Source organism: Rhodococcus sp. IEGM 1305, from assembly GCF_030058635.1.
GTDB lineage: Bacteria > Actinomycetota > Actinomycetes > Mycobacteriales > Mycobacteriaceae > Rhodococcus_F > Rhodococcus_F opacus_D.
Map to the genome: position 1 here is coordinate 633,123 of NZ_JASHKX010000002.1, position 57,671 is coordinate 690,793.

Sequence of the window (57,671 nt, forward strand, 5' to 3'; positions counted from 1 at the left end):
CAGGTCTCCTCCGGATACCTGCACCGTCCCGCGCTGACCGCGGAACGGTTCGTCGCGAACCCATTCGTCGACGGCACCGTGATGTACCGATCCGGTGATCTGGTTCGGTACCGCAGCGGCGGCCGCCTGGACTATGTGGGACGCGCCGACGCCCAGGTCGAGTTGCGCGGATACCGGATCGAACCCGGCGAGATCGAGGCCGCACTCCTTCGGCATCCCGACGTCGAACGAGCGGTGGTGCTCCTCCGCGACACGGCTGTCGGAAAGCAGCTCGTCGCATACGTGGTGGCCGACGCCGATCAGCCCAGCCTGACCCAGCACCTGCGGACGGTCCTGCCCGACCACATGGTGCCCGGCGCACTGGTGCATGTTCCGGCAATTCCGTTGACCGTCAACGGAAAGGTCGACCGCAACGCCCTCCCCGATCCCGGCATCCTGCTCGAGGACGCGCAGGGCACCCACACTCCCATCGAAGACGTGGTGGCCGACGTGTTCGCCGAAGTGCTCGGCGGCGCCGAGGTGGGGACGCGGCACAACTTCTTCGACCTCGGCGGCAACTCGCTGCTCGCCACCCGAGTCTCCGCGCGGGTGAGCGCCGTCTTCGACATCGACGTGACGGTGAAGGACGTGTTCGAAGCGCCCACCGTCGCCGAATTGGCGTCCCGGATCGAGGAGCGTTCCGGCGGCGAGCGTCGACGTCCGCCGCTGCGGCCCGCGTCGAGCGACGGTCGCGTCCCGCTCTCGCCGGCGCAGCAACGGATGTGGTTCGTCAACCAATTCGACACCGGGGCATCGGGATACAACCTTCCGCTCGTCGTGCGTCTCGACGGGGATCTGGATGTGCACGCCCTGGCGTCCGCAGCCCACGACCTGATCGAACGGCACCACACCCTGCGCACCGTGTACCCCTCCGATGCCGACGGCGTGCACCAGGTCGTGCTCGACGCGGGCGACGTCCCGCTGGACCTGACCCCGATCGCGCTGCCCGAGGACGCAGTCGACGCGCACCTTCGGGCGTTCGTCGACAGCGGATTCGACGTGTCTGTCGACGCACCCGTCCGGTCGCGGCTGTACCGCGTCGGGCCCGAATCGCACGTGCTCGCGCTCGTGGTGCATCACATCGCCGCCGACGCGTGGTCGCTGACCCCGCTGATCCGCGACACGATGACGGCGTACCAGGCGCGGCTCGACGGCGGCAGCCCCGAGTGGCTTCCACTGCCGGTGCAGTACAGCGACTACAGCGTGTGGCAACGGGCCGTCCTCGACGACGTGTCCGCCGACACCCTGCAGCAGTACTGGCTCGGCACCCTCGCAGACCTACCCGAGCAGGTCACGCTGCCTGCCGACCATCCGCGCGCATCCGCGGCGTCCGGTCACGCCGGCACGGTCGGCGTCGAACTCGACGAACAGCTGCACGACGCGCTGAACACACTGGCCCGCAACGGTCGAGCCACCACGTTCATGGTGCTGCACGCCGCGCTGGCCGCTGTCCTCTCGCGATACAGCGGCAGCCGTGACGTACCGATCGGCACCGCTGTCGCCGGCCGCACCGATCCGCAACTCGACGACATGGTGGGGATGTTCGCCGGCACCCTCGTACTGCGCACCGCGGTGGACCCGACGGCGACCTTCGCGGAGTTGCTTGCCCACGTCCACGAACGGGACATCGCCGCCTACACGCACGCCGACATGCCGTTCGAGACTCTGGTCGAGCTGCTGAACCCGGCGCGCTCGACGTCCCATCACCCGCTGTTCCAGGTCGCGCTGTCGATGCAGCGGAGCCGAATCGGTCAGGTCACGCTGCCCGGGCTGACGGTGACACCCGTCGGTGACGTGGCGGACCGGGCAAATTTCGACCTGCAACTGACGGTCACCGAGTCCGGCCCCGGCGGGCGTATGCACCTCGACTTCGGTTACGACGCAGACCTGTACGACCATTCGTCGGTCGAGCAATTCGCGTCGCGGCTGGTGCGGTTCCTCGAGGCCGTCAGCGCGGACCCTCAACTTCCGGTGGGGGATATCGACCTGTTCGATGCCGCGGAGCGCGCCGTACTGGTGCCCGCCGTCGGCCCAGGTGCCCCGGAGCCGTCGACCCTGCGGTCCATCCTGACCCGCGGCGTCACCCTCGCGCCGGACGCCGTCGCGGTATCCGGTGGGGGCGTCGAACTCACCTACCGCGAGCTGGACGCTCGCTCCGACGTCGTCGCAGGTGAACTCACCGAGAATGGTGCAGGACCCGGAAGTCTGGTTCCGTGGGCCGAGTCGAGGTCGGTGGACTCGGTGGTGCGACTCTGGGCCATCGCGAAGACCGGCGCGGCACCAGTGCTTTTCGACCCCGTGCGCACCCCGTACACCGCACGTGAGTGGCACAGTGTGTCGGACCACGCCGTGCCGCTCACGTCCGAGGCAGCGTACGTCGTGTACACCTCGGGAACGACGGGCACACCCAAGGGCGTTGTGGTGACGCACGGCGGTCTGGCCGCACTCGACGCCGACCTGCGCGAGCGGTACGCGGCCGGTCCCGGCTCCCGGATGCTGCACCGCGGAGCGGCAGGATTCGACATGACGCTGCTCGAGGTCCTGGTGGCCGGGGCGTCGGGAGCCACGCTGGTGATCGCGTCGGACGCCGAATACGCCGGTCCGCCCCTCGCCGACCTGATGGAACGCGACCGCATCACGCACGCGTGCATGACGCCGACGATCCTCGCCACCCTCGGCGAACGGGAACTTCCGGATCTGCAGATGCTGATGGTGGGCGGTGAACGGCTCGGCAGCGAACTGGTGAACCGCTGGGCGGCCGGGCGTCGCCTGTACAACGCGTACGGCCCCGCCGAGACCACCATGTACGCGCTCAGCACCGGGCCGCTCGTGGTGGGGGAGCCGGTCACGATCGGCGCACCCGTGCACGGTGTGTCCGCAGTGGTACTCGACGACCGGTTGCGTCCGGTGCCTCCCGGCGTGTCCGGGGAGCTGTATCTGGCGGGCAGCGGGCTGGCCCGCGGATACGCGGACCAGCCGGGGCTGACGGCGGAGCGGTTCATCGCGGCCGAAGACGGCACACGCCTATACCGCACCGGTGACCTGGTGTGCTGGCGGAAGACCGCCGCCGGATACGAGCTCGAGTACCTGGGCCGCAACGACTCCCAGATCAAGATGCGGGGAGTGCGCATCGAGCCGGCGGAGATCGACAGCGTGATAGCCCGGCTCGCCGACGTCGTGTTCGCCGGCACCGTCGTGCGCACCACCGACGCCGGCACCGAGATGCTGGTGTCCTACGTGCTGCCGAACGGCCACATCGACACCCACGATCTGCGGCGACGCCTGGCCGAATCCTTGCCGGCATACCTGGTGCCGACCGCCGTGGTGGTGCTCGACGCCGCGCCGCCCACCGTGAACGGCAAACTCGACCTGCGGTCGCTGCCGATGCCGGAACTCGCGGTCGCCGAGAACGAACCGCCGAACACCGACACCGAACGCGCGGTGGCACGAGTGTTTGCGGACGTCCTCGGCAGCGAGAACATCGGCCGCGGGACGCACTTCTTCGACGCGGGAGGCAACTCCCTCCTGGCCACGCAGCTCACGGCGCGGCTCACCGACTCCGTGGGTCACGTGGTGCCGCTGCGAACACTGTTCACGCACCCCACCGTTGCCGAACTGGCCGAAGCGCTCGACGACGCGGTCCCCGAAACGGACCTGCGCCCCGCCCTTGTCGCACGCCCCCGCCCGGACCGCATTCCGTTGTCCCGCAGCCAGTACCGCATGTGGGTGCTGAACCGCGCCGATTCCGAGTCGCCGACATACAATCTGCCCGCCACCGTGCGGATGGACGGCGCGCTCGACGTCGACGCACTGACCGCGGCATTCGAGGACGTGATCCGGCGGCACGAGACGCTGCGGACGCGGTACCCCGTGGACGGGCATCCCTACCAGGAGATCCTCGACCCCGTCGCGCTCGACCTGAATCCGGTCGACGTGGACGATCCCGCCGAGTTCATGCAGCAGTTCGCATCCCGCGGATTCGACCTGACCCGGGACCGGCCCATCCGCGTTGCACTGTTGCGCCTGCACCCGCGGTGTCACGTGCTGGCCGTGAACATCCATCACATCGCCGCCGACGGATGGTCGCTGACCCCGCTCGTCTCCGATGTGCTGAGCGCCTACGCCGCGCACTCCTCCGGGATTGCCCCGCAGGGTGATCCGCTGCCGCTGCAGTACGCCGACTACGCCGTGTGGGAGCGGGAGCTGCTGGACGGCGATTACGGGCAGCGCAGGGTCGAGCACTGGCGTCGAGCGCTGGACGGTGTCGACAGCACGGCGCCACTCCCGTCGGATCGACCGACGAGCACGTCGCAGCGCGCCGGTGTCGTCGACTTCGAGGTGTCAGAGGGCGTGCAGCAGGCCGTGCACCACCTGGCCGCACAGCACCACGCGACACCGTTCATGGTGCTGCACGCGGCGCTGTCCGTGGTGCTGTCGAGGCACGGCGCCCAGCCCGACGTCGTCGTCGCCACGGCCGTTGCCGGGCGCGGGGAACGAGTGCTCGATTCCCTGGTGGGCATGTTCGTGAACACTCTCGCGCTGCGGGCTCAGGTCCAACCCGACATGCCGTTCACCGGGCTCCTCGCCCAGGTTCGGGACTTCGACGTCGACGCATTCGAGCACGCCGATGTGCCGTTCGAGGTGGTGGCGGGGCTGCTCGGCGGCCGGACCCCGCAGGTGGCGCTGGCATTGCAGAACCTGCAGATCCCGACTATCGAGGCCGCGGGCATGACGGTGACGGCCGAGGAATACGACACCGGAACAGCGAAATTCGACCTCCACCTAACGCTCACCGAGACATCCGATGACGGTGCCCCCGCGGGGATTCGCGGTGCCGCGGTGTACTCGGCCGACCAATTCGACCGTGCGACCGTGCAGGCCGTGGTGACCCACCTCGGACGGGTACTCGGGGCGATCTGCGCCGATCCCGGCGTGGCGGTCGGCGACCTCGCGATGCCCGGAGCCGAGCCCCTCGTCGGTACGCAACCTGCAGGTGAGCGCACCCTGGCCGAGATCCTGACGGCCACCGCCGCCACGTACCCCGGCAATGCTGCACTCACCGACGGCGACGTCACGTTGACCTACCGCGAGCTGGACGAGCGTTCCGATGCACGGGCGCGCGAGCTCGCAGCACTCGGCGTCGCACCGGGCGTTGTCGTTCCGATCGACCTGCCGCGGTCGTCGGACTTCGTGGTCGAACTCTGGGCCGTCGCCAAGACCGGTGCGGCGTTCAGCCCCGTGAGCGGTTTCGGTGGCCAGGGCTACCAGAAGTGCGCACAGGCCGTGGCGTACGTGATCCACACCTCGGGCTCCACGGGCACGCCCAAGGCCGTTGCCGTCACGCACCGCGGATTGGGGCCGCTCACGGCCGAGGTGGTGCGGCGGTACCGGGTGGGCCCCGACGACCGTGTACTGCACGGCTACAACCCGGCCTTCGACGCCGCGTTGCTGGAGATGCTGCTCGCCTTCGGGTCGGGGGCCTGCCTGGTGGTGGCGCCCGCCGATGTCTTCGCGGGTGCCGAGTTGCATCGGCTCCTCGTCGATCAGCGTGTCACGCACTACCTCTCCACGCCGTCCGTCCTCGCCACGCTCGACCCGCGCGGGCTCGAGTCGGTGCGCGTCGTGGGTGTCGGAGGCGAGACTCTGAGCTCGGAACTGGCCGCGACGTGGAGTGCCGGGCGACTTCTGCTCAACGCCTACGGTCCGACCGAGTCGACGGTGGTCGCGACGTTGACCGAGATCGACCCGGCGTCCGCGGGCGGTGCGGTGACGATCGGCGCGCCGATCCCCGGAACCACGGCGTTCGTGCTCGACACCCGGTTGCGGGCCGTCCCCGTCGGCGGTGTCGGTGAGCTCTACCTCGCCGGACCCGGACTCGCCCAGGGCTACCTCGGTGCACCCGACCGGACGGCGGAGCGGTTCGTCGCGGCGGCGGACGGCACCCGCATGTACCGGACCGGTGACGTGGTGCACCGACGGGCCCACGGCACCCTCGCCTTCATCGGCCGGGTCGACCGCCAGGTCAAGCTGCGCGGCATGCGCATCGAACCGGCGCAGGTGGAGGCGGCGTTGCTGGAACTGCACGGCGTCGAGCAGGCCGCCGTGTCCGTGCAGCGACACGACCTCGTCGCCTTCGTCGCCGGAACGCACATCGACTCCCGCGCTCTGCGACAGCAGCTCACCGGCCGCCTGCCCTCGTACCTGGTGCCGCCCCGGATCGTCACGATGGACAGGTTGCCTCTCACCGCCAACGGCAAACTCGACGTCGCGGCGTTGGCGGCCTGGGACGACGACGTGATCGTCACACCGCCTCGCACCGCGGTCGAGGAGATGGTGGCCGGCGTGTTCGCCGACGTTCTCGGCTCCACTCGGATAGGTGCGGGTCACAACTTCTTCGAAGCCGGCGGCGATTCGCTGTCGGCGACCGCGGTGACAGCTCGTCTGTCTGCGACGTTCGGAATCGATGTCCCGGTGCGTGTGTTGTTCGAGAACCCGAGCCCTTCGTCGCTCGCTCGGTGGTTGGGAGCCCCCTCGTCGGGAGCGCCGCGGCCGGTGCTCGTCCCACGCCCGAGCGGGGCGCGGGTGCCGCTGGCTCCCGCGCAGCAACGCATGTGGCTGCTCAGTCGGGTGACCCCCGATACCGCCCTGCACAACATGGTTTTCGTCACGCGGGTCGGGAGTGACGTCGACGTCGACGCGCTCCGACTGGCAATGCGGGACGTGCTGCAGCGGCATTCGGTGTTGCGCACCGTCTTCCCCGATGACGCCGAAGGTCCGTACCAACAGGTGATGCCTGTCGAGTCCGTGTCCGAGGACCTCACTGCCGAAGCGGACTTCTCCGTCGACACGTGGAGCGCTCGGCCGTTCGACCTCACCGCCGAGACCCCTGTGCGGGTGAAGCTGTGGCGCAACGACACCGGCGACTACGCCCTCGGTGTCGTGGTTCACCACATCGCGTTGGACGGCGGTTCGATGGGACCGCTGCTCGCCGATCTCGATACGGCCTACCGGTGCCGCGCGGATGGCACGGCCCCGCAGTGGGTGCCACTGGCCGTGGACTACGCCGACTACGCCCTCTGGATGCGCGAACTGCTCGGGGCGGCCTCCGAACCCGACAGCCTGGCTCGTGCCCAGCTCGAGCACTGGGCGCACGTGCTCTCCGGAGTGGGGGCACCGCTCGCGCTGCCGACCGATCGTCCCCGGCCGGAACTCCCCAGCCGCATCGGGGCGAGCGTGGAGTGGACGTTCGAGGACGACCTGCGGGAGCGGGTCGTCGCAGCGGCACGCAGCCGCGGAACGACCGTGTTCATGGTGCTCCACGCAGCTCTCGCGGTTCTTCTGGCACGCATGAGCGGACAGTCCGACGTGGTGGTGGGCACGGCGGTCGGCGGCCGTCCGGACCCGGCGCTCGACGCCGTGGTGGGCATGTTCGTCGGCACCGTAGCGCTGCGCACCGCGGTCGCACCGGCGCAATCGTTCGAGGACTTTCTCGCGGACGTCCGCACCGTCGACCTCGACGCACTCGCGCACGCCGACGTCCCGTTCGACGACGTCGTGGCGCACCTCGCCCCGCAACGGTCCGCGGCGTACAACCCGCTGTTCCAGGTGATGCTGACGTATCAGCGCGCCGTGGACTTCCCGCAGCTGTTCCTCGGCACGGACGAGCACCATCCCGACGTGCAGGCGACGGAGTTCGACCTCGTGTGGGATGTGACCGACGCCGCCGAGGCCATGACGGTGCGACTCGACTACGCCACCGACCTGTTCGAGAGGCAGACGGCGCTGACGCTCCTGCGACGGTTCGGTGCGGTCCTCGAGGCCGCCCTGACCGACCCCGCGGCAGCTGTCGGGGACCTCGAGATCCTCGACGACGCCGAACGCGCCCAACTCGAGCAGGGGCCCCGGCCCGTGGCCACGCCGCGGACGCTCGGCGACATCCTCGAAACCCGGGTTCGCGCAACCCCGTCCGCCGTCGCACTGACTGACGGTGACACGCAGTGGACCTACCGCGAACTCGACGAGGTGTCGGACCGCTGGGCTCGCGCGCTGGCGGCACGCAATGTCGGGCCGGAGGACGTCGTCGCGGTGGCGACCACCCGCGGCTGGCACTGGATGGTGGCGGTGTGGTCGGTGACCAAGGCCGGTGCGGCGTGGATGTCGCTGGATTCGACTCATCCTGCGGAGCGGCTCGACTGGATGCTGAAAGACTCGGGCGCCGTGCTCGGGTTGACGGTCGACGGCATCGGAGATCTGCCTCGATCCGTCGACTGGCTGCGGCTCGACGAGCAGCCCTCGGGTGACGCGGATCCAATGACACCCGACGTGGACAACCCCGCGTACGTGATCTACACGTCGGGGTCGACGGGCCGGCCCAAGGGCGTCGTCGTTCCACACCGCGGACTCACGACCCTGCTCGCCACCCCTGCATACGATTCGGCCGCGCAGGACGGCGAGGCTGTGCGGGTTCTGCAGTTGACCTCCCCGACTTTCGATGTTTCGGTGTTCGAGATGCTGTGGGCGGCGTCGTCAGGCGGTGCGCTCGTGGTAGCACCCGCATTCACCTATGCGGGCGACGAGTTGGCTGATTTCCTGGTGTCGCAGAAGATCACTCACGTCACCGCCACACCGACCGTGCTGGCCTCACTCGACCCGGAGAGCCTCCCGCCGTCCACCGTCGTCGTCGGGGGAGAAGCACTGCCGGCCGAACTTGCCGATTGCTGGGCGCGGCGGCACCGACTGTTCAACGCCTACGGCCCCACCGAGTTCACCATCGACGCGTCCGTTTCGGGCCCCCTCGAACCCGGACGTCCCATCACGATCGGGAGCCCCCTGGACGGTAACGCCGTGTTCGTTCTCGATTCGCGCCTTCATCCCGTGCCTGACGGGGTGACGGGCGAACTGTATCTGGCCGGTAGCGGCATCGCGCGTGGATATGTGGGTCGAAGTGACCTCACAGCAGGACAATTCGTCGCGCATCCCTACGGGAAACCAGGGGAGCGGCTGTATCGCACCGGCGATATCGTGCGGCGTAACCCGAACGGTGAGCTGGAGTACCTGGGTCGCAGCGACTCCCAGGTGAAGATTCGCGGAATCCGGGTCGAGCCTGCCGAGGTCGACGCCGTGCTGCGCGGGCACCCCGGAGTTGAATTCGCGACAACGATCGCGGTGCCGAACTCGACGGACACCGTTCTGGCGTCCTACGTCGGGGGCGCCGAGGATCTGACGCCCAGGTCGGTCATCGACTTCGCGCGCGGCCGGCTACCCCGGCACCTGGTGCCGTCCTCGGTGACGGTCGTGGACGCGATGCCGCTGCTGCCGTCCGGCAAACTCGACCGCGCCGCACTTCCGGCGCCGACGGCCGTCCCGGCCGAATCCGCGTTGCCCGCAGGCGAACTCGAAGAGGCGGTTGCGGCGGTCTTCGCGGAGGTGCTGGGCGTCGCCGACGTCCCCGCCGACGAAGCCTTCTTCACCCTGGGAGGCACGTCGATGGGCGCCGCCTCGGTGGCGACCGAACTGCGCCGCCGGCTGGAACGCGACGTGCCCATCGAGTGGATCTTCACCGACCCCACAGTGCAGCGACTGGCCGCGCGGATAGAAGACGGAGCACGGCTCGAGAGCTTCTTCGACACCCTCGTGGAACTCCGTTCCACCGGTGCGGGAGCGCCCCTGTTCTGTGTGCACCCGCTCAGCGGATTGGCCTGGTGCTTCAGCGGTCTCGCGGATCACGTCGGCGACCGTCCGCTGTTCGGACTGCAGGCGACCGGAGTGCCGAATCTCCCCGAGACGCTGCCGGAGCTGGCCGCGCGGTATGTCGACGCGATCCGCGTCGTCCAACCGGAGGGCCCTTACCATCTGCTGGGCTGGTCGCTCGGCGGCACCATCGCCCACGAAATGGCCGTCCAGCTCCGCGAAGCCGGCCACGACGTGGCATCGCCGGCACTTCTCGACACGCTTCTGCCGCAGCATCAGCCACCCGAACCGGAAACCCTGAGCGAGGACGAGCTGATCGCGCAGTTCGGCGAGTACGTGAGCGTCGAGCGACTGCGCGAGATCCGCGCCGTGATCGAGCGACTCGAGATGATCGCGTCGACCCACAGCCCCCGCGTGTTCGACGGCGACATCGACCTGTTCGTGGCGGCCCGGGACCTGAACCGGCACCCGGACGTCGTGGACGCCTGGCGTGAGTACACCGACGGCGTCGTCACCGTGCACCACATCGAGACCACCCACTCCGAGATGGCAGACCCAGGACCGCTCGCCGAGATCGGCCGACTGCTTCGGAGATCGGGGGACCACGGCGGACCGTGACGCACGTGACGCCGACAGTGGACCTCATCACTACGATGTAGCGATTCAGTCGGGTCAAGACGATGTGAATGACAGCTCGATCGCGCCGCTGAGCGTGACGCAATTGGAAGAGACTCGATAATGGAAATTCAGGACTACCTGCGAATTCTGCAGTCACGGTGGAAAATCATTGCGATCACCACCGTCGTGGCGATCCTCGGTGCGCTAGGGGCGTCGTTGCTGACGACTCCCATCTACGAAGCGTCGACACGGTTGTTCGTCTCGACGTCCGCAGGATCGTCGGTGAACGAGGTGTACCAGGGAAACCTGTTCTCGCAGCAGCGAGTGACGTCCTACACCAAACTGCTCACCGGTGAGACGCTCGCGCAGCGGACCATCGACAAGCTCGATCTCGGCGGCACGGCCTCGGCGCTCGCCGCACAGGTGAAGGCCAGCTCCGCACCCGACACCGTGCTGATCGACGTCAAGGTGCAGGATCCGTCGCCGGAACGCGCCCGCGACATCGCCAACGCCCTGTCCGACGAGTTCGTCGTCATGGCCAGGGAGCTCGAGACCCCGGAGAAGGGCGGCGCCCCCGCCGCCCGGGTCGTCGTCGAACAGCAGGCGCAGACCCCGTCGACTCCCGTCTCACCCAAGACACTCCGCAACCTCGCGCTGGGTGCGGCTGTCGGACTCCTGCTCGGTATCGCCTTCGCCGTCCTGCGTGATCGCCTCGACAACACGGTCAAGGATCGGCGCACCGTCGAGGAGCTGGCCGGATCCGCACTGATCGGCACCATCCCGTTCGACAAGGAGCGGCAGACGCAGCAGGCCATCAACTTCGCCGAAGGCAACTCCTCGAGCGCCGAGTCCTACCGGGAACTGCGCACCAACCTGCAGTTCCTCGAAGTCGACAACCCGCCGCGCGTCATCGTCGTCACCAGTTCGCTGCCCACCGAGGGTAAGACGACCACCGCCATCAACATCGCACTCGTGCTGGCGGAGGGCGGCCAGAACGTGTGCCTGGTCGAGGGCGACCTCCGTAAGCCGCGGGTGTCGAAGTACCTCGGTGTCGTCGGTTCCGTCGGCCTCAGCAGCGTCCTGGCAGGCAAGGCCGACCTCGACGCCGTGCTCCAGCCGACGCAGTACTCGGGTCTCACGGTCCTGGCGTCCGGACCGATCCCGCCGAACCCGAGTGAGCTCCTCGGAACGGAGACCGCCCGCCAGGTGCTGGCCGACCTGCGGGGGCGTTTCGACTACGTGATCGTCGACGCGTCACCGCTGCTGCCCGTCACTGACGCGACCGTGCTGACCGCGATGTCGGACGGCGCGCTGGTCATCGCGCGGCACGCCGAAACCAAACGGGATCAGCTGTCGCGGGCCGTAGGCAACCTGCACAGTGTGGGGGCAACCATCCTCGGAACGATCATCACGATGACGCCGAGCCGCGGACGGGGCGTCTACGAGTACAAGTACTACTACGAGACCGACAAGTCTCTGCCGCAGATGCAGCAGGCCGCCGTCGTGCAGCCTGCCGTGCAGCAGCAGCCCCCTCAGCATCAGGCACCTCAGCAGCCGCAGCCGGCCTCGTACGTTCGCGACGAGTACCCGTCGCAGCAGTACGGTCCGAACGGGGGAGATCCGCAGGAAGTGCCCGCCTATCAGGGCGCCCCGGCCTACCAGGGCGACCAGGGTCAGCAGTGGTACGGCGGTCCCGACCACTACGGCAACGAGCAGCAGGCGGGCGCACCGGTGCCTCCCACACCGCGACGCACCCGCCGCTACCGCGACGACCAGGAATCCTGGTCAGAGACGGACGCTCCGCGCGACCACACCCAGTAGATCGGCGATCTCGGACCCGATGGTGAGGAAGGTGTCCTCGTCCTGCCCCATCGGGTCCGGAACGTCCTCCGGGGTCTCGTCGGCCTTGTGTTTGGGACGTGCCGCAGCCAGGTCAGCCACCGACTTCGCATCCGCCGCCTCCGCGAGCCGAGCCGCCTCCCGGAGCGTGAACGTCTTCTTCAGCTGCTCCGGGGCCAGCGCCAGCACCTTCTCGCGCTGACGCTCGGTCATCGTCAACACCAGATCCGCGTCCGCCGCCAGATCGGCGGTGAGCATCCGCGCGGTGAAATCGCTCGGATTACCGCCGAGACCCTCGAGGACTTGCGCGGCCGTCGGTTCCATCGGGCGTCCGACCGCGGCGCGGGTACCTGCGCTTTCGGCAGTCAGATCGGTGATCCCGAGCTCCTCGGCGTATGCCACTGCGAGGCGCTCAGCCGTTGGGGAGCGACAGACGTTTCCGGTGCAGACGAAGAGAACATGCATGGGCGAAGCATAGGGTCTCGCCTCGCACCGTTCGTACACGCACTGTTGGCTTCGAACATCAGTCGGGTAAATATCGCGCTCACCTGCGCTGGTTATCAAGGGTGCATGCGCTGCACCGTGTTTGGAACCGGATACCTGGGAGCCACCCACGCCGCCTGCATGGCGGAACTGGGCCATGAGGTCCTGGGCGTCGACATCGATCCCGGAAAAGTGGCGAAACTCTCGTCCGGGGAGGTCCCGTTCTACGAGCCCGGGCTGGGGGAGGTTCTGCGCCGGAACATCGACGCCGGCCGACTGCACTTCACCACGTCGTACAGCGAGGCCGCCGAGTTCGCCGACCTCCACTTTCTCGGTGTCGGTACCCCGCAGAAGAAGGGGGAGTACGCCGCGGACCTGCGGCACGTGCACTCGGTGATCGACACCCTCGCCCCGCTGCTCGATCGTCCCGCCGTCATCGTCGGCAAGTCGACCGTTCCCGTCGGGACGGCGGCGGAGCTGGGTGCGCGGGCCCGGGCGCTTGCACCGGCGGGTGACGCCGTGGAGGTGGCGTGGAATCCGGAATTCCTGCGGGAGGGCTTCGCCGTCGAGGACACCCTGCACCCCGACCGGATGGTGCTGGGTGTGGACCGGCAGCGCCCCGGACGCGCCGAGGCCGAGTTGCGCGAACTGTATGCCCGCCTGCTCGGTGAGGACATTCCGTTCCTGGTCACCGACCTCGCCACCGCGGAACTGGTGAAAGTCTCGGCCAACGCATTCCTCGCCACCAAGATCTCGTTCATCAACGCCATCTCCGAGGTGTGCGAGGCCACCGGGGCCGATGTCACCCAGCTTGCCGACGCCCTGGGATACGACGCGCGGATCGGCCGGCGATTCCTCAACGCCGGTCTCGGCTTCGGCGGCGGCTGCCTGCCCAAGGACATCCGCGCGTTCATGGCGCGGGCGGGTGAGCTGGGCGCGAACCAGGCCCTGCACTTCCTCCGGGAGGTCGACAGCATCAACATGCGGCGCCGCACCCGGATGGTGGAGTTGGCGGCGCAGGTGTGCGGAGGTTCGCTGCTCGGCGCCAACGTCGCCGTGCTCGGCGCGGCCTTCAAACCCGAATCCGACGACGTTCGCGACTCGCCGGCACTCAACGTGGCGGGAATGATGCAGTTGCACGGGGCGGTGGTCAGCGTCTACGACCCGAAAGCCCTGGACAACTCGCGCAGACTGTTCCCGACGCTGAACTATGCGACGTCGGCGGTCGAGGCATGTGACAACGCCGACGCGGTGCTGCTGCTCACCGAGTGGGCGGAGTTCGCGGCCCTGAAACCGGAGGATCTGAACGATGTGGTCCGGGCCCGGGTGATGGTCGACGGCCGCAACTGTCTCGACGCCGCGGACTGGCGCACCGCAGGGTGGGTCTATCGAGGTCTCGGGAGGGGATAGCGCGCTCGGATAACGGTTTGTGACCTTGCGGCGACCTGCGATAACGGGTTGACGATCTCCGCGCCCGGGAACATCGTGGGCGGTAGCGTCAGCCTCAATCGCAACGGAGGGCTGGCGATGTCGAAGGCACGTCACGGATCCCGACTCACATTCCTCGCTGCCGTTGTCAGTATCTGTGCGCTCGGGGTCGCCCCGGCTCAGGCGGCGGAAGTACCGACCCTGCCGGGGCCGGCGCAATCCGACGCCGGCGCGGCCATCTCGTACGCGAAGCACCATCCGCATTCGGCGCCGCCGGGAACCAACGATTTCTCGTGCCGCCCCGGTCCCGCGCACCCGCACCCGGTGATCCTCGTACACGGGAGCGACGGCAGTGCCTATTCCAACTGGGCCGGGTTGAGTCCGAAATTGAAGTCCGCCGGCTACTGCGTGTTCGCCCTGAACTACGGACGGAAACCGGGCACCGAACACTTCGGGATGCAGACGATGACCGAGGGGGCGGCCGAACTCGAGGTGTTCGTCGACGATGTCCTGGCCGTAACCGGTGCGGAAAAGGTCGACCTGGTCGGGCACTCGCAGGGCGCGACGGTGGCCCGGTACTACATCAACAGGCTCGGCGGGTCCTCGAAGGTGAACCGCTGGGTCGGTCTCGCGTCGCCGTCCTACGGTGGAACGTTCTTCGGGATCGCGACGGCTCTGCAGACGCTGCCCGGTGGCAACGAGTTGATAGTGGGGATCGGTTCGGAGGCCCTCGCCGAGCAGGTGCAGGGATCGCCGTTCCTCACCGCCCTCAACGCCGGCGGCGACACCGTCCCCGGCGTCGAATACACCACGATCGGGACGCGGTACGACGAGGTGATCCAGCCGTACACCAACGTCGCGCTGCACGATCCCGGTGCAACCAACATCCTCGTCCAGGACCTGTGCCCGCTCGATCAGACCGGACATTTCAACCTGCCCTACGACCCGTTCTCGCAGCAATTGGTTCTCAACACGCTCGATCCTGCACACGCGATCGTGCCGCCGTGCACGTTCGTGCCGCTGGGCACGGGCATCGCGGGAGTGATCATCGCGAGCAACTTCTGAGTTGCCTCCCGCCGAACGGTTGCTCGGTTGCTCCGTCGGACCGCTTCGCTAGACTGCGGGCCATGGAGTGGGGGGATTCCGGATCGAACCCGTGCACAGTCGAGTTAGGCGGCCCATGAGTTCGGTTCTAGGTGTGTCGGTCGGTGCGAGCGCGGTGCGCTTGGCACGACCCGACTCCGTGAACCGTGACGACGCCGGGAGCCGGCTCGTCCCCGATTTCCGGGCCCAGGTCGTCGCCGCGGGGCGGGACCTGCCGGAGGAACTCGCCGCCGAATCGATCGGCGTCGTCCTCGCCGGGGCACCCGATGCCGGGCAGGTCCGCGCCACCGGGGTCGCCTACCGCGACGAAGCGCAGGCAGGCGCCGTCCAGGCGGCGATGGCCCGGCAGCAACTCGTCAACTACCAACTCGTCACCGAAGCGTCGGCGGCACTGAAGTTCCTCGACGTCTCGGGCGCCCTCGGCGACCATGCGACGCTCGTATTCTACGACCTGGGTAGCTCCGGGCTCACCGTGAGTGTCGTCGACCGGGCGACGGGGGAGGTGGTGGAGACGGTCCGCACCGACACGGTGAGCGGAGACGTCTTCGACCGGCTGATCCGCGACAACCAGTTGGAGAACAAGCGGATCGAGGAGCCCGGCGACGCGGCCGCCGGCCTCGCGCTCGACCTCCGCTGTCGTGAGGCGAAGGAGCGGCTGTCCACCGGCGGCGCCGTCGCGGTGCCCGGTGACGGCGGGCTGCTGTTGCTGTCCCGCGACGTCTTCGACGCGCTGATCGGTGTCACCGTCGAATCCTCGGCACGCCTCGCCCGCGACGTCGTCACGAGGTCGGGACGAACCGCCGACGCCGTGGTGCTCATCGGCGGCGGTGCCCGCATTCCGCTCGTCCGGTCGGTGCTGCAGTCGTGGCTCGGGTTGCCGGTCGTGGTTCCCGATCACCCCGAACTCGTTGCGGCACAGGGTGCTGCGCTGCTCGCCCAGCAGGTGGTGCAGCCACCCGCCGAGGTCGCCAGGGTCCTCCCGCCGCCATACACGCCGCAGTCCGCACCGGACGCAGTCCTATCCACCTACCAGGCGCCGAGCGCGACCGTCGCACGAACCGGTGCGCCGTCGAGTACTCCGTCCTGGCTGAGCGCCGCGGCGCCGCCGCCGAGTCAGCAGGTGGCCAAGCCCCAGATCCGGGGGGCCGCGCTGGCGGGCAGCGCTCTCGCCGTGGTCGCGGTGATCGGTCTCGGGCTCGGGTACGGCAAGAACCTGCTGGCCCGCACCGAGGGCTCGTCTCAGCCGGTGACCACGCAACTCACCACCGAGTCGCCGGTCATGACCCAGGTGGCCACGCCGTCGCCCCCGACGCCTCCGACGTCCGAGGCCGTCGAAGCGCCGATCCAGACGGCGTCGCAGATCCGGATTCCCGAGCCGGCGCCCGCACCGCCGCCCCCACCGCCTGTGCCGTTGTTCCCCGGTCTGCCGCAAATCCAGTTGCCGCCGCTCCAACTGCCCGAACTTCCCAGGTTCCCCGGAACGTAGTCGCCGCCGTTCTCCGGGCCTACGATGGGAATGGTTCCGGCGTAGAGAGGATGTGTGCAGTGACTGCAAATCCGGCGGAGTTCCACAGCACTCCCAACGTTCCCAGGCCCTCGGCGGCCTCGCCGGCAGACACGCGCCGGCTCGTCGCCTACTCCAAGCCGATCCTGAAGATGTTCCCGCCCACCAGCGAGCATGCGGCCAAAGTGACGATGCTGACCGTCTACGCGCTGATGATCATCGCCATCATCTTCATCGTCCTCCGGGAGTTCGGCGTCTTCAGCTAGCGGGCGCCGCGCTACTTGGAGTGGCGGCCACCGCGTGACGGCTTGATCGCGGGCACCCTGTCGGAGGGACCCGCGCCGATCGGACGTGCCAACATCACCGCGATCGCGGTGGTCAGCGGAACCGACAGTGCCAGGGCGATGCCACCGACCGCCGAACGCACGATCTCGATGGCCACGGCATCACTGAGCAGCACGTCCTGGATCGACCGCCCCGCCACACTGAACAGCAACAGCAACGGCAACGCCCCGCCGGCATACGCGAGGACGAGGGTGTAGACGGTGCTGGCGATGTGATCGCGACCCACGCGCATCGCCGAACCGAAGATCTGCCGCCGGGACGCGTCGCGGTCCAGCGACGCCAGTTCGAACGCCGACGCCGCCTGCGTGATGGTGACGTCGTTGAGCACACCCAGCGAGCCGATGATGAAGCCGGCCAGCAGGAGTCCGGTGATGCTGACGTGCTGTATGTACGTCTGGACGTTGGTGTTCTGCTCCTCGGAAAGCCCAGTGAGACGAGTCATCTCGATGGTGGCGTAGGAGAGGATCGCCGCCACCAGCATCGACGCGAGAGTGCCCAGCAACGCCGAACTCGTTCGCAGGGAGACACCGTGCGCGAGATACAGCACGGCATACAGGATCACCGCGCCGGAGACGAGGGCCACCGGGATCGCGGGTTGTCCGTCCAGCAGGGCCGGGAGCGTGAACAGGACGAGCACGCCGAACGAGACGACGATGCCGACGAGTGCCCGGAATCCGCGCCACCGCGCGACCGCGATCACGACGACGGCGAACGCGAGGGCAATGAGGGTGACGGGCAGGCCGCGGGCATAGTCCTCGAACGAATACTCCGTGGTGCCGTTCACATCCGTCTGACGGGACAGCCGGATCTTCTCGCCCACCCGGAGGTCGGGCTGCCCGGGGCCGGGAATGATTTCGAGGAGCGTCTGGGTGCCGGTATTGGGACCGGACTCGATGTCGACGATGCTGCGCTGGCACTCGTACGCGCCCGCGGGCGGCGGCAACGGGGTGCCGGTGAAGACGCGCCCGGCCGACGGACTTCCGCAGTCGCCGATGTTCTGCATCGTGACCGTGCCCGACTCCGTGACGACCGCACCGCCCTGGGCGCTCTGGAAGGGCTGTTCGACGTCGACGCCCGGCTTACCGGGCCACAACGCGATAACGCCGACGAGCACCGCGACGCCGATGGCGACGAGGAGTCCGACGACCACCTTGGCGGCCACGGGCCCCATCGGGGCCGGTCCGTCGCTGTGGCCGTGGCCATGTCCGTGTCCGTGGAATTCGCTCATCGGCCGCATCGCGTCGGCTGCTGGGGGGATTGTCTCGGCACGCACGACAGGGTAGTCGGACGGTGACCGGAGACGCTGTGACGGAAGTGGCGTGCGATGCCAGTGTTGCCACGCTGTCCGGCTCGTATTGCTCTCGTGTCGCTTATATGTCGCCGGTGTGATCCGTGAGTCTTTCGGCGCAAACCCGGTCCTTCAGGTCCGGAGAGCCGATCTGGTTATGTCGGACTGTGTGGCTAGTGTCTGGGTCATGGCGGGGAGGGTGGTGAAGCGGGCGTTCAAGTACCGTTTCTATCCGTCTGCGGTGCAGGCGGAACAGCTTGCTCGGACGTTCGGATGCACCCGGTATGTCTATAACCGGGCGTTGGCCGAGCGGACGCGTGCCTGGTCGCAGGAGCGGCGGCGGGTCACCTACAGCGACACCTCGAAGATGCTCACCGGATGGAAGCGGGACACCGAGACCGAGTGGTTGGCGGAGCCGTCGAAGGGGCCGTTGCAGGAGTCGCTGCGGCAGTTGCAGGGCGCGTTCGACAGGTTTTGGCGCAAGCAAGCCCGCTACCCGCAATTCAAGAAGAAGGCCCAGTCGAAGGATTCGGCGACCTACTACTCGAACTGCTTCACCCACCGCGGCGGGCAGATCCGGTTGGCCAAGCAGTCCGAACCCCTGGACATTCGATGGTCGAGGCCGCTACCCGAGGGGGCCGTACCGTCGCAGGTGACAGTGTCGCGGAATGCACGAGGTCAATACCACATCTCGATCCTCGTCGAGGACACGATCACCGAGCCCCCGTCGACCGATCGGGGGATCGGGCTCGACGCTGGGATCACCAGCCTCTACACGCTCTCGACGGGGGAGAAGATCACCAACCCGCGCCACGAGCGCACAGACCGTGAGCGGCTGGCGAAGGCGCAGCGGGTGCTCGCCAAGAAGCAGAAGGGATCCCGTAACCGGGCCAAGGCCCGACTGAAAGTCGCGAAGATCCATGGTCGGATCGCCGATCGGCGTCGCGATTATCTGCACAAACTCTCCACTCGACTGGTGCGCGAAAACCAAGTGATCGCCATCGAGGATCTGAGTGTGCGGAACATGGTCAAGAATCGGTCGTTGTCTCGGGCGATCTCCGATGCGAGTTGGTCCGAGTTCCGGTCCATGCTCGAATACAAGGCCGGCTGGTACGGGCGGCAGGTGGTGGCGATCGACCGGTTCTATCCCTCGTCGAAGACCTGCTCGGTGTGCGGGGCGATCGCCTCGACGATGCCGCTGAACGTGCGGGAGTGGGCATGCCGATGCGGCGCCGTCCATGATCGGGATGTGAACGCGGCAAGGAATATTTTGGCCGTCGGACTGACGGTGGCAGCCTGCGGAGACGGTGTGAGACCGCCCCGCACCTAAAGTGTGGGGAGGCAACTGTCGGTGAAACAGGAACCTCGAGACGCGAGTCTCGAGGGGAATCTCGGTCGTTCACGGCCGAGAGGACGTCAATAGATATCGAAGCATGGCACGCGCGCAGCAGCTAATCTGCAGCGAACGCCGAACTCCACGCAGGGTGGTCCGGAACTCCGAACGAGGGGTGTGTTCCGCGGACAGAGCCGCTGCGTGGAGAGATTTGCCGAGCTGGGTGGCGGGGTACAGGGGGGGTTGACCCCGCCACCAACCTGGCGCCCACAGGGGGGGGGAGGGGCGACAGGTGCTCGAGGCACACGAGGTGCCGGTTGCCAATCTACCGACACGGTAGGGGTATTCGTCAACCGGGCAGGTGAAATCGCCCACATGTCGTGACCTCGTACCCCGACGGCCTAGGATATGGCCGTTCGGAGGTGTTCCAGTGCGAATCTCGCGGCAGTCGCGATCCAGCAACCATCTTCGCCGGATCGTGGCGGAGATGGGTATTCCCGTGCCCTGGAACAGGGATCAGCTCGTCGCCGGCGTCGCGGCCCGTCGTGGGCGCCCGATTCACCTGGTCCCCGTCTCGCACGCCCTGGTCCATGGCGGTCATTCCGGCCTCTGGCTCGCACGGGCCGAGGACGACGTGATCCTGTACGCAGCAGGGACGTCGGACGTGCACGCCACCCACATCATCTGCCACGAACTGGCACACATGGAGCTCGGCCACGACCGCGACACGATCGGGGACACCACCGTCGATTCGACGGCCTTGTCGGTCGCCGCGCCAACGGTCGACACGGCGCGCGTGGTCAAAATGCTCGGCCGGTCCAATTACTCGAACGACCAGGAATACGCGACGGAACTTCTCGCCACCCTGATCATGGCGGGTCGTCGAGCGGGGACGAGCGACGACACCGTCGGTGACGCACGGGTGTCGCGGATGCTCGGAACGTTCTGACGCCGTGTACGAACCGCCCACCTATGTGAGCTGGCCGCTCCTCGCCGTCGTCTGGGGAACGACTCTCCTGCGCCTGGCCCTCGTCCGGTCGACTGTCGCCGAACGCCGGATGAACGCCGCCCTCGTCTTCGCATCCCTCTCCCTGGTCCTGCAGCGATCACTGGCACAGATCTGGCTCGACCGCTGGTTCGGGTACGGGTTCGCGAACACCCTCAGTAACGTCTGCATCATCCTCACCGCGGCGTCGCTGATCAGCCTCTTCTCCGCGTGGGCACTCGGCCCGGCGCGCCTTCCCCGGATCCACGTCGTCTCGCTGTCGATGGGTGCCGTCGCGGGGGCAATCCTGATCGGCCTGAGCACGCCGGCGCGATCGCGGGGCGTCGCCATCGCCGACGAGGGCGGCTGGCCCTTCGCGGCGTACTGCATCACGTACGCGGTTCCGATCCTGTCCGTCGCCCTGCTCAACCTGTGGATCTCGCTGAAGGCCGTGCGCAGCGCGACACCGGGACGCGAGCGCCGGGTGTTTCTCGCGGTCATCGCCCTGTCGTTGTTCGAGGTGTTCGACATGGGAGTCGTCGTGACGACCGGCGTGGTCAACGCGGTCAGCGAAGACAACGCCCTGACCGAATCGCACAGCGACTCGGGGGCGTTCATCCGCGTGCTCGTCGTGTCGGCGGGCGCGCTCATCTCGGTCGGACCGGTGGTACGGGCGCTCGGTCACCGGTGGCGGTCACGGCAAGTCACCCGGCGTCTGCAACCGATGTGGCGGACCCTGACCGGTGCGGTGCCCGAAGTGGTCCTGGAACTGCGACCGGCGGATCGCCGGGCACTGTCGGCCCGGAGCCGCCTCGACCGCATGAGCGTCGAGATCCGCGACGCGATCATGATCCTCGACCGGCACGTGGTGTTCGAACTCGGCGGGCATACCGGCGCCGCACCGCCCGTGGTCACGGCGACGCGGCTGCACCTTGCGTGCCTGGCCCGCAGGGCCGGTCACCGGGCGCACGGCACGGGCGGGACGGCCCACCTGTTCACGACCGACGTCGGCGGCGAACCGTGGGAGCTGGCCCGGCTGGCCGATCACTGGCGGGACGCCGAGGACGTGGCGACCGAACTGTGGGCGCGTCGCCTCCCTCAGTTCGGCGGCCCCGCCGACCCGTCGGCGCGTCCCCGCTCAGGTCTGACGGGGGTCCGGCGCCGCGACCGGCAGCGGTCCGTGACTCCGCCGCAGATTCTCCAGAAGGGGAATCAGCGATTCCATCTCCGCGGTGGTCGGCTCCGCGGACGCATCGAGCGATCGCATCGACAGGTGCCGGACGCCGGCCTCGCGGACCGCGATCTTGAAACGGACCAGCGTGTCGTAGTCGTGGTAGCCGTCGGCGGCGAGGTACTGCTCGGGGGCGTGGAAGTGCTGCGCGACCGCCCGCAACACGTCGGGCTCGGGCGCGTGATGATCGTTGCTGCGCAGGGATTCGATCTCGGACGGCTCGACGGGACGGCCGAGTATCCGCGACACACCCGCGGCGACGGTGTCGTCACCCGGTTCGGGACCGTCGAGATCGTGAGCCAGCGAGAAGAGGCGGTTGACCCGCACCGACAGTGGCACGCCGTTCATGCGTTCACCTCCGCGTCTCCGCTGCGTTCGGGATCCGCGGTGGCCACGAGTTTCACCGCGTCCTCCCACCGACGCCAGAAACGCTCCCGGGTGGCCGCGTCGAGATCCTCTCCTCGGCCGTAGAGGAAGCGGCGATACCGCGCTTCCTCGAGTTCACGCGGGTCGGTGACCGTGGACGGTTCCTCCAGCAGGTGTCCGAACGCGAATTCCACCAGCGGTTGGCGCGGCCCGGCGGGTCCTCCGTTGACTTCCAGCAACCGCGTCACGTACGCGCCGGTGATCTTCGAGACAACCCGGCTCAGTTCCCCCGCTGCGTCGGCCAGCCCCGGAACGTCGGGATGCGCCGCGCTCAGCTTGGTGATGTGGGTGTGCGGCCCCAGGATCTCGATGATCGTGTCCAGATCCAGCGGAATCTCCGACGGCCCGAGCGTCAGCGGGCGCGCGGTCGGCGACCGGTCCTCCCCGTCGAGCGCCTCGAGCGGGGTCGGATCGCCGCCGTCGAGGGTGCGAGCCGCGCTGCCCGGCGCCCAGCGGAGTGCGACGTCGAGTTTGCGGAGGGTCTCGATGCTCGGATCCGGGCCGGTCCCGTTCTCGGCGCGCGTCTGAGCTGCGTCGGACGGGCCACCCGCGGCCGTGACCTCGTCCTGTGTGAGGTTCAGCAAACGCCGTCGCCGGTGGACGAATTGTCCGAAACGCGCGCGGGTGCTGGTGACCATTCTTTTCCCCCAGGAGACACGCAGGCGACGCGCGTGTCGCTTGCTGTGTCTCGATCCTACTGCTTGTAGCTGGTGAGGAAATTTCCGAACCGCTCGATGGCGACAGCGAGATCACGCGCCCACGGCAACGTCACGATGCGGAGGTGGTCGTGGTCCGGCCAGTTGAATCCGGTGCCCTGCACCATCAGGATCTTCTCCTGCAGTAGAAGGTCCTGGACCAGTTTCTCGTCGTCGTAGATCTCGTACACGTTCGGGTCGAGGCGGGGGAATGCGTACAACGCGCCCTTCGGCTTCACGCAGGAGACACCGGGAATCATGTTGAGGCGTTCCCAGGCCACATCACGCTGCTCGAGCAGTCGACCACCCGGCAGGATCAGGTCTTCGATGCTCTGGTGCCCACCGAGCGCCACCTGGATGGCGTGCTGACCGGGCACGTTCGGGCACAGACGCGTCGACGCGAGCAGGTCGAGTCCCTCGAGGAAACCCGCGGCGTGCTCCTTCGGTCCCGTGATGGCGACCCAGCCGGACCGGTAGCCGGCGACGCGGTACGCCTTCGACAGGCCGTTGAACGTCAGGCACAGCAGGTCCGGGGCCAGCGTGGCGAGTGAGATGTGCTTGGCGTCGTCGTAGAGGATCTTGTCGTAGATCTCGTCCGCGAGAAGCAGCAGCTGATGCTTACGCGCCAGGTCGACGAGCTGCTGCAGCACCTCCATCGAGTACACCGCACCCGTCGGATTGTTCGGGTTGATGACCAGCAGCGCCTTGGTCTTGTCGGTGATCTTCGACTCGATGTCCGCGATGTCGGGGTTCCAGTCGTTGCCCTCGTCGCACAGGTAGTGCACCGGGGTGCCGCCGGCCAGGCTCGTCATGGCCGTCCACAGCGGGTAGTCCGGTGCCGGGATCAGCACCTCGTCGCCGTTGTCGAGGAGCGCCTGCATCGTCATCGTGATGAGCTCGGACACACCGTTGCCCAGGTAGATGTCGTCGACGTCGAGTTCGGGGAATCCGGCGACCAGTTCGTAGCGGGTGACGATCGCGCGCCGTGCCGACAGGATGCCCTTGGACTCGGAGTAACCCTGCGCGTACGGGAGCGCGGCGATCATGTCGCGCATGATCACGTCCGGCGCGTCGAAACCGAAGGGCGCAGGGTTGCCGATGTTGAGTTTGAGGATCCGGTGGCCTTCCGCCTCCAGCCGGGCGGCGTGGGCATGTACCGGTCCACGAATCTCGTAGAGCACGTTCTGAAGCTTGGTGGACTGCTCCAGCTTGCGGTGCGGCATGCGGTGATGGCCGTGGTCTGGGTTGCTCACGAGCGTCATTCTCCCACTCCCGGGCAACCCGATTTCTACTGGTGGGTATCAGACCGCCGTCGCGTCGTGGAAACACCCCGCCCGCGCAGGTGCCCGTCGTACCCTCGAGAGGGGGTCGGATCCGTCTCGCATTCACCGCGCCCGGAGGGAATGACGCACATGTCAGCACCGGTATCCCGTCGCCCCGGACCCGTCGACATCGCGCACCACAGCCATCTCGTCGGGGTGTTCGCGCCGCAGCGGGAGGAGGTGGACGTCCGGGGTCTCGAGGTGATCGGCGAGCTGCCCGCCGATCTGCACGGCGCCTATCTGCGCAACGGTCCGAACCCGCGGTTCGATCCGATCGGCACGTACGTCTACCCGCTCGACGGCGACGGCATGGTCCACCGAATCGAAGTCGCCGACGGTGCCGCCCGGTACACCAACCGCTTCGTCCGAACCCCGATGGTGCAGGCGGAGGAGAAGGCCGGGCACGTCATCTGGCCCGGGGTCACCGACCTCTACACGCCGACGGAGGACGAAGTAGGGCCCGAACTGGCGGGCACGTCGCGCGAGCTGCCCGACATCAACATCGTCCGGCACGGTGGGCGACTGCTGGCGATGGCCGAGACCACGCTGCCGTTCCGCCTCGACCCCGCCGACCTGAGCACGCTGGGGCGGGAGAACTGTGACGGCGCCATGGGTGTGGGGAGCACCGCGCACCCCAAGATCGACCCGGTCACCGGACAGATGGTGCTGTTCAATTACATGCTGGACGCCCCGTACCTGACGTGGTCGGTGGTCAACCCCGACGGTTCGGTCGCGCGGACCCCGACGACGGTCGAGGGCGCGGACACCCCGCTGATGATCCATGACATGGCACTCACCGAGCGCTACATCGTTCTGATGCTGTGCCCGCTGGTCTTCGACATCGCCGCCGTGCTGACCGGCGGGTCCGTGCTCGACTGGCGGCCCGAGGACGGCACGAGGATCGCGCTGGTGCCCCGCGACGGCGGGCCGGTCCGGTGGACGACGCACGACGCCTACTGGGTGTGGCATTTCGCGAACGCCTTCGATCTGCCGGACGGCAGGGTGAGCGTCGACTACGTGGAGTGGACGTATCCCGGTGGGTTCGCGAAGGCTCCGGAACCGTCGCTCGGCTCGTTGGTCCGCGCCGTCGTCGACCCCGACAGCGGACGGGTGACGCGAGAGGTGGTGTGCGACCGCGACGTCGAGTTCCCGCGAGTCGACGACCGTGAGCTGACCCGAGGGCACCGCAGGGTGGCGACCGTCGGCAAACTCGACCGCAGCCAGGGACGGCAGGATTCGCTGTGGTTCTTCGACACGGCCCGCGGCACCGAGGCGCACTGGGATCCGGGGAGCGTGTCGGTGGGTGAGCCGATCTTCATGCCCGGCGCCGAGCACGAGTACTGGGGAATGATCGGGACCGACCGACGCGACATGTCGTCCTGGTTCTTCGTGCTGCCCGCCGACGACCCCGGGGCGGGGCCGATCGGGAAGGTGCGGCTGCCGATCCGGGTTCCGGCGGGCCTTCACGGCGCGTGGCTGCCTGCGGAGTAGGGGACGGCGGAATATCCTCGGCGGATGACCTCTGCGCCTTACGGTTCCTGGCCCTCTCCGATCGCGGCGGCGGATCTCGCCTCCAGCGGCCACCCCGTCGAGGGCGGCCGGTACGTGGGCGATGACGTGTGGTGGTCGGAACTGCGGCCCAGCGAAGGTGGGCGGGTCGCGGTGCGGCGCCTCGGTCTGGACGACGAACCGGAAGACGTTCTGCCCGCACCGTGGAACGCCCGCACCAGGGTTCACGAGTACGGCGGCGGCGCCTGGACCGTCACCGATGCCGGCCGCCTGGTGTTCGCCGAGTTCAGCGATCAGCGTCTGTACCTGCTCGAAGGCGGGACCCCGGTGCCGCTGACACCGGAACCGCCGCAGCCCTGCTCGCTGCGGTACGGCGACCTGTCGGTGGTCGACGGCGAGGTGTGGGCCGTCCGCGAGAGGCACGACGCGGACGGCCGCGTCTCCCGCGACATCTGCGTGATTCCGCTGGACGGGTCGGCGGCGAACGATCCGCACCGGGTGCGGTCCGTCGTCGCCGGCTCGGACTTCCTGGCCAATCCGCGGCTGTCCCCGGATCGCAGGCACCTCGCCTGGATCGCGTGGGATCACCCGCAGATGCCGTGGGACGGCACCGAGCTCAGGGTCGTGGCGGTCGAGGGCGGCCGCGTGACCGGGAAGGCGCGGACACTGCTCGGCGGTCCCGAGGAATCGGTGCTGCAACCGGAATGGGTCGGGCCCACCGACCTGTACACGATCAGCGACCGCAGCGGCTGGTGGAATCTCTACCGGGTCGGCATCGACGATCCCGACCCGGTCGCGTTGTGCCCGATGGACGCCGACTTCGGCGGCGCGCTGTGGATGCTCGGCGGCCGCTGGCACACCCGCCGCGACGACGGCACGCTCCTGACCGTGCGGACATTCGGAACCGACACCCTCGCCGTCCTCGATCCCGCGACGGGTTCGCTCGTGGACATCCCGCTGGACGGCCTCACCAGCGTCGGCCTCGGGGACCGCAACGGCAACCGGATCCTGCTGCTGACCGGCGGAGCCCAGACCCCGTCGGGCCTGCGCGAACTCGACCTCGACACCGGTGCACTCCGCACCGTCCGGCTGTCGGTCACCGAACTTCCCGAGGCGGCATATCTGCCCGAGGCCCGGCAGCTGACGTTCCAGGGCGCCGAACGCGAAGTCCACGTGATCGCCTACCCGCCGCGTCACCCGCGGTACCGGGGCGAGGACGGGGAGTTGCCGCCGTATGTGGCGTTCGTGCACGGCGGACCGACGTCGCGGGTCGCGCCTTCGCTGAATCCCGTGTTCGCGTTCTTCACCAGCCGCGGCATCGGCGTCGTCGACGTGAACTACGGCGGCTCCACGGGATACGGGCGCGAGTACCGCAACCGGTTGCGGGGACAGTGGGGGGTCGTCGACGTCGAGGACGTGGTCACGGCGGTGACCGGCCTCGCCGAGGCGGGCATGGCGGACCCCGGCCGGCTGGCGATCGAGGGCGGATCCGCCGGCGGGTGGACCGTGCTCGCGGCGCTGACCACGTCGGACGTGTTCGCGTGCGGTGCGTCCTACTTCGGGGTGGCCGAACTCGACGGGTTCGTGAAGGAGACACACGATTTCGAGTCCCGGTACATCGACGGCCTGATCGGCCCGCTGCCCGAGGCGGCCGACCTCTACGCCGAACGTGCACCACTGAACAACGTTGCCGGACTGAACTGCCCGGTTCTGCTCCTGCAGGGACTCGACGATCCGATCGTGCCGCCGTCGCAGGCGGAACGGTTCCGGGACGCGCTCGTGGAGAAGGGCATCCCGCACGCCTACCTCGAGTACGAGGGGGAGTCGCACGGATTCCGGAAGCTGGCCACCCTGATCAGTTCCCGCAACGCCGAACTGTCCTTCTACGGACAGGTATTGGGATTCGAGCCACCGGACATTCCGCGACTCGAACTCTGGCGGCCGCCCAACGGCTGACCGTCCACCCGGAATCCAAACGGTGTGATGCACAAAACAAACCATTTGTTGTGCTCTTCTCTGATCGCCGAGATTTTAGAGACCGCGCGGTATCAACGGAGCGAGGTCTCGCGTCGGCGGCTGGGCCGCGAGTAGCGTCGGAAAGAGGAGTCGATAACCGCAGCTGAGTGAAATGGGTGTTCCCCTTCGCGCGCTTCAGTGTCGATATATGGATTGCCGAGGGCCGAGGGTGTCATCGCTGGACGATTTCGATACGACTTCGGTCCTTTCGGACACGGTGATGGCGAATGTTGTATGGCCGTCCGAGCTGTTCCCACTCTCCGCCGCTCAGCGTGGAATGTGGTTCGCCCAGCACCTGCTGGGCGACGTTCCGATCGTCATTGCTCAGTACGTAGAGGTCGGTATCGCTGATCTCGACATCGGCCTGCTCGCACGGATCGGACCCGCCGCACTCCGGGAACTCGGTACGGGGCTGCTCCGAATCGTCGAGTGGGACGGTGAGCCGCTCCAGACGGTCGACGAGTCGCTCGGCTTCGAGATGACACATCTCGACTTCCGTTCCGACCCTGATCCGCGGGCTGCGGCTCTCGCGTGGATGCGCGCCGAATACAGCAACCCGATTGATCTCCTCCATGATCGGCTGATCCGTTCGGCAATGTTGCGCGTCGCCGACGACTGCTACTTCTGGTACTCGAGAATTCACCACATCGCCCTCGACGGCTTCGGCGCCATGACGTTCATGAACCGTGCCGCGGAGCTGTACACCGCGGCGGTCGAGGGTCGCGCGCCCGCCGAGTTCACCGCCAGTGGATTGCGGGAGGTCGTCGAAGAAGAGGCCCGCTACCGCACGTCGAGCCGGTTCGAGACGGACCGCAAGTACTGGGCCGAACGCAGCCACAATCTTCCACCGACGATCAGCCTCGCCGGGCGAGCGGCCGAGATCGGCGCGCAGTCGCTGGTGAGCAGCGCACCGCTGTCCGCCGCTACGACAGCCGCACTGCAGAGTCTGACCGACCGGGAACCCGGGGCGACGTTCGCGACAGCCGCGGTCGCTGCCGTCTCTGCATTCTTTTCCCACCTGACCGGCCAGGACGACGTGGTGTTGAGCTTGCCGGTCTCGGCACGCACCACCTCCCGGTTGCGCCGCTCGGGCGGCATGATCTCCAATGTCCTTCCGATCCGACTCTCGGTCGGGGACGAAACGACCTCCGTCGACTTGATGAGACGTACACAACTGGCGCTGACCGGAGCGCTACGTCACCAGAGATACCGGCACGAGGACATACGACGGGACGCGGGCGTCCTGGGTGGTCGTCGCGGCTTTTTCGGTCCGTCGATCAACATCATGATGTTCCACGCCGAGATTCGGCTCGGTCCGTCGATCGGCAGGCTCCACGTGCTGACCACCGGTCCGGTGGAGGACCTCGCAGTGAACATCTATCCCGGTGTCGCAGGCGACGTTGCGCAGGTCGACTTCGAGGCCAACCCGAATCTGTACACCGAACAGGAGCTGCGCGGTCACCATGCCCGGTTCCTCGAATTCTTTGCCGCCTTCGCCGCGTCAGCCGCAACCGACCGCATCGCCGCTCTCGATGTGCTGCACGCCGACGAACGCGCGGATCTCGTGCCATGTCGCGGTCCGCAGGCAGAGCCGGAGCGGCTCCTCCCCGACTTGCTGGCCGACGGCGTTGCCGCCGCACCGGACGCAGTCGCGATTCGGGCATCGGGACGGGAGGTCACCTACCACGAGCTCGACGAGCGATCCAATCAACTGGCGCGACTACTGATCGAATCGGGGGCCGGACCGGAAACCTTCGTCGTGCTGAGTCTTCCCAGGTCGGCGGAGTCACTCGTCGCGTTCTGGGCGGTCGCGAAGACCGGGGCAGCCTTCGTGCCTGTCGATCCGAAGCTCCCACCCGAGCGAGTCGCACACATGCTGTCCGATTCGGGGGCACTGGTGGGGCTCACGCTTCACGAACTGCGTGCAACACTGCCCGACGGGATTCACTGGCTGGTCCTCGACGACGACGAGGTGCGCGCACGCTGTGAACGACAGCGGAGCGCCGCGATCGGCGACGTGGATCGCCGCGCCCCGCTGTCAATCCGTCACCCCGCATACATGATCTACACATCGGGATCGACCGGGCTTCCGAAAGGGGTCGTCGTCACCCACAGCGGTCTGTCGAACTTCGCGGCCGCCGCCCGCCCGGAACTCGGCATTCACCACGAATCGCGGATGCTGCGGTTCTCGTCGGCCAGCTTCGATGCCTCGGTGTTCGAGATGATCCAGGCCTTCAGCGCCGGTGCCACGATGGTCGTCGCCCCGCCCGAGGTGCACGGTGGAAGCGACCTCGTCGACCTGCTGAGCGAACAGCAGGTGACCCACATCATCACGGCTCCCACGGTGATGAACACAGTCGACCCGCGTGGACTCGAACATCTCGAGGCGGTGGTGGTCGGCGGTGACGTGTGCACCCCCGACCTCGTGGAGCGGTTCGGGCAGGTGTGCCGCTTCACCAACAGTTACGGGCCGACCGAGACGACCATCATCATCACCGCAGGTGAGCCGCTGACGCCGGGCGAACCGATTGCCATCGGCCGCCCGATCCAGGGTACGAGCGTCGTGGTGCTCGACCGCAAGCTCCGCGCCGTGCCCGCCGGTGTGGTGGGTGAGCTCTACCTCGCAGGCCCCGGAATCGCACGCGGCTATCACCATCGGCACGGGCTGACGGCGAACCGATTCGTGGCCAACCCCTTCGGTGAGCCGGGGTCGCGGCTCTACCGCACCGGTGACGAGGTGCGCTGGGTGCGGTCGTCTCAGGGAACCGAGGCGGGGCACTACACGCTCGAGTTCATCGGCCGGTCCGACACCCAGGTCAAGATCCGTGGCTTCCGCATCGAACTCGGCGAGATCGACTCGGCACTGCTCGCCCAGGCCGGCGTCAACTTCGCGGCGACGGTGGTTCATCGGACGGCGGGCGGCACGACGGCGCTGGTCTCGTACGTGCGCCTCGACACCGGTCGTGAATTCGATCCGGTCGCGATTGTCGAGGGCGTCGCCGAAATCGTGCCGTCCCACATGATCCCGTCGGCGGTAATGCGGCTCGAACACGTGCCGGTGACGGCGGCCGGCAAACTCGACCGCAGTGCACTGCCGCAACCACACTTCGGATCAACTGAACACGAGTTCCGCGCCGCGTCGACACCGGCGGAGGAGCAGCTCTCGGGTCTCGTCGCCGAGGCACTCGGCCTCGACCGGGTCAGTGTGGACGACAGTCTCTTCGCGCTCGGCGGCGACAGCATCGTCGCGATGCAGATCGCCGCCCGAGCCAGGGAGTTCGGTCTCAGCTTCAGTGCGCGGGCCGTGTTCGAGCACAAGACGATCGCCGGAATCGCCGCGGTGGCGGTGCCGGTGGAGGCAGAATCGGCGGTCGTCCTCGAGGAGCTCGAGGGCGGCGGCGTCGGGCGTATCCCACCGACGCCGATCATGTACTCGATGCTCGAGCGGGGCCCCTTCGCCGACTTCTTCCAGGCGCTGCTGCTGACCCTGCCGCCTGATGTCGATACGGATCGGTTGAGTGCGACGCTCGCGGCGGTGCTCGATCATCATGATGCCCTGCGTTCGAAGTTCGTCCCTGACGGTGACGGTACCTGGGCGTTCGAAACGATGGCTGCCGGTAGCGTGCCGGCCGGCGATCGGATTTCGAGGATCGTCACGGCGGCGGCACCCGGCAGCCGCGCGTTCACCGACGTGGTGAGCGCCGAGTGTGCGGCGGCTGCGGCCCGCCTGGACCCGGAAAACGGGATCATGCTCCAGCTGGTGTGGTGTGTCTCCGAATCTGCGGGCGCACCAGGCCGACTGCTGGTTATCGCGCATCACCTGGTGGTGGACGGTGTGTCGTGGCGCGTGCTGTTGCCGGACCTCGCGACGGCGTGGCTGCAGCTGGGCGCGGGGCAGACGCCGACGCTGGCCCCGGTGGGCACGTCGTTCCGCCGCTGGGCGTATGGACTGCAGGATGCCGCAGGTCGAGGAGCGCACACAGACGAATTACCCTATTGGCGAGAGGTTCTCAGCGGTCCTGACCCACAGATCGGCACACGACCGATCGCGCCCGCGATCGACACGATGCGCACGACCGAGCGGGTACATATCGACGTGAGTCCCGCCGTGACCGATGCGGTGCTCGCTCGACTTCCCGATGTGTTCGGCTGCGGCGTCAACGACGGACTCCTGTCGGCGCTGGCGATGGCGGTCGTGCAGTGGCGACACTCGCACGGGATCGACGAGCGTTCGGTTTTACTGACGTTGGAAGGTCATGGGCGCGAGGAGGAGGCGGTGGCCGGCGCGGATCTTGCACGTACCGTCGGTTGGTTCACCAGCGCCTTCCCGGTCCGGCTCGGGCTGCCGGCCGTTGATCTCGGCGGGGCCTTCGAGGGTGGACATGCTGCCGGTGTCGTGATCAAGACCGTCAAGGAACAGCTCGTCGCGGTGCCTGCCCGTGGCGTCGGATTCGGATTGCTTCGGCATCTCGACGAGAGCGCGAGGTCGATTCTCGGGTGCCTTCCTGAGCCGCAGATCAGTTTCAACTACCTGGGCCGTATGGGCGTGCAACACCTCGGCGACTTGCAGGATCTCGGCTGGCTGCCGGACCTCGAGGCACCGGACCTGATCACAGCGAGCGGATCCGGCATGGCCGTGGCTGCGGTGATCGACATCAACGCGATGGTGGTCGACGGCCCCGAGGGACCCCGGTTGACGGCATCGTTCGCGTATCCGACCGGGGTGATCCGCGACTCCGACGTCGCGGCCCTCGCGGATCTGTGGCGAAGCGCCCTCGACGGTCTTGCCGCGCACACAGTTCAGCCTGTCGCGGGTGGTCTGACACCGTCCGATTGCCAGCTGGTCACGGTGAGCCAGAGTCGGATCGAGCGTTGGGAACACTCGTACCCGGGGCTACTAGAGATCTGGTCGCTGTCCCCGTTGCAGTCCGGTCTGCTGTTCCACTCGACGCTGGCCGCCGATTCGCTGGACATCTACACCGCGCAACTGCGCATCGACCTCGAGGGCGCGGTCGACTCCGCGAGGTTGCGCCGTGCCGCAGCAGGCGTGCTCGCACACCACGCGACTCTGCGTGCCGCATTCGAGTACGACGACGCCGGTATCCCGGCGCAGTTGGTTCTCGACAGGGTAGACGTGCCGTGGCGTGAGGTGGATCTGACCGGGTGCGGGTCGGCGGCGGGAGTGGAACTCGAGCGTCTCCTCGACGACGACCGTGTCGCCCGATTCGACCTCGCCCGTCCTCCGCTGTTGCGCCTGCTGTTGATCCGCACCGCACCCGAGCGTCACGTGCTGGCACTGACCAACCATCACATCATCCTCGACGGGTGGTCGATGCCACTGCTGGTGCGCGAGTTGCTGGTTCGCTATGTCGCGGACGACGCTCCCGCCCTGCCGGAGCCGCGGCCGTACAGCACGTACCTGGAATGGGTGGCGACACTCGACCGGGACGCGTCCTTACGCGCCTGGGAACGTGCGCTGGCGGGGCTCGACGAGCCGACACTGCTGGCGCCGCACGCGTCCTCGGAACAGCATGGCGTGCCGGGTGAGGTCGACATCGCGCTGCCCGCGGCCCTGATCGGTGCGCTCGACACGGTGGTGACGCGCCATGGAGTCACCATGAACACCGTCGTCCAGGCGGCGTGGGGAATACTGCTGTCCCGGTTGCTCTCCCGTCGTGATGTGGTGTTCGGTGCCACCGTGTCGGGTCGGCCGCCGCAGCTGTCCGGTGTCGAGAGCATGCTGGGGCTTTTCATCAACACCGTGCCCGTGCGGGTGCGGATGGACCCGGACGAGACGTGCGCGCAGCTGCTCACCCGCCTCCAGGGTGAGCAAGTTTCCCTGCTCGATCACCATTACCTCGGACTGGGTGACATCCAGGCACGCATAGGTCTGGGCAACCTGTTCGACACGTTGTCGGTGTTCGAGTCGTACCCCGTCGACAAGTCCGGATTCGACGAGCACACCGACATCGCGGGAATGCGAGTGACCGCTCTCGATGCGCGTGACGCCACGCACTACCCGATCACCCTGCTGTCCATCCTCGAACCTCGACTGCGGCTGAGCCTGCGTTATCAGCACGGAATTTTCGATCGCGATACCGTTACGACACTCGCGGCGCGCGTGATCGGGATTCTCGAGACCATTGCGCGCGACGCGGACACACCGGTCGGCGACGTCGACCTTTTCGTTCCGAAGGAACGGGAGCAGGTGGTCGACACCTGGAATGCAACGGAACACCAGGTACCGCGCCTCACCCTCGCCGAGCTGTTCGACGCGCAGGTGGCCCACACGCCCGACGCCCCCGCCGTCGTGTTCGAGGGGACGGTGCTGACGTACACAGAGTTCGACGCCCGCGCGAATAAGCTGGCACGGTTCCTGATCAGCGGCGGTGTGGGCCCCGAATCGCACGTGGGTGTAGCGGTGCGACGCTCGGTGGATATGCTGGTGGGAATCTACGCCGTGATCAAGGCCGGCGGCGCCTATGTCCCGATAGACCCGGACCAGCCGGCCGAGCGGATCGCGTACGTCGTGGCTACCGCCGGTCCAGTCGTCGTTCTCACCACCACCGCGGATCGCGTCGCGCTGCCCGCCGAGGTGCCGGCCCTCGACCTCGACACCCTCGATGTATCGGCGCTGTCCGATGACCCCATCCGGGATCGGGACCGGTTGGGGCCGTTGCATACCCGAAACCCTGCGTATGTCATCTTCACCTCCGGCTCCACGGGCACACCCAAGGGGGTGTCGGTGCCGCACGAGGGCATCGTCAACCGGCTGCTGTGGATGCAGCATCGGTACCCACTGAGCGACGACGACGCGGTTCTCCAGAAGACCCCCGTGACGTTCGACGTGTCGGTGTGGGAGTTGTTCTGGCCGTTGCAGACCGGCGCGCGACTGGTGATCGCCGAGCCCGACGGGCACCGGGACCCCGCCTATCTCGAGCGGGTCATCCGCGCAGACTCTGTGACCACGGTGCATTTCGTGCCGTCGATGCTCGCCGTATTCCTGGCCGGAGCGCATGTCGATGGGTGCAAGTCGCTGCGCCGGGTGTTCACCAGTGGTGAGGCATTGCCGCCTGTGACGGCGGCGAATCTGCACCGGGTGAGCGGGGCGGAGCTGCACAACCTGTACGGTCCCACCGAGGCAGCGGTGGACGTGACCTATTACGAGACCGGGCCGGACGAGACCACCGTGCCGATCGGAGCACCGGTCTGGAACACCCATACGTATGTGCTCGACGGACGCCTGCGTCCCGTCCCCGTCGGAGTAGCGGGGGAGTTGTATCTCGGCGGTGTCCAGCTCGCGCGCGGATACCAGGCCCGGTCCGATCTGACGGCGGAGAGGTTTGTAGCGAACCCCTTCGCGGCCGCGGGAGCCGTGCGAGACGGCAGCCGGCTGTACCGCACCGGTGACCTTGTTCGGTGGCTGCCGGCCGGGCAGCTCGAATACCTGGGCCGCACGGACTTCCAGGTCAAGCTTCGCGGCCAGCGCATCGAACTCGGTGAGATCGAGGCGGCGCTGCATCGGCACGCAGATGTTGCACAGGCGGTGGCACTGGCCCGCAACGACGGGTCCACCGGCGACTACCTCGCCGGATACGTGGTGCCTGCGCCCGGGAGGTCCCCGGACGTGCGGGCGCTTCTCGACGCTGCCGCAACGGTGCTTCCCCGGTACATGGTGCCGTCGGCGCTGGTCGTGCTCGCGGAACTGCCGTTGACTGCGAACGGCAAACTCGACCGCAAGGCACTGCCGGTTCCCGAGTTCGCGAGTTCGCAGCAGTTCGTCCCGCCCGGCACCCCGACCGAGTACGCCCTCGCGGAGATTCTCGTGGACGTACTCGGCGCCTCGCGGATCGGGATGTCGGACAATTTCTTCGACCTCGGGGGTAACTCCCTCATCGCGACCCGTGTGGTCGCCCGGATCAACAATGAGCTCGGCACCGGGTTGACCGTGCGGTCGCTGTTCGAGTCGCCCACCGTCGGGGTTCTGGCCACCGTCGTCGACCGGATACACGCCGGTGCAGGACCGCGCCCCGCGCTCGTGTCCGGCCCGAGGCCCGACAGGCTCCCCCTGTCCCTGGCTCAGACCCGAGTGTGGTTCCTCAATCGGTTCGACCCCACGTCGAGTGCCTACAACGTGGCGGCGGCACTGCGGCTGTCCGGTCCCCTCGACGTCGACGCACTCCGCCGGGCCGCCGCGGACATCCTGGAACGGCACGAATCGCTGCGGACGATGTTTCCCGAATCCCCTGACGGCCCGTCTCAGCTCGTGCTGCCGGTCGATCACGCCGCGACCGGCGATCTGATCGACGTTGCGCCCGACGTCGTCCCGGCCGCTGCTCTGGATACACGGATCCGGGAGGCAATGGCACGCGGATTCGACGTGACCACGCAAATCCCGATCGCTCTGACATTGGTGCGGTGCGAGGCTCCTGACGAACACGTGTTGGTGATGGTCGTGCACCACATCAGCATCGACGGCTGGTCGATCCAGGTACTCGCCCGCGATCTGGTGCACGCCTACTCCACGCGCACAGCCGGCGACGCGCCGTCGTGGACCCCGCTGCCGGTGCAGTATGCGGATTACACCCTGTGGCAACGAGGCTTTCTCGGCTCGGAGGACGATCCCACGTCGCTGATTTCGCAGGAACTCGAGTACTGGGCGGATGCGCTCGCGGGTCTGCCGGACGTGCTGGCTCTGCCGCTCGACCGGCCACGTCCCGCCGTACGGTCGGGGGTGGGTGCGAGTGTCGATTTCGCGGTGCCGGTGGCGACGGTGGTGCGTCTCGCGGCGCTGGCCCGTGAGCAGGGTGCGACCCCGTTCATGGTTGTGCATGCGGCGTTGGCGGTGCTGTTGGCGAAGTTGAGTGGGACATCGGACATCGCGATCGGGTCGCCGGTGGCGGGTCGTGGTGATGCGGCGTTGGACGATCTGGTGGGCATGTTCGTCAACACATTGGTATTGCGGGCCGATTGTGAGCCGAGTCAGTCGTTCACGGGTCTGGTGGGGCGGGTGCGCGATTCGGACCTCGAGGCGTTCGGCAGGGCTGATGTGCCGTTCGAGCGGTTGGTGGACAAGATGAATCCAGTGCGGTCGCAGTCCTTCTCGCCGCTGTTTCAGGTGCTGTTGGCGTTCCAGAATTTCGCGCCGTCGAGGGTGGAGCTTCCGGGTTTGACGGTGTCACCGGTGGAAGTGGAGTGGGAGGCTGCGCAATTCGACCTCTCGATGGCTCTGAGTGAGGCGGCCGGGGGCGGGTATGCAGGGAGGCTGTCGTATGCGGCGGACATCTTCGATGGTCCGACGGTGTGCGGGATCGCCGAGGGATTCGTGCGGGTGCTCGACGCGGTCATCGAGAATCCGTCCGTCGCGGTGGGCGACGTCGACTTGCTGGGTCCGGCCGAGCGGCAACGGGTGCTCGCGGCTGCGGCCCCTGAGCCACTGCCTGTGCAGGCACGGACGTTGCCGGAGATTCTGGCGGCCGGCGTCGCGTCGAACCCCGTGGGTGTTGCGTTGACCTGCGGTGGCGTGGAGATGTCGTATTCGGACCTCGACTCCCGATCGAACCGACTGGCCCGAGTGCTGATCTCTCGTGGTGTCGGTCCTGAAACATTTGTCGCGTTGGCCTTCGCTCGGTCCATCGAATCAGTGGTTGCGGTGTGGGCGGTCGCGAAGGCGGGCGGCGGGTTCGTGCCGATCGATCCGAAACTGCCGGTCGAGCGGATCGAATACATGGTGGCCGATTCAGGGGCCGTGATCGGTCTTACCAGCGCCGAGACCACGTCGCTGCCGGGAAAGGTTGCCTGGCTGGTACCCACCGCGGGTGACGTGCAGGATCGGTGCGACGAGGTTTCGGCGGCACAGATCACAGACGGCGAGCGCGGTGCGCCGGTCGCGTTGTCCAATGCGGCCTACATGATCTACACGTCGGGTTCGACCGGGGTCCCGAAGGGTGTCGTTGTAACCCATGCCGGGCTGGCGTCGTTCTGTGCGGACGCCCGCCTCGAACTGAACTTGACCGGCAACTCGCGGGTGCTGAGGTTCTCGTCGTCGAGCTTCGATGCGTCGGTATTCGAGATGATCGCGGGGTTCAGTGCCGGCGCCACCTTGGTTGTCGCTCCACCCGAGATCATCGGTGGCGGCGAGCTCGCGGAGTTGCTACGCGTCGAGCGGGTCACCCACATCATCACAGCGCCGGCGGCGCTGGGGATCGTCGACCCGGACGGGCTCGACGACCTCCAAGCAGTGGTCGTCGGAGGAGACGTCTGCCCGCCGGAGTTGGTCGCGAAGTTCGCACCCGCCTGTCGCTTCTTCAACAGTTACGGTCCCACAGAGACCACCATCATCATCTCCATGACCGAGCCGCTCGTGCCGGAGGAACGAATCACGATCGGCACCCCGATCGAGGGCGCCGGAGCTGTTGTCCTCGATGCAAGGCTGCATCCGTCTCCGGTCGGCGTGATCGGCGAGCTGTATCTGTCGGGCAGTGGGCTCGCCCGCGGCTACCATGCCCGCGGTGCACTCACGGCAGCTCGATTCGTGGCCAATCCCTTCAGGGGTTCCGGCGAACTGATGTACCGCACGGGCGATCTGGTGCGGTGGACGAAAGACGGACGACTGGACTTCGTCGGGCGAATCGACTCACAGGTGCAATTGCGGGGTCTGCGGATCGAACTCGGTGAGATCGAGACAGCGCTCAGCAGGTGCGAAGGAGTCGCGCAGACCGTCGTGGTCTTGCGCCACGATCCCCACACCGGTGAACAACTGGTGGGATACGTCGTTCCCGATACCATGGCTGCCCTGGACCCGGAGACCCTGCGCATCAGGGTGGGCGAGACTCTGCCGAACTACATGGTGCCGTCGCAGGTGATGGTCGTCGACGCGTTGCCGTTGAATCCCAGTGGGAAGCTCGACCGACGGGCGTTGCCTGCGCCGTCGTTCGTCGTCCGGGAGTTTCGGGCGCCGACTACGCCGGTCGAGGAGGTCGTGGCGGGTATTTTCGCGGAGGTGCTGGGGCTCGAGCGGGTCGGTCTGGATGACGATTTCTTTGCGTTGGGCGGTAATTCGTTGGTTGCGACGCAGGTGGTGTCCCGGTTGGGTGCGGCGTTGGACACGCGTGTGCCGGTTCGGGTGATCTTCGAGGCGTCGACGGTGGCGGCGCTGGCGGTGCGGGCCGAGCAGCATGCCGGTGAAGGTGGGCGGCCGGCGTTGACCCGTCGGGTGCGGCCGGCGCGGATTCCGTTGTCGTTGGCGCAGCAGCGGATGTGGTTCTTCAACCAGTTCGACCCGGAGTCGGCGGCCTTCAACATTCCACTGGCGATTCGGCTTTCCGGCGATCTGGACATCGAATTGCTGCAGACAGCATTGCTCGACGTGATCGACCGGCACGAAGCCCTGCGCACCATGTTCCCGGACTCGGGCCACGGGCCGTCTCAGGTAATCGTCCCCACATCTGCGCTCCCGCTGAGTGTGGCGCCGGAGCGGGTCGCTCCGGAGGAGGCACCTGCCCGCGTATTCGACTTCGTGGGGCGCGGGTTCGACGTGGCCCGGGAAGTTCCGTTGCGCGTGAGGCTGTTCCAGCTCGACGATCACGAGTTCGTGCTGGCGATGGTAGTTCATCACATTTCCAGTGACGGCGGCTCAGCAGCGCCGATGTCGCGCGACATCGTGGTGGCGTATGCCGCGCGGCGTGAGGGACGTGAGCCAGGCTGGTCGCCGCTCGAGGTGCAGTATGCGGACTACACCCTGTGGCAGCGGGAGATTCTCGGCGCGCAGGACGATCCGACGTCACTGATCTCGGAACAACTGCGATACTGGACCGAGGTTCTGGCAGATCTGCCGGAGATGGTGGAGCTGCCGACGGATCATCCGCGTCCGCCAGTGCAATCACCGCGCGGCGCAAAGGTCGGCTTCACTCTGAGTTCGAATCTGGCCGAGCGTATCGATCAGCTGGCGCGAGAATATAACTCGACCTTCTTCATGGTCGTCCACGCGTCGCTGGCGGTGCTGATGGCCCACCTGAGCGGAACTGAGGACATCCCCATCGGCACACAGATCGCCGGACGCGGCGACCCGGCACTCGACGACCTCATCGGCATGTTCGGCAACACACTGGTGCTGCGCAGCCGCGTCGACCCCGCAATGTCGTTCGCCGACATTCTGGCCGACGTCCGGGAAGTCGACCTCGCCGCATTCGGCAACCCCGACGTTCCGCTGGAACGCCTGGTGGAAGTCCTCAATCCCACGCGCTCCACGGCCCATTCAGCGCTGTTCCAGGTACTGCTGGTGGTTCACAATTTCGTCCGATCCAGGGTAACTCTGCCGGGCCTGGAGATCGCCCCGCTGGAAACGGACATCGTCGGTGCCAAACTCGATCTCGAATTCCACTTCACCGACACCTCGGATTCGGAGGGGCATCGGACCGGAATCGAGGGATCAATCGTCTATGCGCTCGACCTGTTCCAGGAATCGACAGTCGCCCGATTCGCGACCCAACTCGTCACCATCCTCGAGACGGTCACACGCGATGTGACCATACCGGTCGGCGAGCTCGAGTTGCGAAGCGTCGACGAGCGTGCGGCGATGGATCGGTGGAATGCCACAGCTGTGGTTGTCGAGGGCGGGACCCTGGTGCAGCTGTTCGACGAGCAGGTACGCCGGACGCCGGATGCGGTGGCGGTGGTGTTCGAGGAACAGTCGTTGACCTACGCCGAGTTCGATTCTCGCGCGAATCGGCTGGCCCGATACTTGATCTCACGAGAGGTAGGACCGGAGTCGCTGGTGGGGCTGGGCATGAGTCGCTCCCTCACGATGATGGTGAGCATTTACGCTGTGCTCAAAGCCGGTGCCGGGTACCTGCCGCTGGATCCGGAGCATCCTGCAGACCGCACCGAGTACGTGATTGCGACCGCGAAACCCGCCGTGGTGCTGACCACGTCCACGGACCGTGGTGACCTGCCGGCGTCGGTGGACGCCGACGAGGTCGACATCCTGGACCTGTCGGTCTTCGACTCGGAGACGGTGACCGACGCGTCCAGGCTGGCGCCACTGAGGCCCGAGAATCTCGCCTATGCGATCTTCACGTCCGGGTCCGCAGGGCGACCGAAAGGCGTCGCTGTCAGCCACCGCTCGGTGGTGAACCAGATTGCGTGGATGCGTAGCCGCTACGCGCTCGGCGATCGCGACACGGTGTTGCACAAGACGCCCATCACCTTCGACGCGTCGGTGTGGGAGTTGTTCTATCCACCACAGGTCGGTGCCCGATTGGTGATTGCCGCGCCCGGGGGACATCGTGACCCCGAGTACCTGATGCGGATGTCGGACCGGTGGCACGTCACGATCTTGGAGTTCGTGCCGTCGATGCTCGCGTTGTTCCTCGCGGAATCATCGCTCGCACTGCCGCGGTCGCTGCGGTACGTCTCGGTCGGCGGAGAAGCGCTGCCCTCGGACCTGGCCGCTCGGTTCGCTACGCGCACCGACGCAGTGCTGGACAATACCTACGGTCCCACGGAAGCCACGGTGACCTCGACCGTGCATCGCTGCCTGCGGGGCGTGTCCGGTCCGATACCGATCGGGAGACCGATAAGGAACACCCGCACGTACGTGCTGAACCGCCGGTTACACCGCGTGCCCGTCGGCGTGCCGGGGGAGTTGTATCTCGCCGGAATCCAGCTCGCCCGCGGCTATCACGCCCGCGGGGCGCTGACGGCAGAACGTTTCGTCGCCCATCCCTTCGCCGACTCCGGTGAGCGGCTGTACCGCACGGGTGATCTGGTGCGGTGGAATTCGAGTGGTGACCTCGAATACCTGGGTCGCACCGATTTCCAGGTGAAGCTACGTGGCCTGCGGATCGAACTCGGGGAGATCGAGACCGCGCTGACGGCAGACGAGTCGGTGGACCAGGCCGTGGTGGTCGTACGCGACGGTGAATTCGGTCAGCAATTGATCGGGTATGTGCTGCCGACCCGCGGACGGACCGTCGACGTCGAGGCGACACGCGAGGTGGTGAGCACATCGCTGCCGAACTACATGGTGCCTGACGTGCTGGTCGTACTCGACGCGTTGCCGTTGAATCCCAGTGGGAAGCTCGACCGACGGGCGTTGCCTGCGCCGTCGTTCGTCGTTCGGGAGTTTCGGGCGCCGACTACGCCGGTCGAGGAGGTCGTGGCGGGTATTTTCGCGGACGTGCTGGGGCTCGAGCGGGTCGGTCTGGACGACGATTTCTTTGCGTTGGGCGGTAATTCGCTGGTTGCGACGCAGGTGGTGTCCCGGTTGGGTGCGGCGTTGGACACCCGTGTGCCGGTTCGGGTGATCTTCGAGGCGTCGACGGTGGCGGCGCTGGCGGTGCGGGCCGAGCAGCATGCCGGTGAAGGTGGGCGGCCGGCGTTGACCCGTCGGGTGCGGCCGGCGCGGATTCCGTTGTCGTTGGCGCAGCAGCGGATGTGGTTCCTCAACCAGTTCGACCCGGAGTCGGCGGCATACAACATTCCGCTTGTGGTCCGCCTGTCCGGTGAACTGGATGTGGCAGCGATACAGGCTTCGGTGCTCGACGTGTTCGCTCGGCACGAGGCCTTGCGGACGGTGTTCCCGGACTCGGACCAGGGGCCGGCACAGCGCATCGTGCATGCGTCGAGAGTGTCGATGGACCTGACGCCGATTCCTGTCGCGGACGAGGAAGAACTGCGGATGCGGGTGGCCGCATTGCTCACGGCGGGCTTCGAGGTCACGGAATCGGTGCCGGTGCGCGGGGCGCTGTACCGGATGTCGAAGTCCGAGCACGTCCTGGCGGTGGTGGTGCACCATATCTGCGCGGACGGTTTCTCGACCGGACCGATGGGCCGAGACGTGTTGGTGGCATATGCCGCCCGGCACGCAGGGCACGAGCCGTCCTGGACGCCGTTGCCGGTGCAGTATGCGGACTACGCGTTGTGGCAGCGAGAGGTGCTGGGTTCGGAGGACGATCCGGGATCGTTGATGTCGCAGCAGATCGCGTACTGGTTGGATGCGTTGTCAGGGCTGCCGGATGCGCTGGCGTTACCTACCGACCGGCCACGCCCGGCGGTGCGGTCGGGCCTCGGTTCCAGCGTGGATTTCACCGTGCCGGCGGCAACGGTCGCGCGTCTCGAGTCGCTGGCCCGAGATGCGAGTGCGACGCCGTTCATGGTGGTGCATGCGGCGCTGGCGGTGCTCTTGGCGAGGCTGAGTGGGGCCAACGATATCGCGATCGGGTCGCCGATCGCGGGCCGTGGTGATGCGGCGTTGGACGATCTGGTGGGCATGTTCGTCAATACGTTGGTGTTGCGGGCGCAATACGAGCCGGACGAATCGTTCGCGGAGCTACTGGGGCGGATGCGCGATGCCGATCTCGAGGCGTTCTCTCGGGCGGACGTTCCGTTCGAACGATTGGTGGAAAAGCTGAATCCGATTCGGTCTCAGTCGTTCTCTCCGTTGTTCCAGGTGATGTTGGCGTTCCAGAACTTCAGTCGGCCGGCGGTGAAGCTTCCGGGATTGACAGTCACGCCGGTGGAGGTCGATCGGCAAGCGGTGCAGTTCGACCTGTCGATGACTGTGGGTGAGTCGGCAGACGGCGGGGGTGGATTCGTGGGAAGGCTGTCCTACGCGACGGATGTGTTCGACGGCGCGACGGTGCGCGAGATCGCGCGGCGGTTCGTGCGAACTCTCGAAGCGGTGATGGATGACCCGATGATGCCGGTGGGCGACATCCCGATCGTCGAAGAGAACGAGCGGCGTCAGATGCTGCGCGAGTGGAACATCACAGGACACGACGTCCCGGATGGACTGCTGCTCGACGGATTCGATGCGCAGGTGGCCCGAACACCGGACGCGGTGGCAATCGTGTACGACAACGAGTCGCTGTCCTATGCCGAGTTCTCTGCTCGGGTGAACCGATTGGCTCGAAGATTGATCGACGAGGGTGTAGGACCGGAGTCGTTGGTGGCATTGGGGATGCGCCGGTCGCTGGAGTTGGTGACAGGAATCTACGCGGTGCTCCGAACGGGTGCTGCATTCGTGCCGTTGGACCCTGATCAACCCCCGGCACGCAACGACTACATCCTGGAAACCACAGGACCCGTCTGCGTCCTGTCCACCTCCCGAGACGGATTCGACACGTCCCGGAATCGAGTGCTGAACGTTGACGCCCTCGATTTGTCGGTGTATTCGTCCGAGCCGGTTGGGGAGTCCGAAGTCGTGACGCCCGCGCGGCCGGAAAATCTGGCGTACGTGATCTTTACATCTGGATCGACCGGGCGCCCCAAAGGGGTTTCGGTCAGCCATCGCGCGATTGTCAACCAAATGTCCTGGTTGGCAGCCGAATACGAGCTCAGCGACTCCGATGTCGTGGTGCAGAAGACGCCGGTGACGTTCGACGTGTCGATGTGGGAATTACTGGTTCCGCTGGCCGTCGGTGCCCGGATGATCGTCGCGCGTCCAGACGGTCATCGGGATCCGGACTATCTGCTGTCACTGATGCAAGACTCCGGTGTTACCGTGGCCGCGTTCGTACCGTCGATGCTGGCGGCGCTCCTGGCCGATCCGGAGGCGTGTCTACCGGATTCGTTGCGGTGTGTTTTTGCCGGTGGGGAAGAATTGCCGGTGGAGTTGTCTGCGCAATGTGCGTCGCGGTCCAAGGCTCGTCTCGACAACAAGTACGGTCCCACGGAATATGCGGTCACTGCGACGTCCCACCGATGCGACGGACTCGAGCGGGAATCGGTCCCGATTGGTGAACCTGTGTGGAACACCACCGCACTGGTCTTGGATCGACGTCTCCACCCGGTGCCCATCGGGGTCGAAGGAGAGCTGTATCTGGCAGGAGTGCAGCTGTCTCGCGGCTATCATCGCCGCCAGGGGCTGACGGCGGAGCGATTCGTGGCCGATCCGTTCGGGGCAGCAGGGACGCGTCTCTATCGCACGGGGGACGTGGTCAAGTGGAACCCACGCGGACAGCTGATGTATGTGGGTCGGTCGGACTTCCAGGTGAAGGTGCGCGGGCTGCGTATCGAGCTCGGCGAGATCGAGACCGCGCTGGTGGCGCAGCAGACGATCGTGCAGGCCGTTGTGATCGTGCACGACGGCGAGTTCGGTCAGCAGCTGGTCGGGTACGTGGTCCCCGCAGGGGGTCGGTTGATCGACGTGGAAGCGGTCCGTGTCACGGCCGGCAGGTCGCTGCCCCAGTACATGGTGCCGGATGTGCTGATGGTGCTCGACGAATTGCCTCTGACCGCGAGCGGCAAGCTGGATCGGAACGCATTGCCTGCCCCGGCGTTCACGAAGCGGGAGTTCCGGGGGCCGACGACGCGCGTCGAGCGAATCGTGACCTCGGCCTTCACCGACATTCTCGGTGTCGAACAGGTGGGGCTGGATGACGACTTCTTCGCGTTGGGCGGCAATTCCCTGGTCGCGCCCAGGATCGTCGCCCGATTGAAGCAAGACCTGAGTGCGGCAGTTCCGTTGCAGTGGCTGTTCACGGATCCCGCCGTCGAAGCATTGGCCGCTCGGATCGAGAACGGAGCCAAGGGTCCGGTGGAGGAAGGGTTCGGGCCGCTGCTTCGGATCCGAGAGGACGGTGAAGAGGGAGCGCCGCTGTTTTGTATCCATCCCATCGTCGGACTGTCGTGGTGCTATTCGGGTCTACGTCAGTACATCGAACCTGATCTGCCGATCTACGGGATCCAGAGTCCGTCGATTCTCGAGGACAGCTATCTTCCGGAGTCTCTCGATGAACTTGCGGACCGGTACGTTCGTGAGATTCGCCAGATCCGACCATCCGGTCCGTACCGATTGCTCGGCTGGTCACTCGGCGGTGTCATCGCGCATGCGATGGCGATCCGGATTCAGGCAGCCGGCGAGGGTGTGGAATTGCTGGCCATGATGGACAGCTTCGCCGGCGCGACGGCGGTCGAGGAAGGGTCGCCCACGGATGTCTCGGTGAGTGAGTTGCTGGGTGGGTTCGGTATCGAAGAGACAGCAGTCGAGCGCATCTCCGACCTGAGCCTCGGTGGTGTCGCGGTCGCGCTGGCCGAAATGTCCGGGCACTCCGTCGAGCAAACGGAGCAGGTCGTGGGGCGGCTCGTGTCGGCGGCGGACCGAAACTCGAGGTTGATGTCGGAGTATCGGCCTGCATGCTTCGACGGAGACATTGTGTTCTTCACCGCGGCGGCCGACGATGCCACCGGCGCGAGGGCGGCCCGCGGATGGGAGAACGCGGTCACGGGGGTGGTGCACAACCATGCCGTGGCAGTCACGCATTGGCAGATGACGTCACCCGACGCTCTCGCCGTCGCCGGCCCGATCTTGAACGAGGCACTGGGAGAGCAATCAACATGACGGGTGAACCGGCCGGTCACCGCGCGAGCAGAGACTCGCAGGAACGCGCCGCGCACGCGCACGCCTGAACCGTCGCGGTGTCGATGGCCGGGCGTCCCGCCTGGGATCGCCAGAACCGAAGGGCCGTCAGCGCGACACGCGAGATCTGCTCGGGGGCGGCGTCGGCGCGCGTGATGTCCCCGTCCGCATCAGCCGAGGCGCCGACCCTCGTTGTCGCGCCGACCAGTGTGCCGGTGAGAAAGACACCGAGGTCGGGTATCCGGGGATGGATGGTGGCGGCCAGCGCCGCCGCACTCGTCCTCCTCGGTGCAGGCGCGGCGGCCGCCCAACTGATCGGCCAGGACGACACGCCCTCGGTGACGACCACCACAACCTCGTCCGTCGAACAGGCCTCGTCGGCCGGCGAGACCGGGCAGGACGACACCCGGCAGGAGTACACGGTGCAGGACCTGCCACCCGCCCAGCCGATGGGCGGCGGAATGCCGGGATGCGGCGGCGCCGAACCGCGGTAGGTCAGACCTCGGTGAGTGCGCCGGCCGACAGTGAGGCGTAGATGAGCATGAACACGAACAACATCCAGCCCGCACCCTGCCAGATCGGCCACCGGCCACCGGCCCGCCACACCCGGTAGGTCTGCACGAAGGCTCCGACCCCGCCCAGGAGCAGCAACGCGGGTGGGCCGAAGACGAGGACGTACTTCTCCCCGCCGGCACACTCCATCATCGACTCGGCGCAGTCACCGGAATCGATCGACATCCACGCGACCGAGAGGAGCGCAACGACGAGTGCACCGCCCATCACCGCCACCGTGTACGTGGCGGCGCGGCGAACGGTGAGATCGGCGCCCGAAGTCATCATGTCGGAGGGTACTCGGTTCGCAACGCGGGCCGTCACGGAAAACAGCAGCGCCCCCACCGATCACGGTGGGGGCGCTGCTGTTCACTGCTGTCGGCTAGCTCTTCCGGCCGGGTGCCTTCGCGCCTGCCTTGAAACCGAGTCCGCCGGGCTTGGCCGGCGGCGGAGCCTTCACCGTTTCCGGTGCCTTGCCGTTGGATCCGTCGCCGTTCGACTCCTCCACCTTCGGAGCCGCGGTGTCGGTTGCCTCGACCTTCGGCGCTTCAGCTGCGGGAGCCTCCGCCTTTGGTGCTTCGGCCTTCGGAGCTGCGGCCTTGGGGGCCGCGGCCTTTCGGGCTCCGGGAGCCTTGGCGCCGCTCTTGAAACCGAGTCCACCGGCCTTCGCCGCCGGGGGAGCCTTCGGCGCCTCGGCTGCGAGGGCCTCCGAAGCCGAGGAGGTGTCGGCGACCTGCGGTTCGGCAGCCTGGGGTTCGGCGACTGCCGGCTCGGCGGGAGCGTCCGCGGGAGCGGCCTTCGCGCCGGGAGCCTTCGCCTTGCCCTTCATCTGCAGACCCTTGCCGCCCGGTGCCTTGGCGCCGGACGCGAGTCCGAGTCCCTTCGGCTTCGCCGCGGAGGCATCCTGAGCAGGGGTTTCCACTGCGGGAGCCTCTGCCGCCGGTGCGTCGGCAGCCGGAGCGGCGGCCTTCGCGCCGGGAGCCTTGGCGGCACCCTTCATCTGCAGACCCTTGCCGCCCGGTGCCTTCGCACCGCCGGCGAGTCCCAGACCCTTGGGCTTGGGTGCCTCCGCTGCGGGCGCCTCCGTACCGGCAGCCTCGGCTGGAGCGGGAGCGGCCTTCTTGGCGCCGGGAGCCTTCGCTCCGCCTGCCATGCCGAGTCCCTTGCCGGGTGCTTTCGCGCCGGGGGCCTTCGCCCCGCCTGCCATGCCGAGTCCCTTGCCGGGTGCCTTGGCGCCGGGAGCCTTCGCCCCGGGTGCCTTGGCCAGGCCCTTCATCGCCAGGCCCTTGCCCGCCGGAGCCTCCGTGGCGGCCGGCGTTGCAGCGGCCTCCTCGACCTCTTCGACGCGCTCCTTCTCGATTACCTCGGCCGTGGCCTCGGCTGCTGCCGGCGATCCGGCCGGTTCGGCCGGCTTCTCGCGGGGAATGACCTTGATGTTCTCGCTCAGCTTCTCGGGCTCGAGACGCGTGATGGACGAGAGCATCAGCTGGGCGACGTCGACGACCTCGACGCCCTCGCCCTGGCCGGATTCCTGGCGAGCGGTGACACCGTCGGTGAGCATGACGCGGCAGAACGGGCAGCCGGTCGCGATCTTCTTCGGATCCGTGCTGAGCGCCTCGTCGACCCGGTCGATGTTGATGCGCTTGCCGATGTTCTCTTCCATCCACATGCGGGCACCACCGGCACCACAGCACATGGACCGTTCGCCGTGACGGGGCATTTCCTTCAACTTGGCGCCGGAGGCCTCCATCAGCTCGCGGGGAGCGTCGTAGACCTTGTTGTGGCGGCCGAGGAAGCAGGGGTCGTGGTAGGTGACGTCCTCCCCGACGGATGCGACCGGGATCAGCTTCTTCTGGCGGACCAGGCGGTTGAGCAGCTGAGTGTGGTGAACCACCTCGTAGTCACCGCCGACCTCCGGGTACTCGTTGCCGAGGGCGTTGAAGCAGTGCGCGCAGGTGACGACGATCTTGCGCTTGCGCTGCTCGACGCCGTCGAAGACCGAGTTCAGCAACTCGATGTTCTGCATGGCGAGCTGCTGGAACAGGAATTCGTTACCTGCGCGACGAGCGGAGTCGCCGGTGCACGTCTCGTCGGCGCCGAGGACCATGAACTTCACGCCGGCGGTGGCGAGCAGCTCGGCGACGGCCTTGGTGGTCTTCTTGGCGCGGTCCTCGTAGGCGCCGGCGCAGCCGACCCAGAACAGGTACTCGTAGTCCTCGAAGCTGTCGGCATCCTGGCCGAACACCGGGATCTCGAAGTCCATCTCACTGATCCAGTTGAGACGGTCCTTGGAGTTCTGACCCCAGGGGTTGCCCTTGTTCTCGAGGTTCTTGAACAGGCCGGCCAGCTCGGACGGGAACTCCGACTCGATCAGCACCTGGTAGCGGCGCATGTCGATGATGTGGTCGACGTGCTCGATGTCGACGGGGCACTGCTCGACACACGCGCCGCAGTTGGTGCAGCTCCACAGCGTCTCGGCGTCGATGACCGGGGCCAGCTCGCCGTCGACGGTCTCGCCGACCAGCTTGCGCTCGGCCTCCCGGCGCGCAGCCTCGGGGATTGCGGCCAGTGTGGTCTCGTCCACGGCGCCGTCGCCGTTCACCAGGCCGATCTCGTCGCCGCCCATGTCCTTGCGGCCACCGGCCAGCAGGTACGGGGCCTTCGCGTAACCGTGGTCACGCAGCGAGGTGATCAGCAGCTTCGGGGACAGCGGCTTGCCGGTGTTCCAGGCGGGACACTGCGACTGGCAGCGCCCGCACTCGGTGCAGGTGGTGAAGTCCAGCCAGCCCTTCCAGGAGAAGTCCTCGATGTTGCCGGCGCCGAACGTGTCGGTGTCGGGGTCGGCGTCCTCCATGTTGATGGGCTTGCCGCCCGACATCATCGGCTTGGCCGCACCGAGGGCGACGTCGCCGTCGTCCTCACGCTTGAAGTAGATGTTCGCGAACGCCGCGAAGCGGTGCCAGGCGACACCCCAGGTGATGTTGCGTCCGACGACGTAGAGCCAGATCATGCCCGACATCAGCTTGACGAAGGCGAAGAACGCGACCATGTTCGGGCTCGCGGGCAGCAGCTTCGCGAGGTTCATCGTGAAGAAGTCGGTCCACGGGTTGGCGTGGCCGTAGGTGGCGATCTTGCCGGCCTTCACGAAGATCATGCCCAGGCCCTCGATGAGGACGACGGCCTCGACGAAATACGCGGCCTTGAAATCGGAGCCACTGAACCGGGACAGCCGGGCGGGCACGCGGGGGTGATTGAGCTGGCGGATCACGATCAGCGTGGTGATACCGATGACCGTGCCGAGGCCCAGGATCTCGTCGATGAAGTGGTAGACGGCGGTGTTACCGACCAGTGGCCAGTGGAACGCCGGGTCGAACGTCTGCCCGTACGCCTCGAACCACACGATGGCTCCGAGCATGAACCCGACCATGACCAGCCAGTGAGCCCAGCCGACGGTGCGGAACTTGCTCATGCGGGTGTGCGCGATGAACTCCACACACATCTGCTTGAAGCGCGGGAAAAAGGGACGCCATCGGTCCGGGGCCGACTGGCCGATCCGGACGACGTTGACCATCTTCAATGCGCCAGTGATGAAGGAGAACCAACATACGAGGCTCAGCAGCACGCCGATGGTGCCCAACGTGATCGTCAGGGCATTCATGTCGCGGCCTTTCGTTTCAGGGCGGCAGGGCGGCCACCTCGGGACTGCTCGTGATCCTAACGCTTGCTAAGTTACCCGCTAGTAACTTATTCAGTGTACCTGCGGGTAACTTACCGGCGCTCAGCGGGATCTCTGCAGCTCGGGCGCCGATGGGGCATGTGGTGCATGCCACAATCGGACTTTCTGTTCGCCACGTTAAAGGGTCGGAATCGCGGCGTTCACCCAAGGTCGCCCTAACTTCGGCCGGCTGCCGCCGGAAGCGGTACCCGCCTGCTTCGCGAGAGGGCTCCGACGGTCGTTTTCGTCACGAATTCGACGCGTTTGCATTGCGACCGGATAACGATGGGCAACTATTTCGGGTGCTCACGTCGACGCTGCCGAAATCCCTCCCGGGTGACGTAATTCAGGCCGTGCAATTCGCGCGGATTACACCCATTCGAATCGCTACTGATCGGTAACTTGCGGGTGTGATGAATTTTTCGTCAATGAACATTTCGGCCGTGATTCCGCTGTTACTCTGAGCGTGTTTTCCGGCCCTGGCCAGCGGTCACACGGGGGGCCGAGCAGTGCACTTCGATCACACCAGAACTTCGTCGGGACGCTCCTGAAATGAGGCATCAATGATCGTGAGACAAGCTGCAGTCACGGCAGGGATGGCGGTCGCCGCCATCGGGCTTGCTGCCGGAGTGTCACATGCGGGACCGGTTCCGGCGCCGGCGCCGGCCGTGACGTCCACGGCACCCGGGACGCTTCCGTTCCACGACGTCGCGTCCCGTGAGGAGAACGACAGGGCGTTCGCCCAGTTCGGTGCGCAGGTCGGCATCGCCGTCACCGTCGGAAGTCTGGTCGGGACGATGGCTGGAGCCGGAATCGGCTGTGTCGCAACACTTCCTGCGTGCCTTCCCGGCCTCGTGACCGGAGCCGGTATCGGCGGGGTCGTCGGAACCATCGTCGCCGGCGGCCCGACTCTCGGCGTCAGCGCATATCAGTTGTGGGAGACGTACAACGCCGCTCCGGGGACGTCGATGTACGCGGACAGGGACGAGTAGGGCCCTTACGTCAGCGCCCGGCCCCGTCGTGTCTCGCACGGCGGGGCCGGGTCGTGTGTGGGCCGCCGTCAAAGAAACCGACCGGTTCCCCGCTTTCTGTAGGAATAACTACATGGGCGACTGGTGCCATTCTTCAAATTCGGTCGGAGTCCCGTCCCAGGGCGAAATTTTATAACCCCTCGCCGACTATTGTTGCGGCGCTTTTCTCGAGTCGAGTCTCAATTGGGATCTATCACATCAGCAAGTTACTGTTTAGCAACGGATGGGGTTGGACTTATAAGGGGAACCGAATGAAGTTGCGTCGAGTCGTCACGACATCGGCTTTGGTGGCGAGTGTCTTCGCCACTGGATCTGGGCTTGCGATCGCTGATCCGGCCGAGCCTCAGGGGCAGATCGGCTACGAGACTCGCGTTGAGGATCGTGCCGTCGTCACGAAGATCGATGCAGGTGCATTCGTCGTGTCGTCGGATGGGCAATCTGTTGCGCTCGAAGACGGTGCTGGAAATGCCGTCGTCTCGCTGCCCCTCGCGTACCGGTTCGACGGTCTGCAGTTCCCTTTCGAAGAGAAGGTCAGCGAGGACGGTAAGACGCTCACGTTGACGCCGGTCATCGATCGCGCACAGGCGACGCCGATCGCAGACGCTGATCTCCCGCTGCACGATGTTGCTTCGGTCGAAGAAAACACCCGTGCGCAGGCCAATTTCGGTCAGCAACTTGCACTGGCCTCTGCGGTCGGTGGGCTGGCCGGCACTGTCGTGGGAGGCGCGATCGGATTGGTCGGCCTGATTGCGGGGCCTGTGGCGCTGGCGACCGTCCCGGTGTTCGCGGCAGTCGGCGCAATCGCCGGAACCGTCGTAGTCGGTGGGCCGACGCTCGTCATTGCGGGTATCCAGCTGGCCCAGACGCTTGCGGCGCCCGAGGGCACCACGATCTGGGCGAAGAACGACAAGAAGGCGAAGTAGCCAGTTGTCAGGGCGCAGGCGCCCAGGAGAGGTGTGAGAATCCATGGCGGAACTGTTTGGCATCTTGGCCGACATCTTTGGCTACGTGATCACAATCGTGACGGTCGGACCGAAGCTGCTCTGACGTCTTCACGAGAGATGTGAGCAGGGCCTACCTGCATGGCGAAGTGGGTGAAGTAGCCGCACCCCGCAGTACCTCGAACCGCCCGCCTCCCTTCGGAGGCGGGCGGTTCGTCCTTGTGCGGCGTCGCGGAAGTGAACCTCGTCACACCGGCGGAGGTGACCTGCCTGGTGAGCCCATGCTTAGGCTAACCTTCGTCCGTCACAGCGCTGCTCTCGAAACGGATCTCGATGAACCTCCGACGGTTTACTGCCACCTCCCTGCTCGTCGTCGCGGCGATGGGTGTCGGAGCGGCCACGTCATACGCTGATCCGGCCGCCGCACCCGAGCCGGTTGCGGAACGGGGCATCCCGAACATCAACTACCAGACCGCCCGCGACGGTGACGCCGCTGTGGCCACCCTCGACGCCGGCGCCTTCGCGATCAACGCCGCGAACGACACCGTCGACGTGGTCGACGACGGCGGCCGCGTCGTCGCGTCCATTCCCACGTTCTTCCGGGTCGACGACCTGCAGTATCCGTTCGCCGTTGCGGTCGACGAGACCGCTCGCGTCCTGAGACTCGTCCCGAACATGGATCCGTCGGCAGCGACCCCCGTCCCCGTGTCGGAGCGGCTGACCCTCGACGACGTCGCCGCACCGCAGGACAAGCAGGAACGCGACGACCGCGCACTCGACGACTTCCAGCAGCAGCTCGGGATCACGAGCGCGATCACCGCGATCGTCGCCGCCATCATCGGCGGGGCGATCGGTTGCGCGATCGGTGTCATCCCCGGCACGGCCGCGTTGGTGATTCCATTTCTCGGCCTCGCCGGCCCGGTGGCCGGGTGCATCGGAGGTGCGCTGATCGTCGCGCCCGTCGTCGCGCTTGCCGGCACCATCGTCGTCGGTGGTGGCGCCCTGGTGGTTCTGGGAATCCAGTACTTCAACACCATCAACAGCCCGTTCGTCGCACCGGAACCCACGGCATGAGCGGCCGGTTCGCACGGAACCTGCGGGCCGTCACCGGAGCAGTGTTCCTCGTCGTCGCGGCACTCGGAATCTCCGCGGGGACCGCACACACAGCTCCACTGGCGCAGCAGGATTCGTCCGACATCGGCTACGAGGCGCACGCCGAGGGGGAGTCCGTCGTCACGTCGATCGACGCGGGCGCCTTCCGGATCACCGACACCCGGGAAGCGATCGAGGTGGTGGACGACGGCGGCAAGGTGGTGGCTGCGCTGCCGCTCACGATTCGCGTCGGCGACGCCGTCTATCCGATCGACGCCGACCTCGACGGGCGGACGGTGACGCTCACCCCACACGTTCCCGCCGACGTCGCGTCGGCCCTGAAATCGGTTGCGCAGGACGGGTTCGACACTCAGGAAGAGCGCGACGATTCGGCTCTCGCCGACTTCAACAGCTACCTCGGTTACGCGACGCTGATCGGCGGTCTGATCTTCGGTGTGATCTTCGGTGCCGTGGGTCTCGCGGTCGGGTGCGGCCTGTTCGCCGTGACCGTGATCGGCACGCCGGTCGGGTGCCTCGGCGGGCTGCTGGCGGGATTCGCCGCCGGCGGGCTGGCGGGAACCATCTTCGTGGGCGGCGCCGCACTGGTGATCCTCGGAATCCAGTACCTCGTCACCATCAACACGCCGTTCGTTCCACCCGCGCCCGAGCCCACCACCTGATCACTTCCCGCGCGGTCGGTAGCCGTCGAGGAAGGCCGCGACCCCGTCGGTGACGATCGCCGACGGCGCGGTCCGGCCTCCTGCCAGGCGTCGAGCGCGGCCTGCGGGAAGTGGGCAGCCTCCGCGTTGATCTGCCGAACCATGGCGAATTGGTCCGCGAAATCCCGGGTGGGGATCGTGACCCACTCACGGCCGAGTGCGACGAGGTCCGACTCGAGGTCCGACTCGAGGTCGTTCACGTCACCGAGGTGGCGATCGATCATGTCCGTCTGGCTGTCGGCCACCCGCGTCGCGCTGTCCTCGATCACTGCGGAAACCAACTGTTCCTTGCACCACCCTGCGCGATGCGCGAGCGGTCCGGCCCTACGCGGCCCGAGTGCACGACCGACGACAGCGGCCCGCCTCCCGAGCGGGAAGCGGGCCGCTGTCGCAGGCGGAGTGCGTTACGAGGTGCGCACGCGCAGACCCGGGTTCTCGGCCAGCACCTCGTTGATCGGCGTGGCGAACAACTCGGGGCTCTCGCCGAGGACGAACGTGACGACGTCCGCGACCTGGCAGATCGGGTACTGCCCGACGTTGGACGCGCTCGAGATTCCGAGTGCCAGCGTGCCGGTCACGATCGTGCCGCCGCTGTCGCCCTGCAGGGCGCACATGCTCGTCGAGAAGCTGTCGGCCAGCGTGCGCTCACCGACCGAGACGGTCTGCGCGACGGACGTGACGACACCGCACGTGAAACCGGTGGTCAGACCCGACTTGCACACCGGGGCGCCGACAATCGGGTCGGCGGTTCCGGTGATGGCGACCGGCGCGGCGCCGGGAACCCGGACGCCGTTGTTCTCGAACCGGCGTGCGGCGCTGTCGTCGGCCCGGATGATCGAGTAGTCGTGGATGTCCAGGCTGGTCTTGGCGAACGTGCCGATCCGCGGACCGGTGCCACCCGGGACCAGAGAGAACGCCTCCGACGCCTCCGAGGTGCCGGCAGCGTCCCGGTTGGGGTCGCAGTGTCCGGCCGTGATGTTCACCGGGCCGCCCGAACTGTCGGTGCCGTTGAAACCGAGCGAGCAGCGCAGCCCGACTCCGCCGCCGAGCGAGCCGTACGCGTCGCCGCCCAGCAGGGCGTCGGCGGGGAGCGGTTCGGCGATGGGGGTGAGGTCGGTGGACGGCAGCGGAGCGGCCGTGGCGGGCGACTGCACGACGCGTGCGCCCTTCAGGAAGTCCGGAAGCTGCAACCCGCCCACGTTGTCGGCGCGGAGCACGAGATCGTTGTTCACGATGTCGATGGCCACACCGCGAACGAGATCCGCGACGGCGGGCGGCTGGGTGTCCAGCCAACCGTCGAGCGACTTCACCTGAGCCTGCAGGCTGCTCTCGCTCTGTGCCACATCCTTCACCTGGAAGCCGGCCTTCTCGGCCGCGGCGACCGCAGCGTCCTTGTCGGCGCCGTCGGCGAGCCCGACGATCGGGGTGCCGGCGTTGTCGAGCCAGGTTCCGGCGAACGCGTCCGGGAACTGGGTTCGGGCGGTCTTCGCGAACTCGGCCAGCTTCTGGCCCAGCTCGGAGTGCTCCAGGTACTGGTCCGGGCTCAGCGACAGATCACGCTGGATCGCGTCGATCAGTTCCGCGGGAAGCTTGCCGGCCTGGCCGGACACTCCGGGCTCGACCGGATCGGCCTGAGCGGAGGCGGCGACCGGGCCGAGGAGCAGCAGCGCGGCGGAGCCGAACACGGCGGCACGACGTGCGATGGAGCTTCGCATGGGGGCCTTTCTATTTTTGTTTGTTCGCAGTCGCCTCGCGGGCGCATACGAATACGACCCCCCCGACAGGTAAGGCCGTACACAGTCGGAGTCGACTATATGGGTTCGCCCCGTCTATTCCCACCTGTAACACTCTCGGTGGACGACGCTGCAGGACAAAGCGGACACGAGGCCGGAACACACCTGTGCCCGGTGTCCGAGCGAACGGACACCGGGCACAGGGTGAGGCGGAGCAGAACTAGTCGGAGATGGTGCGCACGCGCATCCCGGATCCGAGCGTGTCCACGATGTCCGCGACGGGGATGCCGAGGCTGGCGGTGCCACCCTCCGGTGCCAGCACCAGGTTCGCCTCCGTGCAGTTGGGGGCGCCACTGGCGTTGGAACCACTGGTGATGCCCAACGCGAGGGTTCCGGTGACGATGGCGCCGCCGCTGTCACCCGCGAGGGTGCAGGCCGTGCCGGCGAAACCGTTGACCACGCGGCTCGAACCGTCGGCGACGAACAGTTGCGTCTCGACGTGATCGGCTGCCACCACACCACACGTGAACGACGACGTCTGGCCCGACTTGCAGATCGGGGCGCCGACGACGGGCCGGGCGGTGCCGGTGATCTCCAGCGTGGTGCCGTTCGCGCCGCGAACCGCGGGACGGTCCAGACCGGCCTTGACGCCGGCCTCGTTGAGCTTGATCACCGAGTAGTCCAGCTTGTCGGCCGGGTTGCCCACCGACGACTTCGAGAAGGCGCCGATCTGCTGGCTGTCGTCGACGTTCTGGTGATTGGGAAGGAACACCGGCGACGGCTGACCCTCGGCGGGGTTGCAGTGTCCGGCGCTGATGTTGACGGCCTGGCCGCTGTCGTCCACGGCGTTGAAGCCCAGCGAGCAGACGGAGATCTCCGAGATCGGCGTCTTCGGCAGCTCACCCGCGGTGGTGATGTAGGTGTCACCGGCGAGGGGACCGCGCTCCACCGGACCGCCGCCGCCGGGGCTCAGCATGACCTTGACGTTCGCGAGCAGCGTCGGCAGGTTCAGCGCCTGGCCGATGGGGCTGTTGACGACGTCGATGACGACGCGGTTCTCGAGGACGTCGATCGACGCGGAGTTGACCTGGGAAGCCACGTCCTTCGGCAGTCCCGCGATCCAGCCGTTCACGTCGGAGAGGGTCTTCTCCAGGCCGTTCGCGGACACCGGCGCAATGCGGGTGTCGTACCCGGCCTTGGCTGCGGCGTCGGCGGCCTCGTTCGTGGTGACCGCGACGACGGGCTGGCCGTCGAGGCCGATCCAGGCCCCGGCGAAGTCGTCGGGATGCTGCTCCCGGAAGTCCTCGGCGTAACTGCCCAGCTCCTGTGCCTTCGCGGCGCGGTCGAGGTACTCCTGCGGGCTGATCTTCAGGTCGCGGGTAATGGCCTCGACGAGTTCGGTTGGCAACTTGTCGGCGCTCAGCTGAGTGGTGTGGGGCTGCGTAACAGGGTCGGCCTGGGCGGCAGTGGAAAACGGAAAGAGAAGAAGCATTGCCGAGGCGCCTACAACAGCGGCGCGGTGCGCCAGCACGTTACGCATGAAATCCCTTCTGCACGGAATCCGTTCACTGAGGATTCCTTCTGGGGTGGGTATCAGCGCCCCACCTTAAGCTACGGACGAGTCAGACGGTCGGGGAGGTGTGACCAGAGCCTCACTCACCTGGGCTTTTGA

Annotated in this window: 26 protein-coding genes and 1 pseudogene (2 of these 27 cut by a window edge); 17 read left to right on the forward strand and 10 right to left on the reverse strand. The window is 67.2% G+C overall.

What is annotated here, in order from left to right:
- Both QM693_RS06445 and QM693_RS06450 read left to right on the forward strand, forming a co-directional pair.
- Positions 1 to 10,347, forward strand: the 3' portion of a protein-coding gene (locus tag QM693_RS06445; RefSeq protein ID WP_283351772.1) for a non-ribosomal peptide synthetase. 2,331 nt of this gene lie to the left of the window's left edge; the window shows 10,347 of its 12,678 coding nt (coding positions 2,332-12,678); its start codon lies beyond the left edge, outside the window; it ends in the stop codon at positions 10,345 to 10,347.
- A 120-nt stretch (positions 10,348 to 10,467) separates the two neighbouring features.
- Entirely contained in the window at positions 10,468 to 12,168 is a 1,701-nt protein-coding gene (locus tag QM693_RS06450; protein ID WP_283351773.1) for a tyrosine-protein kinase domain-containing protein, read from the forward strand.
- On the opposite strand, the gene QM693_RS06455 is transcribed toward QM693_RS06450, so the two are convergent.
- On the reverse strand, positions 12,133 to 12,651 hold the full coding sequence (locus tag QM693_RS06455) for an arsenate reductase/protein-tyrosine-phosphatase family protein (RefSeq protein WP_283333470.1): 519 nt from the start codon (positions 12,649 to 12,651) through the stop codon (positions 12,133 to 12,135). The two genes, QM693_RS06450 and QM693_RS06455, sit on opposite strands and share 36 nt — an antisense overlap.
- A 105-nt stretch (positions 12,652 to 12,756) precedes the next feature.
- Here QM693_RS06455 and QM693_RS06460 point away from each other — a divergent pair, with 105 nt between their 5' ends.
- From QM693_RS06460 to QM693_RS06475, 4 genes are all read left to right on the forward strand, one after another.
- The gene (locus QM693_RS06460; RefSeq protein WP_283351774.1) at positions 12,757 to 14,079 is read left to right on the forward strand and encodes a UDP-glucose dehydrogenase family protein; all 1,323 of its coding nucleotides are present in this window, start codon (positions 12,757 to 12,759) and stop codon (positions 14,077 to 14,079) included.
- A 117-nt stretch (positions 14,080 to 14,196) separates the two neighbouring features.
- The gene (locus QM693_RS06465; protein ID WP_283351775.1) at positions 14,197 to 15,162 is read left to right on the forward strand and encodes an esterase/lipase family protein; all 966 of its coding nucleotides are present in this window, start codon (positions 14,197 to 14,199) and stop codon (positions 15,160 to 15,162) included.
- Positions 15,163 to 15,277: 115 nt separating this feature from the next.
- Positions 15,278 to 16,687 (forward strand): DUF7159 family protein, encoded by a 1,410-nt coding sequence (locus QM693_RS06470; RefSeq protein WP_283351776.1) that lies wholly within the window; start codon positions 15,278 to 15,280, stop codon positions 16,685 to 16,687.
- Positions 16,688 to 16,737: 50 nt separating this feature from the next.
- The gene (locus QM693_RS06475; RefSeq protein ID WP_283351777.1) at positions 16,738 to 16,971 is read left to right on the forward strand and encodes a hypothetical protein; all 234 of its coding nucleotides are present in this window, start codon (positions 16,738 to 16,740) and stop codon (positions 16,969 to 16,971) included.
- Between the two features lie 11 nt (positions 16,972 to 16,982).
- Here QM693_RS06475 and QM693_RS06480 read toward each other — a convergent pair whose 3' ends face one another.
- Positions 16,983 to 18,278 (reverse strand): YibE/F family protein, encoded by a 1,296-nt coding sequence (locus QM693_RS06480; RefSeq protein ID WP_283351778.1) that lies wholly within the window; start codon positions 18,276 to 18,278, stop codon positions 16,983 to 16,985.
- A 262-nt stretch (positions 18,279 to 18,540) separates the two neighbouring features.
- Between QM693_RS06480 and QM693_RS06485 the strand changes: the two genes are divergently transcribed.
- From QM693_RS06485 to QM693_RS37580, 3 genes and pseudogenes are all read left to right on the forward strand, one after another.
- Positions 18,541 to 19,668: an RNA-guided endonuclease TnpB family protein gene (locus QM693_RS06485; RefSeq protein ID WP_502942604.1), complete on the forward strand. Its 1,128-nt coding sequence runs from the start codon at positions 18,541 to 18,543 to the stop codon at positions 19,666 to 19,668.
- A 490-nt stretch (positions 19,669 to 20,158) separates the two neighbouring features.
- Complete coding sequence (locus QM693_RS06490; RefSeq protein WP_283351780.1) at positions 20,159 to 20,620, forward strand: hypothetical protein; 462 nt, start codon at positions 20,159 to 20,161, stop codon at positions 20,618 to 20,620.
- Positions 20,621 to 20,645: 25 nt separating this feature from the next.
- Positions 20,646 to 21,650, forward strand: a pseudogene (locus QM693_RS37580) (MAB_1171c family putative transporter); the annotation flags it as partial.
- Between the two features lie 581 nt (positions 21,651 to 22,231).
- On the opposite strand, the gene QM693_RS06495 reads toward QM693_RS37580, so the two are convergent.
- Positions 22,232 to 22,951 carry a helix-turn-helix domain-containing protein gene (locus QM693_RS06495; protein WP_283351781.1) on the reverse strand — a complete coding sequence of 240 codons (720 nt, stop codon included), beginning with the start codon at positions 22,949 to 22,951 and terminating at the stop codon, positions 22,232 to 22,234.
- Positions 22,952 to 23,007: 56 nt separating this feature from the next.
- A complete protein-coding gene (locus QM693_RS06500) occupies positions 23,008 to 24,270 on the reverse strand; it encodes a pyridoxal phosphate-dependent aminotransferase (protein WP_005238257.1) in 1,263 nt (420 codons plus the stop codon).
- 150 nt (positions 24,271 to 24,420) lie between these two features.
- Between QM693_RS06500 and QM693_RS06505 the strand changes: the two genes are divergently transcribed.
- The 3 genes from QM693_RS06505 to QM693_RS06515 all read left to right on the forward strand — a co-directional run bounded on the left by QM693_RS06505 (position 24,421) and on the right by QM693_RS06515 (position 46,198).
- Positions 24,421 to 25,821: a carotenoid oxygenase family protein gene (locus tag QM693_RS06505; protein WP_283351782.1), complete on the forward strand. Its 1,401-nt coding sequence runs from the start codon at positions 24,421 to 24,423 to the stop codon at positions 25,819 to 25,821.
- Positions 25,822 to 25,845: 24 nt separating this feature from the next.
- On the forward strand, positions 25,846 to 27,795 hold the full coding sequence (locus QM693_RS06510) for a S9 family peptidase (protein WP_283351783.1): 1,950 nt from the start codon (positions 25,846 to 25,848) through the stop codon (positions 27,793 to 27,795).
- Between the two features lie 208 nt (positions 27,796 to 28,003).
- Complete coding sequence (locus QM693_RS06515; RefSeq protein WP_502942601.1) at positions 28,004 to 46,198, forward strand: non-ribosomal peptide synthase/polyketide synthase; 18,195 nt, start codon at positions 28,004 to 28,006, stop codon at positions 46,196 to 46,198.
- Between the two features lie 16 nt (positions 46,199 to 46,214).
- Here QM693_RS06515 and QM693_RS06520 read toward each other — a convergent pair whose 3' ends face one another.
- Positions 46,215 to 46,565, reverse strand: a complete 351-nt coding sequence (locus tag QM693_RS06520) for a hypothetical protein (protein WP_283351785.1) — start codon at positions 46,563 to 46,565, stop codon at positions 46,215 to 46,217.
- Here QM693_RS06520 and QM693_RS06525 point away from each other — a divergent pair.
- Positions 46,555 to 46,710 carry a hypothetical protein gene (locus tag QM693_RS06525; protein ID WP_283351786.1) on the forward strand — a complete coding sequence of 52 codons (156 nt, stop codon included), beginning with the start codon at positions 46,555 to 46,557 and terminating at the stop codon, positions 46,708 to 46,710. The two genes, QM693_RS06520 and QM693_RS06525, sit on opposite strands and share 11 nt — an antisense overlap.
- 1 nt (position 46,711) lies before the next feature.
- Here QM693_RS06525 and QM693_RS06530 read toward each other — a convergent pair whose 3' ends face one another.
- Both QM693_RS06530 and QM693_RS06535 read right to left on the reverse strand, forming a co-directional pair.
- Positions 46,712 to 47,113 carry a hypothetical protein gene (locus QM693_RS06530; RefSeq protein ID WP_283351787.1) on the reverse strand — a complete coding sequence of 134 codons (402 nt, stop codon included), beginning with the start codon at positions 47,111 to 47,113 and terminating at the stop codon, positions 46,712 to 46,714.
- 37 nt (positions 47,114 to 47,150) lie between these two features.
- A complete protein-coding gene (locus QM693_RS06535) occupies positions 47,151 to 50,426 on the reverse strand; it encodes a (Fe-S)-binding protein (RefSeq protein WP_283351788.1) in 3,276 nt (1,091 codons plus the stop codon).
- A 620-nt stretch (positions 50,427 to 51,046) separates the two neighbouring features.
- On the opposite strand from QM693_RS06535, the gene QM693_RS06540 reads away from it, so the two are divergent.
- The 4 genes from QM693_RS06540 to QM693_RS06555 all read left to right on the forward strand — a co-directional run bounded on the left by QM693_RS06540 (position 51,047) and on the right by QM693_RS06555 (position 54,227).
- Entirely contained in the window at positions 51,047 to 51,475 is a 429-nt protein-coding gene (locus tag QM693_RS06540) for a hypothetical protein (RefSeq protein WP_283351789.1), read from the forward strand.
- 290 nt (positions 51,476 to 51,765) lie between these two features.
- Positions 51,766 to 52,437, forward strand: coding sequence for a DUF8020 domain-containing protein (locus QM693_RS06545; RefSeq protein WP_283351790.1), 672 nt, complete (start codon positions 51,766 to 51,768; stop codon positions 52,435 to 52,437).
- Positions 52,438 to 52,788: 351 nt separating this feature from the next.
- Positions 52,789 to 53,529: a DUF8020 domain-containing protein gene (locus QM693_RS06550; protein WP_283351791.1), complete on the forward strand. Its 741-nt coding sequence runs from the start codon at positions 52,789 to 52,791 to the stop codon at positions 53,527 to 53,529.
- Positions 53,526 to 54,227 carry a DUF8020 domain-containing protein gene (locus tag QM693_RS06555; RefSeq protein WP_283333486.1) on the forward strand — a complete coding sequence of 234 codons (702 nt, stop codon included), beginning with the start codon at positions 53,526 to 53,528 and terminating at the stop codon, positions 54,225 to 54,227. The genes QM693_RS06550 and QM693_RS06555 overlap by 4 nt, the downstream gene beginning before the upstream one ends.
- Before the next feature lie 443 nt (positions 54,228 to 54,670).
- Here QM693_RS06555 and QM693_RS06560 read toward each other — a convergent pair whose 3' ends face one another.
- The 3 genes from QM693_RS06560 to QM693_RS06570 all read right to left on the reverse strand — a co-directional run.
- Positions 54,671 to 55,981, reverse strand: a complete 1,311-nt coding sequence (locus tag QM693_RS06560; protein ID WP_283333487.1) for a S1 family peptidase — start codon at positions 55,979 to 55,981, stop codon at positions 54,671 to 54,673.
- Between the two features lie 238 nt (positions 55,982 to 56,219).
- Entirely contained in the window at positions 56,220 to 57,539 is a 1,320-nt protein-coding gene (locus QM693_RS06565) for a S1 family peptidase (protein WP_283351792.1), read from the reverse strand.
- Positions 57,540 to 57,651: 112 nt separating this feature from the next.
- A protein-coding gene (locus QM693_RS06570) for a hypothetical protein (RefSeq protein ID WP_283351793.1) crosses the window boundary here: on the reverse strand, positions 57,652 to 57,671 show its end. It continues 1,150 nt past the right edge of the window; the window shows 20 of its 1,170 coding nt (coding positions 1,151-1,170); the start codon falls outside the window, past its right edge — the gene reads right to left on this strand; its stop codon occupies positions 57,652 to 57,654.

Bases quoted from the DNA above. Each gene is read 5' to 3' on its own strand.
- QM693_RS06450 (WP_283351773.1), top strand. From the start codon at position 10,468: ATGGAAATTCAGGACTACCTGCGAATTCTGCAGTCACGGTGGAAAATC.
- QM693_RS06455 (WP_283333470.1), bottom strand. From the start codon at position 12,651: ATGCATGTTCTCTTCGTCTGCACCGGAAACGTCTGTCGCTCCCCAACG.
- QM693_RS06460 (WP_283351774.1), top strand. From the start codon at position 12,757: ATGCGCTGCACCGTGTTTGGAACCGGATACCTGGGAGCCACCCACGCC.
- QM693_RS06465 (WP_283351775.1), top strand. From the start codon at position 14,197: ATGTCGAAGGCACGTCACGGATCCCGACTCACATTCCTCGCTGCCGTT.
- QM693_RS06470 (WP_283351776.1), top strand. From the start codon at position 15,278: ATGAGTTCGGTTCTAGGTGTGTCGGTCGGTGCGAGCGCGGTGCGCTTG.
- QM693_RS06475 (WP_283351777.1), top strand. From the start codon at position 16,738: ATGTGTGCAGTGACTGCAAATCCGGCGGAGTTCCACAGCACTCCCAAC.
- QM693_RS06480 (WP_283351778.1), bottom strand. From the start codon at position 18,278: ATGAGCGAATTCCACGGACACGGACATGGCCACGGCCACAGCGACGGA.
- QM693_RS06490 (WP_283351780.1), top strand. From the start codon at position 20,159: ATGGGTATTCCCGTGCCCTGGAACAGGGATCAGCTCGTCGCCGGCGTC.
- QM693_RS06495 (WP_283351781.1), bottom strand. From the start codon at position 22,951: ATGGTCACCAGCACCCGCGCGCGTTTCGGACAATTCGTCCACCGGCGA.
- QM693_RS06500 (WP_005238257.1), bottom strand. From the start codon at position 24,270: ATGACGCTCGTGAGCAACCCAGACCACGGCCATCACCGCATGCCGCAC.
- QM693_RS06505 (WP_283351782.1), top strand. From the start codon at position 24,421: ATGTCAGCACCGGTATCCCGTCGCCCCGGACCCGTCGACATCGCGCAC.
- QM693_RS06510 (WP_283351783.1), top strand. From the start codon at position 25,846: ATGACCTCTGCGCCTTACGGTTCCTGGCCCTCTCCGATCGCGGCGGCG.
- QM693_RS06515 (WP_502942601.1), top strand. From the start codon at position 28,004: ATGGATTGCCGAGGGCCGAGGGTGTCATCGCTGGACGATTTCGATACG.
- QM693_RS06535 (WP_283351788.1), bottom strand. From the start codon at position 50,426: ATGAATGCCCTGACGATCACGTTGGGCACCATCGGCGTGCTGCTGAGC.
- QM693_RS06540 (WP_283351789.1), top strand. From the start codon at position 51,047: ATGATCGTGAGACAAGCTGCAGTCACGGCAGGGATGGCGGTCGCCGCC.
- QM693_RS06545 (WP_283351790.1), top strand. From the start codon at position 51,766: ATGAAGTTGCGTCGAGTCGTCACGACATCGGCTTTGGTGGCGAGTGTC.
- QM693_RS06550 (WP_283351791.1), top strand. From the start codon at position 52,789: ATGAACCTCCGACGGTTTACTGCCACCTCCCTGCTCGTCGTCGCGGCG.
- QM693_RS06555 (WP_283333486.1), top strand. From the start codon at position 53,526: ATGAGCGGCCGGTTCGCACGGAACCTGCGGGCCGTCACCGGAGCAGTG.
- QM693_RS06560 (WP_283333487.1), bottom strand. From the start codon at position 55,981: ATGCGAAGCTCCATCGCACGTCGTGCCGCCGTGTTCGGCTCCGCCGCG.
- QM693_RS06565 (WP_283351792.1), bottom strand. From the start codon at position 57,539: ATGCGTAACGTGCTGGCGCACCGCGCCGCTGTTGTAGGCGCCTCGGCA.